Origin of the sequence: Nocardia sp. NPDC058244, from assembly GCF_042882065.1 — a bacterium.
Lineage (GTDB): Bacteria > Actinomycetota > Actinomycetes > Mycobacteriales > Mycobacteriaceae > Nocardia.
In genome coordinates this window covers 648,029-703,058 of record NZ_JBHVWX010000003.1, presented here as the reverse complement: position 1 = coordinate 703,058, position 55,030 = coordinate 648,029, and the positions used below count along the sequence as shown (strand labels likewise).

General features: G+C 70.6%; 57 protein-coding genes (1 of these 57 only partly in view). 35 read left to right on the top strand and 22 right to left on the bottom strand.

All coding sequences use genetic code 11. From position 1 onward, the window contains the following. Window positions 1-332: 332 nt before the first annotated feature. From ACFVW6_RS12985 to recN, 5 genes are read left to right on the top strand one after another with little or no spacing between them, the layout of a single operon-like run. Window positions 333-1,226 carry an HAD-IIA family hydrolase gene (locus ACFVW6_RS12985; protein WP_378832079.1) on the top strand — a complete coding sequence of 298 codons (894 nt, stop codon included), beginning with the start codon at window positions 333-335 and terminating at the stop codon, window positions 1,224-1,226. Between the two features lie 13 nt (window positions 1,227-1,239). Beyond that, window positions 1,240-1,527 carry a hypothetical protein gene (locus ACFVW6_RS12980; RefSeq protein ID WP_355281029.1) on the top strand — a complete coding sequence of 96 codons (288 nt, stop codon included), beginning with the start codon at window positions 1,240-1,242 and terminating at the stop codon, window positions 1,525-1,527. A 1-nt stretch (window position 1,528) separates the two neighbouring features. Further along, window positions 1,529-2,350: a TlyA family RNA methyltransferase gene (locus ACFVW6_RS12975; protein ID WP_355281030.1), complete on the top strand. Its 822-nt coding sequence runs from the start codon at window positions 1,529-1,531 to the stop codon at window positions 2,348-2,350. Next, window positions 2,347-3,303, top strand: a complete 957-nt coding sequence (locus ACFVW6_RS12970) for an NAD kinase (protein ID WP_365013773.1) — start codon at window positions 2,347-2,349, stop codon at window positions 3,301-3,303. The genes ACFVW6_RS12975 and ACFVW6_RS12970 overlap by 4 nt, the downstream gene beginning before the upstream one ends. Next, on the top strand, window positions 3,281-5,050 hold the full coding sequence (gene recN / locus ACFVW6_RS12965) for a DNA repair protein RecN (protein ID WP_365013775.1): 1,770 nt from the start codon (window positions 3,281-3,283) through the stop codon (window positions 5,048-5,050). The genes ACFVW6_RS12970 and recN overlap by 23 nt, the downstream gene beginning before the upstream one ends. Before the next feature lie 48 nt (window positions 5,051-5,098). Here the strand turns inward: recN and ACFVW6_RS12960 are convergent, their stop codons facing one another. Both ACFVW6_RS12960 and ACFVW6_RS12955 read right to left on the bottom strand, forming a co-directional pair. Then, a complete protein-coding gene (locus ACFVW6_RS12960; protein WP_355281035.1) occupies window positions 5,099-5,518 on the bottom strand; it encodes an SRPBCC family protein in 420 nt (139 codons plus the stop codon). Between the two features lie 50 nt (window positions 5,519-5,568). Continuing rightward, window positions 5,569-6,003 carry an SgcJ/EcaC family oxidoreductase gene (locus tag ACFVW6_RS12955; RefSeq protein WP_378832075.1) on the bottom strand — a complete coding sequence of 145 codons (435 nt, stop codon included), beginning with the start codon at window positions 6,001-6,003 and terminating at the stop codon, window positions 5,569-5,571. Between the two features lie 113 nt (window positions 6,004-6,116). Here ACFVW6_RS12955 and ACFVW6_RS12950 point away from each other — a divergent pair, with 113 nt between their 5' ends. From ACFVW6_RS12950 to ACFVW6_RS12880, 15 genes are all read left to right on the top strand, one after another. Beyond that, window positions 6,117-6,587 carry a MarR family winged helix-turn-helix transcriptional regulator gene (locus tag ACFVW6_RS12950; protein ID WP_378832073.1) on the top strand — a complete coding sequence of 157 codons (471 nt, stop codon included), beginning with the start codon at window positions 6,117-6,119 and terminating at the stop codon, window positions 6,585-6,587. A 107-nt stretch (window positions 6,588-6,694) separates the two neighbouring features. After that, entirely contained in the window at window positions 6,695-7,171 is a 477-nt protein-coding gene (locus ACFVW6_RS12945; protein WP_378832070.1) for a hypothetical protein, read from the top strand. Between the two features lie 119 nt (window positions 7,172-7,290). Continuing rightward, entirely contained in the window at window positions 7,291-8,490 is a 1,200-nt protein-coding gene (steA, locus tag ACFVW6_RS12940; protein ID WP_378832068.1) for a putative cytokinetic ring protein SteA, read from the top strand. Next, window positions 8,487-9,428 carry a copper transporter gene (locus ACFVW6_RS12935; protein WP_378832065.1) on the top strand — a complete coding sequence of 314 codons (942 nt, stop codon included), beginning with the start codon at window positions 8,487-8,489 and terminating at the stop codon, window positions 9,426-9,428. Before steA ends, ACFVW6_RS12935 begins: the two co-directional genes overlap by 4 nt. 172 nt (window positions 9,429-9,600) lie before the next feature. After that, window positions 9,601-11,322, top strand: a complete 1,722-nt coding sequence (locus ACFVW6_RS12930; RefSeq protein WP_355281047.1) for a CTP synthase — start codon at window positions 9,601-9,603, stop codon at window positions 11,320-11,322. A 14-nt stretch (window positions 11,323-11,336) separates the two neighbouring features. Next, complete coding sequence (locus ACFVW6_RS12925; RefSeq protein ID WP_365013788.1) at window positions 11,337-11,990, top strand: NUDIX hydrolase; 654 nt, start codon at window positions 11,337-11,339, stop codon at window positions 11,988-11,990. 32 nt (window positions 11,991-12,022) lie between these two features. Further along, a complete protein-coding gene (gene xerD, locus ACFVW6_RS12920; protein WP_355281050.1) occupies window positions 12,023-12,961 on the top strand; it encodes a site-specific tyrosine recombinase XerD in 939 nt (312 codons plus the stop codon). Between the two features lie 253 nt (window positions 12,962-13,214). Further along, window positions 13,215-14,048, top strand: a complete 834-nt coding sequence (locus ACFVW6_RS12915; protein WP_255586654.1) for a ParA family protein — start codon at window positions 13,215-13,217, stop codon at window positions 14,046-14,048. Then, window positions 14,045-14,929, top strand: coding sequence for a segregation and condensation protein A (locus ACFVW6_RS12910; RefSeq protein WP_378832061.1), 885 nt, complete (start codon window positions 14,045-14,047; stop codon window positions 14,927-14,929). The genes ACFVW6_RS12915 and ACFVW6_RS12910 overlap by 4 nt, the downstream gene beginning before the upstream one ends. After that, on the top strand, window positions 14,926-15,582 hold the full coding sequence (scpB, locus tag ACFVW6_RS12905) for an SMC-Scp complex subunit ScpB (protein ID WP_378832059.1): 657 nt from the start codon (window positions 14,926-14,928) through the stop codon (window positions 15,580-15,582). Before ACFVW6_RS12910 ends, scpB begins: the two co-directional genes overlap by 4 nt. Window positions 15,583-15,590: 8 nt before the next feature. Then, window positions 15,591-16,916, top strand: a complete 1,326-nt coding sequence (locus ACFVW6_RS12900; RefSeq protein ID WP_378832057.1) for a pseudouridine synthase — start codon at window positions 15,591-15,593, stop codon at window positions 16,914-16,916. Window positions 16,917-16,954: 38 nt separating this feature from the next. Next, complete coding sequence (gene cmk / locus ACFVW6_RS12895; RefSeq protein WP_365015271.1) at window positions 16,955-17,659, top strand: (d)CMP kinase; 705 nt, start codon at window positions 16,955-16,957, stop codon at window positions 17,657-17,659. After that, window positions 17,656-19,074: a ribosome biogenesis GTPase Der gene (gene der, locus ACFVW6_RS12890; protein ID WP_378832055.1), complete on the top strand. Its 1,419-nt coding sequence runs from the start codon at window positions 17,656-17,658 to the stop codon at window positions 19,072-19,074. Before cmk ends, der begins: the two co-directional genes overlap by 4 nt. Before the next feature lie 168 nt (window positions 19,075-19,242). Next, window positions 19,243-19,863: a hypothetical protein gene (locus tag ACFVW6_RS12885; protein WP_378832053.1), complete on the top strand. Its 621-nt coding sequence runs from the start codon at window positions 19,243-19,245 to the stop codon at window positions 19,861-19,863. A gap of 188 nt (window positions 19,864-20,051) precedes the next feature. Next, the gene (locus ACFVW6_RS12880) at window positions 20,052-20,327 is read left to right on the top strand and encodes a YggT family protein (protein WP_355281058.1); all 276 of its coding nucleotides are present in this window, start codon (window positions 20,052-20,054) and stop codon (window positions 20,325-20,327) included. Window positions 20,328-20,352: 25 nt separating this feature from the next. Here the strand turns inward: ACFVW6_RS12880 and ACFVW6_RS12875 are convergent, their stop codons facing one another. Continuing rightward, window positions 20,353-20,949: a TetR/AcrR family transcriptional regulator gene (locus ACFVW6_RS12875; protein ID WP_378832051.1), complete on the bottom strand. Its 597-nt coding sequence runs from the start codon at window positions 20,947-20,949 to the stop codon at window positions 20,353-20,355. Between the two features lie 102 nt (window positions 20,950-21,051). On the opposite strand from ACFVW6_RS12875, the gene ACFVW6_RS12870 reads away from it, so the two are divergent. Further along, window positions 21,052-21,939, top strand: a complete 888-nt coding sequence (locus ACFVW6_RS12870) for an alpha/beta fold hydrolase (RefSeq protein ID WP_378832050.1) — start codon at window positions 21,052-21,054, stop codon at window positions 21,937-21,939. Between the two features lie 14 nt (window positions 21,940-21,953). Here the strand turns inward: ACFVW6_RS12870 and ACFVW6_RS12865 are convergent, their stop codons facing one another. Next, entirely contained in the window at window positions 21,954-23,078 is a 1,125-nt protein-coding gene (locus ACFVW6_RS12865) for an ACT domain-containing protein (RefSeq protein ID WP_378832047.1), read from the bottom strand. Between the two features lie 200 nt (window positions 23,079-23,278). On the opposite strand from ACFVW6_RS12865, the gene ACFVW6_RS12860 reads away from it, so the two are divergent. Both ACFVW6_RS12860 and ACFVW6_RS12855 read left to right on the top strand, forming a co-directional pair. Then, on the top strand, window positions 23,279-24,535 hold the full coding sequence (locus ACFVW6_RS12860; RefSeq protein WP_378832045.1) for an aspartate kinase: 1,257 nt from the start codon (window positions 23,279-23,281) through the stop codon (window positions 24,533-24,535). A gap of 78 nt (window positions 24,536-24,613) precedes the next feature. Then, on the top strand, window positions 24,614-25,462 hold the full coding sequence (locus tag ACFVW6_RS12855; protein ID WP_378832043.1) for an alpha/beta fold hydrolase: 849 nt from the start codon (window positions 24,614-24,616) through the stop codon (window positions 25,460-25,462). Window positions 25,463-25,466: 4 nt separating this feature from the next. On the opposite strand, the gene ACFVW6_RS12850 is transcribed toward ACFVW6_RS12855, so the two are convergent. Together ACFVW6_RS12850 and ACFVW6_RS12845 are read right to left on the bottom strand one after the other, a co-directional pair. Then, complete coding sequence (locus ACFVW6_RS12850; RefSeq protein ID WP_365013814.1) at window positions 25,467-26,183, bottom strand: GNAT family protein; 717 nt, start codon at window positions 26,181-26,183, stop codon at window positions 25,467-25,469. A 213-nt stretch (window positions 26,184-26,396) separates the two neighbouring features. Beyond that, window positions 26,397-27,221: an SAM-dependent methyltransferase gene (locus ACFVW6_RS12845; RefSeq protein WP_378832040.1), complete on the bottom strand. Its 825-nt coding sequence runs from the start codon at window positions 27,219-27,221 to the stop codon at window positions 26,397-26,399. Between the two features lie 573 nt (window positions 27,222-27,794). On the opposite strand from ACFVW6_RS12845, the gene ACFVW6_RS12840 reads away from it, so the two are divergent. After that, window positions 27,795-28,085 carry a hypothetical protein gene (locus tag ACFVW6_RS12840; protein WP_378832038.1) on the top strand — a complete coding sequence of 97 codons (291 nt, stop codon included), beginning with the start codon at window positions 27,795-27,797 and terminating at the stop codon, window positions 28,083-28,085. Window positions 28,086-28,097: 12 nt separating this feature from the next. Here the strand turns inward: ACFVW6_RS12840 and ACFVW6_RS12835 are convergent, their stop codons facing one another. Together ACFVW6_RS12835 and ACFVW6_RS12830 are read right to left on the bottom strand one after the other, a co-directional pair. Then, window positions 28,098-28,580 (bottom strand): cation:proton antiporter regulatory subunit, encoded by a 483-nt coding sequence (locus tag ACFVW6_RS12835; RefSeq protein ID WP_378832036.1) that lies wholly within the window; start codon window positions 28,578-28,580, stop codon window positions 28,098-28,100. Between the two features lie 145 nt (window positions 28,581-28,725). Then, window positions 28,726-29,565, bottom strand: coding sequence for an SDR family oxidoreductase (locus ACFVW6_RS12830; protein WP_378832034.1), 840 nt, complete (start codon window positions 29,563-29,565; stop codon window positions 28,726-28,728). 105 nt (window positions 29,566-29,670) lie between these two features. On the opposite strand from ACFVW6_RS12830, the gene ACFVW6_RS12825 reads away from it, so the two are divergent. After that, window positions 29,671-30,408, top strand: a complete 738-nt coding sequence (locus tag ACFVW6_RS12825) for a PaaX domain-containing protein, C- domain protein (RefSeq protein ID WP_378832031.1) — start codon at window positions 29,671-29,673, stop codon at window positions 30,406-30,408. Window positions 30,409-30,566: 158 nt separating this feature from the next. On the opposite strand, the gene ACFVW6_RS12820 is transcribed toward ACFVW6_RS12825, so the two are convergent. Continuing rightward, window positions 30,567-31,424 carry a TetR family transcriptional regulator gene (locus tag ACFVW6_RS12820; RefSeq protein WP_378832029.1) on the bottom strand — a complete coding sequence of 286 codons (858 nt, stop codon included), beginning with the start codon at window positions 31,422-31,424 and terminating at the stop codon, window positions 30,567-30,569. Window positions 31,425-31,554: 130 nt separating this feature from the next. On the opposite strand from ACFVW6_RS12820, the gene ACFVW6_RS12815 reads away from it, so the two are divergent. The 3 genes from ACFVW6_RS12815 to ACFVW6_RS12805 are packed head-to-tail and all read left to right on the top strand — an operon-like array spanning window position 31,555 to window position 34,522. Continuing rightward, window positions 31,555-32,763 carry an acyl-CoA dehydrogenase family protein gene (locus tag ACFVW6_RS12815; RefSeq protein WP_378832027.1) on the top strand — a complete coding sequence of 403 codons (1,209 nt, stop codon included), beginning with the start codon at window positions 31,555-31,557 and terminating at the stop codon, window positions 32,761-32,763. A gap of 11 nt (window positions 32,764-32,774) precedes the next feature. After that, window positions 32,775-33,782 (top strand): phosphotransferase family protein, encoded by a 1,008-nt coding sequence (locus ACFVW6_RS12810; RefSeq protein WP_378832110.1) that lies wholly within the window; start codon window positions 32,775-32,777, stop codon window positions 33,780-33,782. After that, a complete protein-coding gene (locus ACFVW6_RS12805; protein WP_378832025.1) occupies window positions 33,779-34,522 on the top strand; it encodes an SDR family NAD(P)-dependent oxidoreductase in 744 nt (247 codons plus the stop codon). Before ACFVW6_RS12810 ends, ACFVW6_RS12805 begins: the two co-directional genes overlap by 4 nt. 65 nt (window positions 34,523-34,587) lie before the next feature. Here ACFVW6_RS12805 and ACFVW6_RS12800 read toward each other — a convergent pair whose 3' ends face one another. Both ACFVW6_RS12800 and ACFVW6_RS12795 read right to left on the bottom strand, forming a co-directional pair. After that, window positions 34,588-35,568 carry a diiron oxygenase gene (locus tag ACFVW6_RS12800; protein ID WP_355281081.1) on the bottom strand — a complete coding sequence of 327 codons (981 nt, stop codon included), beginning with the start codon at window positions 35,566-35,568 and terminating at the stop codon, window positions 34,588-34,590. Between the two features lie 98 nt (window positions 35,569-35,666). Next, window positions 35,667-36,515 carry an SDR family NAD(P)-dependent oxidoreductase gene (locus ACFVW6_RS12795; protein ID WP_378832023.1) on the bottom strand — a complete coding sequence of 283 codons (849 nt, stop codon included), beginning with the start codon at window positions 36,513-36,515 and terminating at the stop codon, window positions 35,667-35,669. Between the two features lie 54 nt (window positions 36,516-36,569). Here ACFVW6_RS12795 and ACFVW6_RS12790 point away from each other — a divergent pair, with 54 nt between their 5' ends. Continuing rightward, entirely contained in the window at window positions 36,570-37,568 is a 999-nt protein-coding gene (locus tag ACFVW6_RS12790) for an alpha/beta fold hydrolase (RefSeq protein ID WP_378832021.1), read from the top strand. On the opposite strand, the gene ACFVW6_RS12785 is transcribed toward ACFVW6_RS12790, so the two are convergent. The 3 genes from ACFVW6_RS12785 to ACFVW6_RS12775 are packed head-to-tail and all read right to left on the bottom strand — an operon-like array spanning window position 37,550 to window position 39,656. Then, a complete protein-coding gene (locus ACFVW6_RS12785; RefSeq protein WP_378832019.1) occupies window positions 37,550-38,140 on the bottom strand; it encodes a dihydrofolate reductase family protein in 591 nt (196 codons plus the stop codon). The two genes, ACFVW6_RS12790 and ACFVW6_RS12785, sit on opposite strands and share 19 nt — an antisense overlap. Next, entirely contained in the window at window positions 38,137-38,955 is an 819-nt protein-coding gene (locus ACFVW6_RS12780; protein WP_378832017.1) for a metalloregulator ArsR/SmtB family transcription factor, read from the bottom strand. Before ACFVW6_RS12780 ends, ACFVW6_RS12785 begins: the two co-directional genes overlap by 4 nt. Window positions 38,956-38,999: 44 nt before the next feature. Further along, a complete protein-coding gene (locus tag ACFVW6_RS12775; protein ID WP_378832015.1) occupies window positions 39,000-39,656 on the bottom strand; it encodes a TetR/AcrR family transcriptional regulator in 657 nt (218 codons plus the stop codon). Between the two features lie 102 nt (window positions 39,657-39,758). Here ACFVW6_RS12775 and ACFVW6_RS12770 point away from each other — a divergent pair, with 102 nt between their 5' ends. From ACFVW6_RS12770 to ACFVW6_RS12750, 5 genes are all read left to right on the top strand, one after another. Further along, the gene (locus ACFVW6_RS12770; protein WP_378832013.1) at window positions 39,759-40,595 is read left to right on the top strand and encodes an SDR family NAD(P)-dependent oxidoreductase; all 837 of its coding nucleotides are present in this window, start codon (window positions 39,759-39,761) and stop codon (window positions 40,593-40,595) included. Window positions 40,596-40,619: 24 nt separating this feature from the next. Beyond that, complete coding sequence (locus ACFVW6_RS12765) at window positions 40,620-41,543, top strand: ferritin-like domain-containing protein (protein WP_378832011.1); 924 nt, start codon at window positions 40,620-40,622, stop codon at window positions 41,541-41,543. Then, window positions 41,540-42,109, top strand: a complete 570-nt coding sequence (locus tag ACFVW6_RS12760; protein WP_378832009.1) for an NAD(P)/FAD-dependent oxidoreductase — start codon at window positions 41,540-41,542, stop codon at window positions 42,107-42,109. Before ACFVW6_RS12765 ends, ACFVW6_RS12760 begins: the two co-directional genes overlap by 4 nt. After that, window positions 42,106-43,590: a flavin-containing monooxygenase gene (locus ACFVW6_RS12755; RefSeq protein WP_378832007.1), complete on the top strand. Its 1,485-nt coding sequence runs from the start codon at window positions 42,106-42,108 to the stop codon at window positions 43,588-43,590. The genes ACFVW6_RS12760 and ACFVW6_RS12755 overlap by 4 nt, the downstream gene beginning before the upstream one ends. 103 nt (window positions 43,591-43,693) lie before the next feature. Then, window positions 43,694-44,416 carry an HAD family hydrolase gene (locus ACFVW6_RS12750; protein ID WP_378832004.1) on the top strand — a complete coding sequence of 241 codons (723 nt, stop codon included), beginning with the start codon at window positions 43,694-43,696 and terminating at the stop codon, window positions 44,414-44,416. A gap of 4 nt (window positions 44,417-44,420) precedes the next feature. On the opposite strand, the gene ACFVW6_RS12745 is transcribed toward ACFVW6_RS12750, so the two are convergent. The 7 genes from ACFVW6_RS12745 to ACFVW6_RS12715 all read right to left on the bottom strand — a co-directional run bounded on the left by ACFVW6_RS12745 (window position 44,421) and on the right by ACFVW6_RS12715 (window position 53,112). Further along, window positions 44,421-44,891: a cupin domain-containing protein gene (locus tag ACFVW6_RS12745; protein WP_378832108.1), complete on the bottom strand. Its 471-nt coding sequence runs from the start codon at window positions 44,889-44,891 to the stop codon at window positions 44,421-44,423. 157 nt (window positions 44,892-45,048) lie between these two features. Then, on the bottom strand, window positions 45,049-47,226 hold the full coding sequence (locus tag ACFVW6_RS12740; RefSeq protein ID WP_378832002.1) for an MMPL family transporter: 2,178 nt from the start codon (window positions 47,224-47,226) through the stop codon (window positions 45,049-45,051). Continuing rightward, window positions 47,223-48,419 carry a peptide synthetase gene (locus ACFVW6_RS12735; RefSeq protein WP_378831999.1) on the bottom strand — a complete coding sequence of 399 codons (1,197 nt, stop codon included), beginning with the start codon at window positions 48,417-48,419 and terminating at the stop codon, window positions 47,223-47,225. Before ACFVW6_RS12735 ends, ACFVW6_RS12740 begins: the two co-directional genes overlap by 4 nt. Before the next feature lie 31 nt (window positions 48,420-48,450). After that, complete coding sequence (locus ACFVW6_RS12730) at window positions 48,451-49,494, bottom strand: NAD-dependent epimerase/dehydratase family protein (RefSeq protein ID WP_378831996.1); 1,044 nt, start codon at window positions 49,492-49,494, stop codon at window positions 48,451-48,453. Then, complete coding sequence (locus tag ACFVW6_RS12725) at window positions 49,491-51,152, bottom strand: fatty acid CoA ligase family protein (RefSeq protein ID WP_378831993.1); 1,662 nt, start codon at window positions 51,150-51,152, stop codon at window positions 49,491-49,493. The genes ACFVW6_RS12730 and ACFVW6_RS12725 overlap by 4 nt, the downstream gene beginning before the upstream one ends. Continuing rightward, complete coding sequence (locus ACFVW6_RS12720; RefSeq protein ID WP_378831991.1) at window positions 51,149-52,054, bottom strand: hypothetical protein; 906 nt, start codon at window positions 52,052-52,054, stop codon at window positions 51,149-51,151. Before ACFVW6_RS12720 ends, ACFVW6_RS12725 begins: the two co-directional genes overlap by 4 nt. 8 nt (window positions 52,055-52,062) lie before the next feature. Next, the gene (locus ACFVW6_RS12715; protein ID WP_355281107.1) at window positions 52,063-53,112 is read right to left on the bottom strand and encodes a 3-oxoacyl-[acyl-carrier-protein] synthase III C-terminal domain-containing protein; all 1,050 of its coding nucleotides are present in this window, start codon (window positions 53,110-53,112) and stop codon (window positions 52,063-52,065) included. A 522-nt stretch (window positions 53,113-53,634) separates the two neighbouring features. Between ACFVW6_RS12715 and ACFVW6_RS12710 the strand changes: the two genes are divergently transcribed. Further along, on the top strand, window positions 53,635-54,180 hold the full coding sequence (locus ACFVW6_RS12710; RefSeq protein WP_378831987.1) for an AAA family ATPase: 546 nt from the start codon (window positions 53,635-53,637) through the stop codon (window positions 54,178-54,180). Here ACFVW6_RS12710 and ACFVW6_RS12705 read toward each other — a convergent pair whose 3' ends face one another. Next, window positions 54,181-55,030, bottom strand: the 3' portion of a protein-coding gene (locus ACFVW6_RS12705; RefSeq protein WP_378831985.1) for an LLM class flavin-dependent oxidoreductase. Its footprint extends 161 nt past the window's final position; the window shows 850 of its 1,011 coding nt (coding positions 162-1,011); its start codon lies beyond the right edge, outside the window; it ends in the stop codon at window positions 54,181-54,183. It abuts the gene before it with no gap.

Genomic DNA, 55,030 nt, shown 5'->3' with positions numbered 1-55,030 from the left:
GCCGGGAACCCTCGCAGGTTCCCGGCCCGGCGGCCGTTTTGCGTTCGGGGGTCAGCAGCGGGCCGGTCTCTTCCAGAACGGGTGCTCGAACGGGTACCTCGGCCACCAGGAACGCCACGAGCAGGATGCGGGGTGACGGGGATCACCGCACCCGGCGACGCGCGCGAGGGCGGGCGCCGAAAAACGGTACACCGTGCACGGACGGTTTCCGCATGCTCGATCATGAAGAGTGCGAGCGCGATTCGGCGGTTCCGCGGACGCGGATCTGTCGGTGGCCTCGCCTAGGGTCGGCGCAGGTGCTCGGCCCGGCAGTGACGACGGAGTGAGGGTGTGTGAACCGGCTACGCGATCAATACGACGCTTTGCTGCTCGACCTGGACGGAACGCTGTACCGCGGTCCCGAGGTGATCGACGGCGGCCCGAAAGCGCTCGCCCCGGACGGTGAATCGGCGCAGCGGCTGGTCTATGTCACCAACAACGCGGCCCGTGGGCCCGGTCCGGTGGCCGAGCATCTGGCGGAGCTGGGTTATCCGGCGACCACCGACGACGTGGTGACCAGCGCGCAGGCCGCGGCCGGGATGCTGGCGCATCGACTGGCTCCCGGTTCCCGGGTGCTCGTCGTCGGTACCGACGATCTGGCCGCCGAGATCACCGCGGTCGGGCTGGAGCCGATCCGGCGCTTCGGCGAGACCCCGCCCGACGCCGTCGTGCAGGGCCATTCGCCCACCACGGCCTGGCCCGACCTCGCCGAAGCCGCCTACGCGCTGCGGGCGGGCGCGCTGTGGGTCGCCGCCAACACCGATCGCACCCTGCCCAACGAGCGCGGGCTGGCGCCGGGCAACGGCTCGATGGTCGCCGCGCTGCGCACCGCCTCCGATCGGGAGCCGCTGGTGGCGGGCAAGCCGTTCGCGCCGCTGATGGAAGACGCGCTGGAGCGGGCAGGTGCCCGCGCCGCGCTGGTCGTCGGTGATCGTCTCGACACCGATATCGAGGGCGCCAACGGTCTCGGGCTCGACTCGCTGCTGGTGCTCACCGGTGTCAGCACGCTGGAGGATGTCCTGATCGCGCCGCCGGCCCAGGTACCCACCTTCATCGCCACCTCGCTCGACGCGCTCAACGACGACATCGTGCCCGAGGCGGTCGCCCCCGCGGCGGTCGCGGAACTGTTGCGACAGCACCCAGGCCGGGCGGTACGCGTGCGCGCAGCCGATTCGGAAATCCGATAGCGTTGACGACACGATGAGTACTCCGAGTTCACCGACGCCCGGCGCGCCGCAGCCACCCCGTCCCGGGATTCCCCTGCCCGGCAGTCACCTGCCCGGTGGTCAGGCGCGGCAGGAACCGGCCGACCCGCATCGGATCAAGGCCGAGGTCGACGCGCTGCTGGCCGAGCTCGGCCAGGTACCGGTCGCGACCGGACCGGCCGAGAACACCGAGACGGGAGCCGACATCACCCGGCGTGCGCGCATTCTCGAGCAGGCGCACGACGTGCTGGTGGACGCCCTGGCGACAGTGGACAAGATCTGAGGTGGCCAGGCGAGCGCGTGTGGACGCCGAACTGGTTCGCCGGGGATTGGCGCGATCGCGAGAACACGCGGTCGAGCTGATCAGCGCGGGCCGCGTCCTGATTGCCGGCACCGTGGCCGTGAAACCGGCGACGGCGGTGGAGACCGGAACCCCGCTGATCGTGCGGGAGGAACCCGACGAGGTGTCGTGGGCGTCGCGCGGGGCGCACAAGCTGCTCGGCGCGCTCGAGGCGTTCGAGCCGCAGGGCCTCAGCGTCGCGGGTAAGCGCTGCCTGGACGCGGGCGCGTCGACCGGTGGATTCACCGATGTGCTGCTCTCACGCGGCGCGAAGGAGGTGGCCGCGGTCGACGTCGGGTACGGCCAGCTGATCTGGCGGTTGCAGAACGACGACCGGGTCCAGGTGTACGACCGCACCAACGTGCGCAACATCACCCCCGAGATCATCGGCGGCACAGTCGAATCCGTCGTCGGTGACCTGTCGTTCATCTCGCTGGGCCTGGTGCTGCCCGCGCTCGCCGCGTGTGCCGCCGACGGCGCCGATCTGCTGCCGATGGTGAAGCCGCAGTTCGAGGTCGGCAAGGAGCGGGTCGGTTCCGGCGGGGTGGTGCGCGATCCTGCCCTACGCGCCGAGGTGGTGGGCGAGGTGGCCGCCGCGGCGGGCGCGCTCGGGCTGCGGACCCAGGGTGTCGTCGCCAGCCCGCTGCCCGGTCCGTCGGGCAATGTCGAGTACTTCCTGTGGCTGCGCAAGGTCGGCCCGTTCGACTACGACGCCGCGGCGGTGGCAGCGCTGGTCGCCCGCGCGGTCGAGGAAGGTCCCCAGTGAACACGCACGACGGCGGTAGGGAGATCCTGCTCGTCGCCCATCCCGGCCGCGCGGAGATCATCGAGACCGCGCACCGGGTGGCGAAGATCTTCGCCGAGGCGGGCATCTGCCTGCGGGTGCTGGCCGACGAGGCCGACAGCACCCGGTTCGAGAACGAGCCCGCCGGTTACCCGGTGCGGGTGGTGCCGCACAGCCCCTCCGCGGCGATCGGCTGCGAGATGGTGCTCGCGCTCGGCGGCGACGGCACCTTCCTGCGCGCCGCCGAACTCGGCCGCCCGTCCGGAGTGCCGGTCCTCGGCATCAACCTGGGCCGCATCGGTTTCCTCACCGAGGCCGAGGCCGAGCATCTCGACGAGGCGCTGGCCCAGGTGGTCGACCGCGACTACCGCGTGGAAGACCGGATGACCATCGATGTCACCGTCCGCGTCGACGACTCGATCGTCGAACGCGGGTGGGCGCTCAACGAGGCCAGCCTCGAGAACGCCCAGCGCATGGGCGTGCTCGAAGTGGTGCTCGAGGTCGACGGCAGGCCCGTGTCGTCGTTCGGCTGCGACGGCATCCTCATCTCCACCCCCACCGGGTCGACGGCCTACGCGTTCTCGGCGGGCGGGCCGGTGGTGTGGCCGGAACTCGAAGCGATGCTGGTCATCCCGAGCAACGCGCACGCGCTGTTCGCGCGACCGCTGGTGACCAGCCCGGAATCGCTGATCGCGGTGGAGACGGTGGCGACCGGGCACGACGCGATCGTTTTCCTCGACGGCAGGCGCACCCTGGCCCTGCCGCGCGGTGGCCGCGCCGAAGTGGTCCGCGGCGAACGACCGGTGCGGTGGGTGCGGCTGGATTCCGCGCCGTTCGCCGACCGGATGGTGCGGAAGTTCCAGCTGCCGGTCACCGGCTGGCGGGGTAGACAGCGAACGGAGAACAGCCGCGATGCTGACAGAGATCAGGATTGACGGACTCGGCGTCATCTCGACGGCCACCGCGCAGTTCCATGCAGGCCTGACCGTCCTCACCGGGGAGACCGGTGCGGGCAAGACGATGGTGGTCACCAGCCTGCATCTGCTCAGCGGCGCCCGCGCCGACGCCGGGCGGGTGCGGCTCGGGGCGGCCAAGGCCGTGGTCGAGGGGCGATTCGTCATCGACGACGTCAACGACGCGGCCCGCACGGCCGTCGGCGAAGTGCTGGAATCGGCCGCCGCCGAGGCCGACGAGGACGGCAGCGTGATCGCGGTCCGCACCGTCAACAGCGACGGGCGCTCCCGCGCGCACCTGGGCGGCCGCGGCGTGCCCGCCGCGGTGCTCGGCGAGTTCACCTCCCGGCTGCTGACCGTGCACGGCCAGAACGACCAGCTGCGGTTGCAGCGGCCCGAGCAGCAGCTCGCCGCGCTCGACCAGTTCGCGGGCGACGGCGTCGCCGGGCTGCTGCGCAAGTACCAAGTGCATCGCCGGACGTGGCTCGACGCCCGCTCGGAACTGCTGGAGCGGACCGCGCGCAGCCGGGAGCTGGCGCTCGAGGCCGACCGGCTCAAGCATTCGCTGGCCGAGATCGACGGCATCGCACCGGAACCCGGTGAGGACACCCGGCTCGTCGCCGAGATCCGCAGGCTCAGCGATCTGGATTCACTGCGCGAGGCCGCGGTCGCCGCGCACGAGGCACTGTCCGGTCCGGCCGACTCCGCCGCCGACGGTGGCGGCGTGCTCGATCTGCTCGGCGGTGCGCGGGCCCGGTTGGATTCCGCCGACGACCCGGGGCTGACCGCGCTCGCGCCGCGGCTGGGCGAGGCGATCGCGGTGGTCGTCGACGTGACCACCGAACTCAGCGGCTATCTCTCCGAACTGCCGTCGGACCCGGGCGCGCTCGACTCGATGCTCACCCGCCAGGCCGAACTGAAGTCGCTGACCCGCAAGTACGCCCCCGACATCGACGGCGTGATCGCCTGGGCCGACGAGTCCCGCGCCCGCCTGGATTCGCTGGACGTGTCCGAGGACGCGCTGGCCAAACTCGCCGGCGAGGTGGAGACCGCGGCGGGCAAGGTGCGCGAGGCCGCGCGCAAACTCAGCGCGGCGCGCGCGAAGACCGCGGGCAAGCTGGCCTCGGCGGTGAGCACCGAACTCGGCGGGCTGGCGATGGGGAAGGCCCGGCTCGAGGTGCAGGTGCGGCAGCTGCCGGCGAACGCGCAGGACTCGGCGCCGATCGAGATCGACGGCGCGCGGCTGCATGCCGGGTCGCACGGGGTGGACGAGGTGGAGTTCCGGCTCTCGGCCCATTCCGGCGCGCAATCGCTGCCGTTGAGCAAGAGCGCCTCCGGCGGTGAGCTCTCGCGGGTGATGCTCGCGCTCGAGGTGGTGCTGGCCGGCTCGGATCACGGCGCGACGATGGTGTTCGACGAGGTCGACGCCGGGGTCGGCGGCCGGGCGGCGGTGGAGATCGGCAAGCGGCTGGCGCGCCTGGCGCGCACCCATCAGGTGATCGTGGTGACCCACCTGCCGCAGGTGGCCGCCTTCGCCGACACCCACCTGGTGGTGAACAAGTCCGACGACGGAAAAGGCAAGGTGGACAGCGGAGTTCGCACGCTGACCGACGACGAGCGGGTGGTCGAACTGGCGCGCATGCTCGCCGGCCTGGACGACACCGAGACCGGCCGCGCGCACGCGGAAGAACTGCTGGAGACCGCGCGCGCGGAACGCACGCCGGCCTGATCGCGCGGGTGACGTCGCCCGCGCGGGACGCGGGCGACGTCGACGCGACTACTTCAGGGCTTTGCGGACGCCGCCGATGAGCTGGTTGGTCAGCTGACGCAGGCCGAATTCGAGGACCGGCGCAGGCACGGGCAGCGACGGCTCGGACTCCATCGTGTAGACCACCCGGGTGCCGCCGGAGCTGGTGTCGGCGAAGGTGATGATGCCGACGTGGCGCTTGACCGGCGCGCCCTTGACGATCTTGTACTCCATGCGCTCGCCGGGGACCAGCGCGGTGATCTCCTCGGTGACGCCCGCCTTGCCGAAGCCGAGCACGTGCTGTGCGCCGACGCCGGTGGCCGGGTCGCCCTGCTTGATCAGCTTGACCTGGATCGGCAGGTAGGGGCTGACGGCCTCACGCTCGGTGAAAAGGCGGTAGACGATGTCACGAGGTGCGTCGAAAACCGTCTCGACGGTGCTGCGGGGCATGGATGGTCTCCTGTCCGAGGTATCTGTGACCCGCAGCATACGGGTAGATCTCAGCCCCGCTCCGACCTGGCCGCCATCGCATCGAAGAACCAGTGGTATTTCGTGTTGTGGAACGCGGCGAAGCGCCACGCGCCGTCCTGGCGCACCGCGACATAGATGTTGTCCTTGGTGTTGCGCCGCGTGCGCGTGCGCTTGCCCTTGACCACCGCGCCCCGGCCGTCGACGACCGCGACATCGGGGGTGAGGAAGCGCAGCCGGGTGATCTCGCCGTCGAGCCGGGTGTTCTTCAGGTACGTGGCGAACAGGTCGGCGTGACAGGCCTCGATGGCGTCGCGGCCGGTGTAGTGGCGGCCGAACCAGGTGACGTATTCGGCGTCGTCGGTGAACGCGGCGGCGAACGCGCGCGCGTCACCGGCGGCCCAGGCCTCGCTCGTCGCCGTGAACAGGGCGCGGATCGCGCTGTCGTCGGATCGGGTCTCGGTCATGACGTCCTCCGGAAACTAGGATCGATCGGTCAGAGATCGATCCAGAAAGTAGTGTCTTCAGTAATTATCTTACTAGGGAAGATGATTACGGGCGGAGTGGAAGGTGTCAAGCGATGTCCGACAGGAGGGCCGAGCTCGCGGCCGCGTTGACGGTCGCAGCGCAGCGCAGCGCGACCGACGGCGTGATGCTGCACCAGGCCGTCGCCGACAAGCTCGGTCTGCACGTCACCGACCTGCGCTGCCTGAACATGCTGCGGCTGGGCGGGCCGGCGACCGCGGGGGAGCTGGCCGCGCAGACCGCGCTCACCACCGGTGCGGTCACCAAGATGGTCGACCGGCTGCTGGCCGCGGGATATGTGCGCCGGGAACACGATGTCGCGGATCGGCGGCGGGTGATCGTCACGGCGATCCCGGCGCGCATCGACGAGATCGCCCCGCACTACGAGCTGCTCGCGCGCAGCTTCGCCGCCGCGCTCGACGACTACTCCGACGAGCAGCTCGCGCTGGTGCTCGACCTGTTCGAACGCCTGCACGCCACCTCGCTCGAGGTCGCCGGGAAGTTGCGGGAGAACGAGGAGGCGTAACCCTCGTGCGGCGGCGTCCGACATACTGACCGGAGATCGTTGGTTAGCCGAACTTTGTGGATTGCCCCCGCCCCGGCGGTGGGCCGACCGAGAGGAAGCGCGACACGATGCGATGGATCAGCAGGATCGGCGGAACGGCCGCGGTCGCCGCGGCGGCAGTGCTCGGAGCGACCGGCCTCGCCGCCGCCGAGCCGGTGACCACCACATTCCCCGGGGCCGCGGCCCTGTGGGGCTGGAGTATGAACGGACCCGGCACCGACCATGTCACCGTCACGGCGACGACGGGTGAGCGGCCGGGGCAGACGTCCTTCGGCGTCACCGCCGTGCTGCCCTACAAGGGCGACGGTTCCCCGTGGTTGCGGGCCCGCGTGCAGTGGCTCAACGTGACCACCGGCGAATCGGGGATCGCCGACGTTCCCTACATCCACCCGTGCACCGATCCCGCGCAGTGCCCGGTCGGTCCCGTCACGGTGCGCACGGGCGCGGGCCAGGTCGTCGCCGGTGTCTACGCGGTGTCCGTCGGCGGCAATATCGGTCCGAGCGTGACCGTGCTGCCCGGCTACGGCACCTTCCAGGCCCGCTGAATCCCCACTCGGCGACGATGCCGGCGGGTTGCTGTGTTCGAGGATCACAGTGACGAATGTGACCGGTGATTCGGCGCGCCTCCACCAAAGGTTGAGGGTTTGCCCGCATCATCGGCCACATGAAGATGCCGGCGTTGTTGTCGAGGAACACGGAAACGCTGCCCGGTGTCACCGGGATCGCCCGGGTGGATCGCAACACCCGGCGATTGCTGCGGCGCGTCGGTCCCGGGGACGTCGTGGTCCTCGACGAGACCGACCTGGACCGTCACACCGCCGACCGGCTGGTCGAGGCGGGCGTCGTCGCGGTGATCAACACCTCGCCGTCCATCTCCGGCCGCTATCCCAACCTGGGCCCGGAAGTGCTGGTGGCCAACGGGATCGTGCTGATGGATGCGGTGTCGGCCGACGCCTTCGGCAAGATCAAGGACGGCATGAAGGTCCGCATCGACGAGGGCATCGTCTACGCGGACAAGCTGACCAAGAAGGAACCCGAGGTCCTGGTCGAGGGCATCGAGTTCGACGAGTCGGCCATCGCCGACCGCATGATCGAGGCGCGCAACGGCCTGGCCGATCACCTCGACGCGTTCGCGGGCAACACCACCGAGTTCGTCCGCACCGAGAGCGCGCTGCTCATCGACGGCATCGGTGTCCCCGATATCGAGCTGGAGCTGCGCAATCGGCACGTGGTCGTCGTCGCCGACGGGTCGGGGCACCAGGAGGAACTCCACCGGCTCAAGCCGTTCATCAAGGAGTACGCGCCGATCCTGATCGGTGTCGGCCGGGGCGCCGACACCCTGCGCAAGCTCAAGTACAAGCCGGATCTGATCGTCGGCGATCCCGACGAGATCAGCACCGAGACCCTGCGATCCGGCGCCGAGATGATCCTGCCCGCCGACACCGACGGGCACGCCAAGGGCCTCGAGCGCATCCAGGACCTCGGCATCGGGGCGACCACGTTCCCCTCGTCGGGCTCGCCGACCGATCTGGCGCTGATGCTGGCCGATCATCACGGCGCGTCGCTGATCGTGCTGGCCGGCGCGCCCGCCTCGCTGGAGGACTTCTTCGATCGCGGTCGCCGTGACAGCAATCCGGCGACCTTCCTGACCCGGCTCAAGGTCGGCGCGAAACTCGTCGACGCCAAGGCGGTCTCGACGCTGTACCGGCAGCGGTCCTCCGGCGCCGCGCTGGCGCTGGTGGTGCTGGCGGCGCTGGTCGCGATCGTGGTGGTGATCCTGGCCTCGCACAACGGATCCGAGGTGCTGGACTGGGCCGTCGAGTACTGGAACCGCTTCGTCCTGTGGGTGCGTGGTCTGCTGTGATCTCGCTGCGTCACCATGCCATCTCGATCGCCGCGATCTTCCTCGCCCTGGCCGTCGGGGTGGTGCTCGGCTCGCAGACCCTGGCCTCGGACATGCTGTCCGGGCTGCGGTCGGACAAGGACGACCTGCGCGGCCAGGTCGACGCGCTGAGCGCGCAGAACGACCAGCTCACCGCCCGTCTCGACGCCGCCGACCGCTTCATCGCCGACTCCTCGGGCAGGCTGCTGGGCGGCACCCTGGCCGACCGCAGCGTCGTCGTGTTCACCACGCCCGACGCCGATCCCGGCGACATCGACGGGGTGAGCAGGGCGCTCGAGACCGCGGGCGCGCAGGTGACCGGCCGGATCGCGCTCACCGACGCCTTCGTCGACGCGGGGGAGGGCGACCGGATGCGCTCGGCCCTGACCAATATCGTCCCCGCAGGCGCGCAGCTGCGGACCGGCGCCGTCGACCAGGGCAGCATGGCGGGCGACCTGCTCGGCCTGACCCTGCTGCTCGACCCGGCGACCAACCAGCCGCGCAGTACCGCCCCCGAACTCGCCCTGGTCCTGGAGACCTTGCGCGGTGGCGGTTTCCTCGCCTACGGCGACACTCCCGTGCGACCCGCGCAACTCGCCGTCGTGGTCACCGGCAACGGTGTCGCATCCGACAGTGGGCAGGGCGCGACTATCGCCCGCTTCACCGGCGCGGTCCGGGCCAGGGCGGCGGGCACGGTGCTCGCGGGACGGGCGGGCGCGGCCGAGGGCAACGGCGCCATCGCCCATGTCCGGGCACAGGCGCCGCTGGCCACCACGGTCACCACAGTCGACAATGTCGACCGCGAAATCGGCAGGGTCACAACAGCTCTCGCCTTCACCGAACAACTCTCCGGCGGCGCGGGCCGCTACGGCACCGGCCCGACGGCGACGTCACTGACCATGGTCGCGATGCCTCGCTGACAGCGACCGTGACGAACCGTCGAGACGACTGATTTCCCGAGAACATGGGTAACTCGCCGGGTACGCCCAGGGCTCGCCGACCGCATCACCGCCGGCCCGACGGCCAACACACCCCGCCGCTAACGACCCGCTAAATACGCGGAGAGGCGGGCTGCTGTTACTCTGGAGTTCCGTGGGTCAAACACGGAATCAGGCTCGAAATGCCACCAAGCACATCTTCGTGAGCGGTGGCGTCGCCTCCTCTTTGGGTAAGGGTCTCACCGCCTCCAGCCTCGGTCAGTTGCTGACCGCGCGCGGCATGCGGGTGACGATGCAGAAACTCGACCCGTATCTGAACGTCGATCCGGGCACCATGAACCCGTTCCAGCACGGCGAGGTGTTCGTCACCGAAGACGGCGCCGAGACCGACCTGGATGTCGGCCACTACGAGCGGTTCCTCGATCGCGACCTATCCAAGGACGCGAACGTGACCACCGGGCAGATCTATTCGACGGTCATCGCCAAGGAGCGCCGCGGCGAGTACCTGGGCGACACGGTCCAGGTCATCCCGCACATCACCGACGAGATCAAGAACCGCATCATGGCGATGCAGGGTCCCGATCTCGAGGGCCAGGTGCCGGATGTGGTGATCACCGAGATCGGTGGCACCGTCGGTGACATCGAGTCGCAGCCGTTCCTCGAGGCGGCGCGCCAGATCCGCCACGACGTGGGTCGCGACAACGTGTTCTTCCTGCATGTGTCGCTGGTGCCGTATCTGGCGCCCTCGGGCGAGCTCAAGACCAAGCCGACGCAGCACTCGGTCGCCGCGCTGCGCAATATCGGTATCCAGCCCGACGCGCTGATCCTGCGCTGTGACCGTGAGGTGCCGCAGGGGCTCAAGAACAAGATCGCGCTGATGTGCGACGTCGACGTGGAGGCGTGCATCTCCACCCCGGACGCGCCGTCGATCTACGACATCCCGAAGGTGCTGCACAGCGAGGGCCTCGACGCCTACGTGGTGCGCAAGCTCGGCCTGCCGTTCCGCGACGTGGACTGGGCCGTGTGGGGCGACCTGCTCGACCGCGTGCACTCCCCGCGCGAGACCGTCGAGGTGGCGCTGGTCGGCAAGTACGTCGACCTGCCCGACGCCTACCTGTCGGTGACCGAGGCGCTGCGCGCCGGTGGCTTCGCGCATCGCTCGAAGGTGAACATCCGCTGGGTGCCCTCCGACGAGTGCGAGACCGAGGCGGGCGCCCAGGCGGCGCTGCGCGATGTCGACGCCGTGCTGATCCCCGGTGGGTTCGGTATCCGCGGCATCGAGGGCAAGCTCGGCGCCATCCGGTACGCCCGGCACCGCGGGATCCCGCTGCTCGGCCTGTGCCTCGGCCTGCAGTGCGTGGTCATCGAAGCGGCGCGCTCGGTCGGCATCGACGACGCCAACTCGGCCGAGTTCGAGCCCGACACGAAGAACCCGGTCATCTCGACCATGGCCGACCAGGAAGACGTCGTCGCCGGCGAGGCCGATCTGGGCGGCACCATGCGCCTGGGCGCCTACCCGGCCACCCTGCAGAAGGGCTCGGTCGTCGCGCAGGCGTACGGCTCCGAGCACGTCTCCGAGCGGCACCGGCACCGGTTCGAGGTGAACAACGCCTACCGCGACGCCATCGCCAAGAGCGGGCTGGTGTTCTCGGGCACCTCGCCCGACGGGCACCTGGTGGAGTTCGTGGAGTACCCGGCCTCGGTGCATCCGTTCTTCGTCGCCACCCAGGCGCACCCGGAGCTCAAGAGCCGTCCGACCAGGCCGCATCCGCTGTTCGCCGCGCTGATCAACGCGGCGTTGAAATACAAACTGGCCGAACGCCTTCCCGTAGACTTCCCGGAGGAAGAGCTCGCGGAGCAGGCCGCGGATCTCTGAGAGAGAGCAGCGACGTGAGCCAGCCCGGTAGTCATGACTTCGAGACGGTCGCCAGCCGGGTGCTCTACAGCGGCGCGATCCTGGCCCTGCGCCAGGATCAGGTCGCGATGCCGGACGGGCGGGTCGCCGAGCGTGAGGTCATCGAGCATCACGGCGCGGTCGCGGTGCTCGCGCTCGACGCGGACGGCAATGTCGTCCTGATCCGCCAGTACCGGCATCCGATCGGAACCCGGCTGCTCGAGCTGCCCGCCGGGCTGCTCGACATCGACGGCGAGGACCCGCTCACCGCGGCCAAGCGCGAGCTGGCCGAGGAAACGGGCCTGGCCGCCGCCGAGTGGTCGGTGCTGGTGGACGTCGCGTTGTCGCCGGGCTTCACCGACGAGGCGTTGCGGGTGTTCTTCGCGACCGGGCTCTCCGCCACCGATCGGCCGGAGCCGGAGCACGAGGAGGCCGATCTCGAGCTGGTCCGGATGCCGGTCGCCGAGGCGGTCCGCGCGGCGCTGGCCGGGGAGATCGTGAACGCGACGGCGGTCGCCGGGGTGCTCGCGTACGCGGCGGCCGCGGCGGGCACCGTGCCGCTACGCCCGGCCGACGCGCCGTGGCCGGGTCAGCCGACCGCGTTCCTGCGCCGCAAGGCCGCCGAGGCGCGCGCCGGAAGCGGATCGTGACAGTGGTCGGCGGGGACTAGGCGGCGTCGGGCGTGCTCGCGCGGGAGATCGACGCCTACCTCGACCATCTGGCGGTCGAGCGCGGAGCCGCGCGCAACACCCTCGGGGCCTACCGGCGGGACCTGGCCCGCTACCGCGCCTTCCTCACCGGACGCGGCATCGCGAATCTCGCGGCCGTCGCGCAGGGCGATGTCGCGGAGTTCACCATGGCGTTGCGGTCCGGCGGCGAGGATCATCCGCCGCTGGCCGCCGGGTCGGTGGCCAGGGCCTTGATCGCGGTGCGCGGCCTGCACCGGTTCGCCGCGGCCGAAGGTCTCACCGACACCGATGTGGCGCACGCGGTGAAACCGCCGGCGCCGGGTCGGCGGCTGCCCAAGGCGCTGCCCTACGACCAGGTGTTGCGGGTGCTCGAGGCCGCGGGTGGCGACGGTGATTCGGGTGGGGCCGACGGCGGACCGCGGGGATTGCGGGACCGGGCCCTGCTGGAACTGCTGTACTCCACCGGCGCGCGCATCTCGGAGATGGTCGGCCTCGACGTCGACGATCTCGACGCCGAACAGCGGTGCGTGGTGCTTCGCGGCAAGGGCGGCAAGCAACGGCTCGTCCCCATCGGCAGGCCCGCGCTCGCCGCGGTCGACGCCTACCTGGTACGCGGTCGCCCGACCCTGGCCGCGGCCGGAAAGGGTTCCGGGGGAGCCCTTTTCCTCAACGCGCGCGGCGGCAGGTTGTCGCGGCAGAGCGCCTGGCAGGTCTTGCAGACCGCCGCCGAGCGTGCCGGGATCGGGGCGACGGTATCGCCGCACACCCTGCGGCACTCCTTCGCCACCCACCTGCTCGACGGCGGCGCCGATGTGCGCGTGGTGCAGGAACTGCTCGGGCATGCTTCGGTCACGACGACTCAGATCTACACCCTCGTGACGGTGAGCACGCTGCGCGAGGTGTGGGCGACCGCGCATCCGCGGGCCAGGTGAAAGCGGCGGTGCGCGGTCGCGTCCAGCGGGTATCGTGCGAACACGCCCGGCGTTGCCATGCTGTACCTCACCGGTCCGAGCGGTAGCGTCTACCCCCAAGAGCTGGACCGTACGAAAGCGAGTCCGGGCCCGAATCGGCCTCGCTACCCTCGACAGGGGTTACCGGTAGGACACGTATAAGGAGCAGCGGATCGTGACGACAGCGGAAACACCGTGGGACGGTGGACCGGACGAGGTCGCCGAGGCCGTCGAGATGGGCCCGACCGGGCGCCCGCTGCGACTGGTACCCGAGCCGCCGCAGGTGCAGCGTCACGGTGACGCGCTGGTGGTGGCCATGTGCAACCAGAAGGGCGGGGTCGGCAAGACCACCTCGACCATCAATCTCGGTGCGGCCCTGGCCGAATACGGCCGCCGCGTCCTGCTCGTCGACCTCGATCCGCAGGGCGCGCTCTCGGCCGGCCTCGGGGTGGCCCACCACGATCTCGACCTCACCGTGCACAACCTGCTGATCGGCGGGAAGGCAGGCGTCGACGACGTCCTGCAGACCACCAAGGTCGACGGGATGGACCTGTTACCCAGCAATATCGACCTCTCCGCGGCCGAGATCCAGCTGGTCAACGAGGTGGGCAGGGAGCAGTCGCTGGGCCGGGCGCTGGCCGGCGTGCGCGACCGCTACGACTACATCCTCATCGACTGCCAGCCCTCGCTCGGCCTGCTCACCGTCAACGCGCTGGCCTGCTCGGACGGCGTGATCATCCCGATGGAATGCGAGTACTTCTCGCTGCGCGGCCTCGCGCTGCTCAACGACACCGTGGAGAAGGTGCGCGACCGGCTCAACCCGCGCCTGAGCCTGTACGGCATCGTGGTCACCATGTTCGACGCCCGGTTGCTGCACTCCCGCCAGGTGATGTCGCGGGTGGTCGAGGTGTTCGGTGACCTGGTCTACGACACCGCGATCTCGCGCACCGTGCGGTTCCCCGACGCCAGCGTCGCCGGTGAACCGATCACCACCTGGGCCCCGAAATCGGCGGGCGCCGAGTCGTATCGGGCGATGGCACGCGAGGTCATCCACCGGTCGGGCCGGTGATCGACGCAACACCCGAGGTGCGTGAGGATCGGCAAGAAGCGGCACCCGCCGCCGAGAACACCGGGTTCCACCTGCGGCTGAAGAACTTCGAGGGGCCGTTCGATCTGCTGCTGACGCTGATCAGCTCGCGCAAACTCGATGTCACCGAGGTCGCGCTGCATCAGGTCACCGACGAGTTCATCGCCTACACCAAGGCGCTGACCGCCGAGCTCGCCGAGAACACCAAGCTGCGCGCGGACAAGATCCTCGACCAGACCACCGAATTCCTCGTCGTCGCGGCGACGCTGCTCGACCTGAAGGCGGCCCGGCTGCTGCCCTCGGGCGAGATGACCGACGCCGACGACCTCGAACTGCTCGACGCCCGCGACCTGCTGTTCGCCCGCCTGCTCCAGTACCGGGCGTTCAAGCAGGTGGCCGAACTGCTCGCCGAGCTGGAAGCGGCCGCGCTGCGCCGGTATCCGCGCTCGGTGGCGCTGGAGGAGCAGTTCGAGGGGTTGCTGCCCGAGGTGACCCTCGGCGTCGACATCAGCGCGTTCGCCGAGATCGCGGCGGCGGCGTTCCGGCCGCGCCCGGTCCCGCAGGTCGGCCTCGCGCATCTGCACATGCACACGATCTCGGTCGCCGAGCAGGCCGAGCTCGTCCTGGCCAGGCTCAAGGAACGCGGGCCCGGCGGCTGGACGACCTTCGCCGAACTGGTGGCCGATTGCACGGTCCCGGTGGAAATCGTCGCCCGGTTCCTGGCGTTGCTGGAGCTGTACCGGGGCAAGACCATCGCGTTCGACCAGCCCGATCCGCTCGGCCCGCTGGCCGTGAGCTGGCTCGGTGAGCTGGATCCCGACGCCGAAGCGGTGGCGTTGAGTTTCGAGGAGGACTACGGATGACCGAGGTAGTGGCGGAGTTCACTTCCGAGCCGCTCGACGAGGCGGAACTGCGCTCGGCGCTCGAGGCGATGTTGCTCGTCGTCGACGCTCCCGCGCCGGTAGAACAGCTGGCCGCGGCCCTGGACGACACCGCCGAGCGGGTCGAGACCACCCTGCGGACCATGTCGGCGGAGCTGACCGCGCGGGGCAGCGGCATCGACCTGCGTTTCGTCGGCGACGGTTGGCGCTTCTATACTCGACAGGAGTACGCGCCCTATGTCGAGCGTGTACTGCTCGACGGGGCTCGGACGAAGCTCACCCGGGCCGCCTTGGAGACCTTGGCGGTGATCGCCTACCGCCAGCCGGTGACCCGGACCAGGGTCAGCGCGGTTCGCGGGGTGAACGTCGACGGAGTGATGCGCACACTGCTGGCCAGGGGCTTGATCGCGGAAGCGGGTCAGGACCCGGAGACCAACGGCACGCTGTACCGCACCACCGAGTTGTTCCTCGAACGGATCGGGCTCGCCTCACTGGGCGACCTGCCACCGCTGGCGCCGCTGCTTCCCGGCGTCGACCTGATCGACGAGATCAGCGAGAGCCTGGAGACCGATCCCCGGTTCACCAGGCTGCAGAAACCGGCCGAGTCCGACATGGACCTCGGCACCGACGATTGACAGGACAGATGAATACTTCCGCTCGCCGAGATGGCACACCGGACCGAAGAAAACGCAGCGACCAGCCCCGTAGCGGCGCGAACCGGACCGCGGGAACCCGCGGCGGCACCGCGCGCACCGGGCAGTCGGGCAGCCGCGGCACCGGCGGATACGAGCGTGGTGAGTCGACCGGCCGCCGCAGCTCCTCGGGTGGCTTCACCCGCGGCGCCGACGACCGGCGCGGATCGACGGGACGCGGCTACCAGCGCGGCGCGACCGACGATCGGCGTGGCGGCTACGACCGTGGTGGCGACGACCGTCGTGGCGGCTACGACCGTGGCGGCGACGACCGTCGTGGCGGCTACGACCGTGGCGGCGACGACCGTCGCGGCGGGTACCAGCGTGGCGGCGACGACCGCCGTGAGGGTGGCTACCAGCCGCGCGGCACGCAGCGCGCGGGCAGCACCGCCCGCCCCGCGACCTCGCAGGCGCCCGTGCGCAAGACCAAGTCGGCCAAGCCGCAGCGCAAGGTCGTCGCGCCGACGATCCTGAACAACGCCAAGCCGGCCCGCCACCAGCACGCCGAGAACACCGAGGGCCCGAAGAAGCTGCCCTGGGGCGAAGGTGAGCGGTTGCAGAAGGTGCTCGCCAAGGCCGGGGTGGCCTCGCGCCGCGCGGCCGAGGACATGATCGCCGCCGGTCGCGTCGAGGTCGACGGCAAGATCGTGCGGGAGCAGGGTCTGCGCGTCGATCCGGAGAACGCGGTCGTGCGCGTCGACGGCACCCGCGTCGTGGTCCGCGACGAACTCGTGCACCTGGTGCTGAACAAGCCCAAGGGCTGGCAGTCCACCATGTCCGACGACCTGGGCCGCCCCTGCGTCGGCGACATCGTCGCCGAGCGGATCGCCGCCGGGCAGCGCCTGTTCCACGTCGGCCGCCTCGACGCCGACACCGAGGGCCTGCTGCTGCTCACCAACGACGGCGAGATGGCGCATCGCCTGATGCACCCCTCCTTCGAGGTGCCCAAGACCTACCTGGCCACCGTCAACGGCGAGGTCAACTACCGCCTGGTCGGCAAGCGGCTGCGCGAGGGCGTCGAGCTCGAGGACGGCCCGGCCAAGGTCGACAAGTTCATGCTGCTCGAGGCCTACGAGGGCCGCTCGCTGGTCAAGCTCGTGTTGCACGAGGGCCGCAAGCACATCGTGCGTAGGCTGCTCGACGAGGTCGGCCACCCGGTGATCCGGCTGGTGCGCACCCACATCGGCCCGGTGGCGCTGGGCGACCAGCGTCCCGGCACGCTGCGCGTGCTCGGCCGCGACGAGATCGGCAAACTCTACGAGGCGGTGCAGCTGTGAACGGAGTGGATTTCCCGGTGGAGTTCGCCGGCGACCGGATGACCGGTGACGGCACGCTCGTCGTCGCGATGGACGGCCCGTCGGGCACCGGCAAGTCCAGTGTGTCGCGTCGGCTGGCCACCCGCCTGGGTGCCCGCTACCTCGACACCGGCGCCATGTACCGGGTCGCGACGCTGCGCGTGCTGCGCGCCGGGGTCGACCTGGCCGATGCCGACGCGATCGCGGAAACCGTTGCGGCGCTGCCGCTGTCGATCGGCACCGACCCCAGCCGCGAGGTGATCGAGCTCGACGGTGAGGACGTCTCCGCCGAGATCCGCGGCGACGCCGTCACCAAGGCCGTCTCCGCCGTATCCGCGGTGGCGCAGGTGCGCGAGCAGCTCGTCGCCCTGCAGCGCGAGATCGCGGCCGTGTCCGGGCGCATCGTGGTGGAGGGCCGCGATATCGGCACCGTCGTGCTCACCGGCGCCGACGCCAAGATCTACCTCACAGCCTCCGCGGAGGCCCGCGCCCAGCGGCGCAACGCCCAGAACATCCGCGAGGGCCGCGGCGACGACTACACGGCCGTGCTGGCCGACGTGCAGCGCCGCGACACCCTCGACTCCACCCGCACGGTGTCGCCGCTGCGCCCCGCAGCCGACGCGGTGCTCGTCGACACCAGCGACCTGACGATGGACGAGACCATCGACGAGCTCTACCGCGTGGTGGCCCAGCAGCTTTCGGCCACGACAGGAGGGTCGCGATGATCGACGAAGAGGTTCTGGTCGGAGACGGCACCTGGTCCGACGAATCCGATTGGGAGATCGCCGATCTCGAAGGCGAGCACGAAGGCGACGAGCATCTCGCGATGCCGACGGTCGCCGTCGTCGGCCGCCCGAACGTGGGCAAGTCGACCCTGGTGAACCGCATCCTCGGCCGCCGTGAGGCCGTCGTCGAGGACATCCCCGGCGTCACCCGCGACCGCATCTCCTACGAGGCCAGCTGGGCAGGCCGCCGATTCCTGGTGCAGGACACCGGCGGCTGGGAGCCCGACGCCAAGGGCCTGCAGCAGCATGTGGCCCGCCAGGCCGAGGTCGCGATGGCGACCGCCGACGCGATCCTGCTCGTCGTCGACGCGACCGTCGGCGCCACCGCCACCGACGAGGCCGCGGTGCGCAAGCTGCGCCGCTCCAAGATCCCGGTGATCCTGGTGGCCAACAAGGTCGACGACCAGAAGGTCGAACTCGAGGCCGCCAGCCTGTGGTCGCTGGGTCTCGGTGAGCCGCGCATGGTCTCGGCCGCGCACGGCCGTGGCACCGGCGATCTGCTCGACGACGTGCTCGGCGCGCTGCCCGAGACCCCGCGCGAGGGCACCGGCGCCGCCGGACCGCGGCGCGTTGCGCTGGTCGGCAAGCCGAACGTCGGCAAGTCCAGTCTGCTGAACAAGCTGTCGGGCGACGAGCGTTCGGTCGTCCACGACGTCGCGGGCACCACGGTCGACCCGGTCGACTCGCTGGTCGAATTGGGCGGCAAGGTCTGGAAGTTCGTCGACACCGCCGGTCTGCGCCGCAAGGTGTCCAACGCCTCGGGCACCGAGTTCTACGCCTCGCTGCGCACCAAGTCGGCGCTGGAGGCCTCCGAGGTCGCGATCATGCTGATCGACGCCTCGGTGCCGATCACCGAGCAGGACCTGCGCGTGATCAGCCTGGTCGCCGACTCCGGTCGCGCGCTGGTGCTGGCGTTCAACAAGTGGGACCTGGTCGACGAGGACCGCCGCTACATGCTCGAGCGCGAGATCGACCGCGATCTGGTGCGGGTGCCGTGGGCCCAGCGGGTCAACATCTCCGCCCACACCGGCCGCGCCGTGGCCAAGCTGGTGCCGCAGATGGAGACCGCGCTCGAGTCCTGGGACAAGCGCATCTCCACCGGTCGCCTGAACACCTGGCTCAAGGAAGTCATCGCGGCCACCCCGCCGCCGATGCGCGGCGGCCGCCAGCCCCGCGTCCTGTTCGCCACCCAGGCGAGCACCCGCCCGCCGACGTTCGTGCTGTTCACCACCGGCTTCCTGGAGGCGGGCTACCGCCGCTTCCTGGAGCGCCGCCTGCGCGAGGAGTTCGGTTTCGACGGTTCGCCCGTGCGCATCTCGGTGCGCGTGCGCGAGAAGAAGGAACGCAAGAAGTAGCGCGTCACCACGCGAGCCCCGGGTCGACCGACCCGGGGCTCGCGCCGTCTCCGGACCCGTTGGGCGACAGTGCAGTTCGTCGCACTGCCGCCCTCCCGTTCCCTGTGCGGTCCTATGCTGTGACTGTGCGCCCCGATGTTCGCAGGGTGCATGGGGGAGGGGCATGAGATGACGTCGGTGAGCACGGTCCAGCCGGGGCGGTTCGAACGTTGGCGCGTCTTCGGCGCCATGACGGTTGCCGTCGGCGCGATGGCGCTGGTGATCCTGGCGTCGGTCGGCGTCGATACCGACGGCTACCGGATGATCATCCGCGCGACCGCCAGAACCTCACTGGCGCTGTTCCTCTCCGCGTTCGTCGCCTCGTCGCTGCTCGCGCTCCGGCCGGGCGAGCCGACCCGCTGGCTCGCCCGCAACCGGCGCTACCTCGGCCTGTCGTTCGCGATGTCGCACGGCCTCCATCTCGCTGCCATCATCACGCTGGCGACGACCGACCCGTCGACCTTCGCGACGCTGACCGACGCGGGCTCGATCATCGGCGGCGGCCTCGGCTATGTCGCCATCGCGATCCTCACGGTCACCTCCTTCGACCGGATCGTGGCTGGGCTGGGTGCTGCCCGCTGGCAGCTGATCCAGACCGTCGGATCCTGGTTCCTCTGGCTGCTGTTCCTGGTGACCAACGGCGGGCGCATCCCCGAGAACGCCTGGTACGCAGTGCCGACCGCGCTCGTGCTGCTCGCGGCGGCACTGCGGGTCGTCGCCCGCACGCGCGGTGTAGCCGCGACCGCGTGAGCGACGCGGTTCCGGCGAGCAGTTGGTCGACGTGTGAACGCGCCCTTCCCGACTCCGGACGCGCCTGCGCGCTCCGGTGCGGTGGAGGGCTGATAATCGGCTGAGAACCATCGGGGTGGGACACTTCGGCGCGGGCTGGCGCGTTGATCGGGGTACGAGGCCCTGTGCGGCTTCCTAAGGAGTGCGTCATGAGTCTCATCGGAACCGTGGTCGGCTACGCGCTGACGGTGTTCATGTTCGTGTTGCTCGCGCGGATGGTGCTGGACTGGCTGGCGGTGGCGGGGAAGGGCCCGGACTGGGTGGGGAAGGCGCGGCAGGTCACCCACGCCGCGACCGAACCGGTGATCGCGCCGGTGCGGCGGATCCTGCCGCCGGTCCGGATGGGCGGGCTCGGCATCGACCTGGCCTTCACCCTGGTGTTCATCGCCGTGCTGGTCCTGCGCGCGATCGCGTTCAGCCTGTAGCGGCCCTCGCCGCGGCGAGTCGAGCTCAGGCGTCGACCACCCGGTCGAGCAGATGCTCGACGAGTTGTGGTGCGCGCGCGGCCATGCCGTGGTCGGTGAGCATGCCCTGGGCCAAACCGGCGATCGTGAGCAGGACCACCTCGGCATCCGCGCGGATGGTCGGCTCCGCCGCCGCGGGCCCACGGAGCTGCCGGAGCTGGGTGGCGACCGCGTCGATGATGTAGGTGGGCGTGTCGGCGGTATCGGCGGATTCGAGATCGGGTCCGGTGAGTGTGGCCGCGTGGAAGATGCCGAGCAGGACGGCATCCTGCCTACTGGCGTCGTCGAGCGGCAGCAGGCCCATCAGCACCGTGCGGACGATGTCGCGCGGGCCCGCTTCCGGGCCGAGTGCGGTCAGGGCCCGGTGCAGCCGGGCGCCCGAGTCCGCGACGACCGCACGATGTGTCGCGAGCAGGAACTCCCTTTTGGTGCCGAAGTAGTACTGCACCGACCGCACCGAGACCCCGGCCTCGGCGGCGACCGATTGGAACGTCGCGGCATCGAGCCCGCCCCTGGCGATGACGCGCCGCGCGGCGCCGGTGATGGACCGGCGCCGTTCCTCGTGATCGGCCAACCGTGGCACGCCCGCCTCCTTCTGCTCCAGCTCGTCCCCTCCGGTTCTTGATGGTACGCCTATACCATCTTTATGGTACGTTGATATCACCAACGAAGTAGAGGGGTGGTCATGGCCAAGATCGGGCGGTTCAAGAACGACAGGGCGCGCGAGGAGTACCTGCGGGCCTATCGGGAGCTGGAGAAGTCGCAGCCGATTCCGTCGACCACCGTCGACGTGCCGACGACCTTCGGCACCACCCGGGTCCGCACCTTCGGTCGCGGCGACGGCGTGCCGCTCGTGCTGCTGCACTCGCTCGGCGGAAACAGCCTGTCCTGGAACCACGTGATCGAGGATCTGGCGCGCGATCGGGTCGTCCACGCGCCCGAATTCCTCGGCACGCCCGGTCTCAGCGTCCAGACCGCGCCGATCGACGAAACACGGTTCGGCGCGTGGTTCACGGAACTGCTCGACGGTCTCGGCGTCGACCGGGTGCACCTGGTCGGGTATTCGCAAGGCGGCTGGGAGGCGATGGCGATCGCGGCGGGCGGCGCGCCACGGCTGGCGAGCCTGACGGTGATCGAACCCGGCGGCACCTTGGCGAAGATCCGCTGGGGCGTGCTGTGGAAGATGATCACCGTGGGCGCGCGCCCGACCGACAAGAACCTCCGCAAGCTGAACGCCTGGATGAACCCCGGCGTCACCCTGTCCGACGCCGAATTCGCCGGTGTGAAAGCCGCGTTGGGCTACATCCCCACGATCGGCTACCCCCGGCTGTTCACCGACGAGCGGCTGGCGACGATCACCGTGCCGACCCTCGGCCTGTTCGGCTCGGAATCGATCGCCGCCGACGCGACCATCGCCGCCGGACGCCTGCGCGACAACGTGCCCACCTGCGACACCGAGATCTACCCCGGCGCGGGCCACGGCATCTTCCACCAGATCCCGAAACAGGTCACCGCGAGCATCCTGGACTTCACCCGCCGCTACGAACCGACCGAGGCCCGGCGCGGGGAGTAGCGGGCACGACGCGGCTAGTCGTCGGTGCCCTCGATGCGCCAGCGGGTTGACACCTCGCGGACGCAGGGGGCGTCGGTGAGGGCGTCGATCGTGTCGGTGACGGCGGACTCGCGGGCGCGGTGGGTGAGGACGATCAGGTGGGCGTCGGGGCCGTGGTGTTCCTGGCGGACGCGCGCGATGCTCACGCCGTTGTCGGCGAAGACGGCGGCGACCTGGGCCAGGGCGCCGGCGTGGTCGGTGACGCGCAGGTTGAGGTAGGAGCGGGTGGGGGTGTCGCCGAGGGGGGCGATGGGGAGCTGGGCGTAGTGCGAGGCGCGGGGGGCGCGGCCGCCGTGGACGCGGTTGCGCGCGGCGGTGATCAGGTCGCCGAGCAGGGCCGACGCGGTCGCGGTGGTGGCGGCGTCGCCGGAGAACATCAGCCTGCCCGCGCCTTCGGCGTCGACGGCGACCGCGCTCGACGGCGCCTCGACCCGGGCGAGCGGATCGGTCACCGGGAGCAGCGCGGGGTGGACGCGGACCGAGATCTGTTCCTTGCCACCGTCTTCGGCGATCCTGGTGCAGACGGTGAGGGTGCGCAGGCGCAGACCCAGCGCCGCCGCGGCGGCGAGGTCGGCGGCCGCCGCGGGCCCGGACTCCTCGAAGTGCACGTCGCCGACCTCCACCCGGGTGTGGAAGGCCAGGGTCGCCAGGATCGCCGCCTGTGCGGCCGCGTGCCTGCTGTGCTCGGCGGGGAAGACCCCCAGCACCTGGTTCACCCGATCACCCGAGAGCGACTGGGTCAGCGGCCGGACCACCGGAACACCGCCCGCCACCGCCGCTTCGAAGCACAGATCGGCGCCGTGCTGCTCGGCGGCCGCGGCCAGCCGGTGCCCGTGCTCGGCGATCAGCGCGGTGTTCGCGGTGATCACCGACCGTCCCGCGCGCAGCGCGTCGAGCACCGCCGTCACCGCGCCGACATGCTCGGTCGCGTCCACCACCAGCTCCGCGGGCCCGGCGAGTACCAGCTCCGCACCGGCGCGTTCCCGCAAGTCCCCGCCCGTGTCGCGGAGGATCCGCACGACCTCGGCGGCGAGTGCGCCGGTGCCGAGAACGGCGACCCCGAACGAGCCGCGTGGGGAACGAAAGAGCTGATTGGTCATGTGAATTCGCCTCACCGCCGAGAACTGCCGAGCCGGGAACGACGCCGTGGCCGCCGCCCCCGCCCAGCCAGTATCGCGGCCGGATCGACTCGGCGGCAGCCATTTTCACCACGAAACAGGACAGCCGTGCCAGAAATGCCGGGATACTCGGAGGGGTCACCCGCGGGTCGCGCGCGGGCGAGCAGGGGAGAGGACGAGGAATGGCCCTGGTTGTGCAGAAATTCGGCGGATCGTCGGTGGCGAGCGCCGAGCGGATCCGGCGGGTCGCCGAGCGGATCGTGGAGACGAAGAAGCAGGGTCACGACGTGGTGGTGGTGTGCTCCGCCATGGGCGACACCACCGACGAGCTGCTGGACCTGGCGGGCCAGGTGGCGCCCGCACCGCCGCCGCGCGAGATGGACATGCTGCTCACCTCCGGTGAGCGCATCTCGAACGCGCTGGTGGCCATGGCGATTCACGCCCTCGGCGCGGAGGCTAGGTCGCTGACCGGCTCGCAGGCGGGGGTGATCACCACCGGCGCGCACGGCAACGCCAAGATCATCCAGGTCGACCCCGATCGGGTCCGGCGCGCCCTCGACGACGGCGAGGTGGTGCTCGTGGCCGGATTCCAGGGCGTCAGCCAGGACAGCCGCGACGTCACCACGCTCGGGCGCGGCGGGTCCGACACCACCGCCGTCGCCCTGGCCGCGGCACTGCACGCCGATGTCTGCGAGATCTACACCGACGTCGACGGCGTGTTCACCGCCGATCCGCGGATCGTGCCCGACGCGCAGAAACTCGACCAGATCTCCTACGAGGAGATGCTCGAGATGGCGGCCTGCGGCTCGAAGGTGCTGATGCTGCGGTGCGTGGAATACGCGCGCCGCTATCACGTTCCGGTGCACGTGCGCTCGTCCTACACCGACGCGATCGGCACCACCGTGTTCGGCTCGATGGCCGACATCCCCGCCGCTCAGGCGGTGCTCACCGGTGTCGCGCACGACCGCAGCGAGGCGAAGGTGACCGTCGTCGGCCTGCCCGACGAACCCGGCTACGCGGCCAAGGTGTTCCGCGCGGTCGCCGACGCCGAGATCCCCATCGACATGGTCGTGCAGAACACCGGCACCGGCCGCACCGACATCACCTTCACGCTGCCCGCCGCCGACGGCGCCCGCGCGGTGGCCCTGCTGCGGGAACGTCGCGCCGATATCGGGTTCACCGATGTGCGCTACGACGATCGCGTCGGCAAGGTGTCGCTGATCGGCGCGGGGATGAAGAACCATCCCGGGGTCACCGCGACGTTCTGTGAGGCGCTGGCCGAGGCCGGGATCAATCTCGATCTGATCGCCACCTCGCAGATCCGGATCTCGGTGCTGGTCCGCGACACCGACCTGGACGCGGCGGTGCGCGTGCTGCACCGGGCCTTCGATCTCGGCGGCACCGAAGTCGCCGTCGTGCACGGCGGCACCGGCCGCTGACCAGAGGATTGACGGGCAACTGAACCACAGGTAATTTACCCATCAGTCAATTAGGCCGTCGATCGACCGGAGGGTCCCTTGAGCAACCGACTGACCTCCTACACCCGCGCGGGACTGCGTTTCGACGTGGTGGACTCCGGTCCGATCGACGGCCCGGTCGTCCTGGCGCTGCACGGTTTTCCGCAGACCGCGAGTTCGTTCGGGGAACTCGCCGCGCTGCTCGACGCCCGCGGCTACCGCACCATCGCCCCGAATCAGCGCGGCTACTCACCGGGCGCCCGGCCGCGCGGCCGCTTCGCCTACCGGATCACCGAACTGGTCGACGACATCCTCGCGCTGATCCGCGAGATCGACCGTGGGCCCGTCCATCTGGTCGGCCACGACTGGGGTGCCATGGTCGCCTGGTCGGTCGCCGCCGCGCGGCCCGACCTGGTGCGCTCCCTGGTGACGATGTCGGTGCCGCACCCCGGCGCGTTCCGCCGTTCACTGCTCGGCAGCGACCAGCTCGCCCGCTCGTACTACATGGGGTTGTTCCAGATCCCGGTGCTCCCCGAGCGGTTGCTGCACGCGCGGCCCGGGATTCTCGACCGCGCGCTGGCGGGCACCGGCATGACACCGGAGATGATCGCCCGGGTGCACCGCGAGATCGTCGACACCGGCGCGCTCACCGGCGGGTTGAACTGGTACCGGGCGATGATCCTGCTCGGCCAGCGGGCGATCTCGGCGCCGGTCCAGGTGCCGGTGACCCATGTCTGGAGCTCCGGGGATACGGCGCTGGCCCGCCGCGGCGCCGAGCTCACCGGGGCCTACGTCACCGGCGACTACCGGCTGGTCGTGCTGGACGGCGCCTCGCACTGGCTGCCCGAGGAGCGTCCGCGGGAGCTGGCCGAGATCATCACCGAGCGGATCGAGTCCGTCCGGGTCTGAGCCGTCAGCCGATCGGAGAGGCCAAGGGGCGCAACGCCTCGGCGGTGGCCGGGATCAGCGGGGCCCGCGGCAGCATGGTGCGGGCCGCGAGCTGCTCGGTGATCCGCAGCCGCACGCCCGCCCACTCGTCGTGCAGGATCGAATAGAACGCGGTGTCGCGCACCGCGCCGTCGAGCCCGCGCGAATGTGCCCGGCGCACACCGTCGCTCACCGCGCCGAGCCGTTCGATCGCGGCGCGGGAGCGCAGGTTGCGGGCGTCGGCGCGCAGGGTCACCCGGCGCACGCCCCAGCCGTCGAAGGCGTGGGTCAGCATCAGCAGTTTGCACTCGAGGTTCACCACGCCGCCGCGCACCGCGGGCGTCAGCCAGGTGTTGCCGATCTCGACGGCGTCGGGGATCGCCCCGCCGGGCAGCGCGGTGACGGGCTCGGCGGCCAGCGGCCAGCTCAGCGGGCCCTGCCAGTAGTCGAGCCGGGTGAACCGGGTGGCACCGACGACGCAGTCGTCGGCCACGGTGACGATCGCGAAGGCCAGGGTGGTGCCGGCCAGCTGGGCGGACTCGGCCTGGAAGACGTAGGTGCGGGCCTCCTGCTCGCCCTGCGGGACGATGGTGAACCCGGCCGGACCGAGCGCGACCGAGGCCGCGGCCAAGCCGGGAACATGGTGGGGTGCCAGGGGTTCCAGCCGTGCGATGCGGCCGTGGAGGATAACGGGTGCGGGCATGGTGACCGGCGTCCTTCGTCTGATGAGGGTCGCCGAAAACACGAGGCGTGGATCTCACGCGGCACGTGATTGCGGCGAAGCGACACGAACGATCCAGCAGCATCGAGAAAACTAGATGCACAAGATAGCGGAACGTGACGCGTTCACCCGTGCGAACAGACGAGATGTCGTGGCCCGAATTTCACCGGGGTCAGGCGACCCGGACGAACCGCCCTAACGCTTGTCGGCGAGGGCCGCGACGATGAGTTCCTCCCACACCGAGAGCTCCCGATCGGGCGAGCCGATGCGCGCCGCATCGTCGTCGTCGGGCACGTTCTGGTGCCAGCGGGCGGCCGCGGCGACGCCGGGCTCCTGCAATTGCAGATCGCCGAACAGCGCGACGATCTCCGCGTCGGTGCGCCAGCGGCCACGGCCGAAGGTGGATTGCAGCTTGGCTTCGGCCTCGATGGTCTCGGCGTTGTCGCCGGAGCGGAAGTGCGAGATGAACACGCTGCTGCCGACCGGGATCTGCTCGGTCCAGTACTGCACGACCGCGCGCGGGTCCTCGTCGTCGTTGAGGTGGTGCAGGATGGCGCTGAAGATCAGGGCGACCGGCTTGTCGAAATCGATGAGCCGGTTCACCTCCTCGTTGGCGCGGATGCCGACGGAATCGCGGACATCGGCGTGCACGACGGTGGTGTTCTCGTTGGTCGCCAGCAGCGCGCGGCCGTGGGCGAGCACGATCGGGTCGTTGTCGACATAGACCACGCGCGCGTCGGGGTTCACCCGCTGGGCGACCTGGTGCACATTGTCGGCGGTGGGCAGGCCGCTGCCGAAGTCGAGGAACTGGGTCAGGCCGGCCTCGGCCATCTCGCGGACCGCGCGGGTGAGGGCCTGCCGGTTGGTGAACGCGATCGCCACCGAACCGGGCAGATTGAGCTTGAAGTGGTCGCCGATCGCGCGGTCGACCTCGTAGTTGTCCTTGCCGCCGAGCAGATAGTCGTAGACCCGGGCGATGCTCGGACTCGACTGGTCGATCACATTCGCGTTGTCGCTCATCGTCGACGACCCCTCACGCTGTTACCGGTGTGTGCCGCCGCCCATCGTAGGAGAACGACGGCGGGTCGGCATGCTTTCCCTGTCGGTGATACCCGAAAACCGTTCCGGGCGTGTCGGTTCCGGTACGCGCCGGGGTTCGGTGCGGTTCGTGCCCCGGCGAGGTCTCGATGCGGGTAGCGGTGGTGTCGCAGTTTGCTCACGGCGCGTTTTCGCACGTCAGGGCCGTAACGGTTCGGTAAATCACAGGCTTGTCGGCATATTGAGCAAATGTCCAGTTGTGCACGGGTTTTGCCAGTTCCGAGGGGTGTTTGCCGGATATGTAACGTGCGTTATCGAGCCGTGTCGCACGTATGTTCTATGTGATGCAGATCACATCGCCTGTCATTCGGCTACCGGGAGTGGCACGCTCGTAATTGCTGAACGTTAACCGTTTGTGATCAACGGCGAGGTCGACGCCGACCTTCCGTCACATTCGCCCTGTCCGTCCGCTCCGGCGTAGCGGGCCTCGAAAGATCCGGTATGGATCAGCAACCGGCCGTGTCGGGACGGCCACCCGGAAGGGGGCTCATGCTGATGAGCAGCATGTACTTCGAATCGAACAGCAATCTGTCAGTTACCGGCCGTGATGGTCGCGTCACCGCGCCCAGGCCCGCCGAATCGTCGCTCGGCCCGTTGGGAATGCCCGGCTTGATCCTCGGCCTGCTCCTGCTCGGCCTGGGTATCGTCGCACTGCTGCGCCTGGGGGAGTGGGCGGGCAGCTACGGCCCCGAACTGGTCGTGCTGGCCTATGTCCTCTACATGGCCGCCGCGGCGTGGCTGGCCCTGTGGGGCGCGGCGACGGTGCGATCTCTGCACCGCCACTAGGTCCACCTCCGGTCAGCCGTCGTGCAGGATCTGCGCGGCGGCTGTCAGGCTGTCCGCGGACCCGACCACGATGAGGACATCGCCCGCGGCGAAGGCGAATTCCGGTCCGGGGGAGGCGAGTACCGCGCCGGCCCGCATCACCGCCACGATCGACGCCTTGGTGCGGGTGCGCATCCGGGTGTCACCGAGTGTGCGGCCGTCGTAGGGCGAGTGCGCCGCGAGCGGGAACTGCCGGGTGCGCACGCCGTCGAACTCGCGATGCTCGGCCTCGAGCTGGGCGACCACCCGTGGCGCGCCGAGCAGGCTGGCCAGGGCCGCCGCTTCCGCCGCCGACAACGCGATCTGCTCGGTGACATCGGGATTGCCCGGCTTGCCGACGATCAGATCGATCGCGCCGTCGCGGTGCTCGACCACGCCGATGCGGCGCCCGCTCTTGCGTACCGCGAAATCCTTGCGTACCCCGACCCCGGGCAGCGGCGTGACGTCGATCTGCACCCTCTCCACTGTAACCGGGCAAAAGGGACGCGGGCTGGTCACAATTCCGCCGCCGGACGGTGTCGGACAGTTATCGCCGATCGGCCCCGGGGTGTGTCGCTGGATCGGCTTGCCGCTGTGGCGGAGAACCGATCCAGCGCACGGGTCAGGCCTGCGGCGGGTCGACGAAGATGTCGTACTCGAGGGTGCCCGAGCCGCCGTAGCCGGACAGGTCTGTGATGCCCTCGGCGGCGAGCACGTCGACGTCGAGGAAGGTGTTGCCGGTGGTGGTGCGCGCGTCGCGGCCGAGGATGGCGACGGCGGCGTCGGCCACGATCTCCGGGGTACGGGCCTTGGCGATGGCCTCGTCGCCGCCGAGTAGGTTCTGGACCGCGGCGGTCGCGATCAGCGTCTGCGGCCACAGGCAGTTGGCGGCGACACCGTGCTCGGCGTACTCGGCGGCCCAGCCGAGCGTGAGCAGCGACATCCCGTACTTGGCGACCATGTAGGCCGGATGCCCGCCGAGCCAGTGCGGGGCCATGTTCAGCGGCGGCGACAGGCTCAGGATGTGCGCGTTCTCGCTGTTGCGCAGGTGCGGCAGGCAGGCGCTGGAGAGCAGGTAGGTGCCGCGCAGCTGGATCTGCTGCATGAGGTCGAAGCGCTTGATCGGCAGTTCCTCGGTGGACGCCAGCGCGATCGCCGAGGCGTTGTTGACGCAGTAGTCGATGCCGCCGAACCGCTCCACCGCCTGGCCGACCGCGTTGGCCACCGAGGCTTCGTCGCGGACATCGCCCACCACCGCCAGCGCCTGACCGCCCGCTTCCTCGATCTCGGCGGCCGCGGTGTGGATGGTGCCCGGCAGGCGCGGATCCGGGACATCGGTCTTGGCCAGCAGCACGATATTGGCGCCCTGGCGCGCGGCGGCGACCGCGATCGCCAGCCCGATGCCGCGGCTGCCGCCGGACATGATCATCGTGCGCCCGGCGAGCGGGTGGGTAGCGGTCATGGGCGAGGCTCCTTGTCGTCGGCGACGCCGGAGAGGCGGCTGATATCCGGCAACGTTACATATCTGCGATGGCCGTGGCAATAGTGAAATATGTAGACTCGATCCGTGCAACCCCCTGTGACCGGCCCCGATACCGAGGTCCGCCCGGTATCGGCCCGCTCGGCGCTGGTCCGGATTCTCATCGCCGCCGATTCGCCGACGATGACCTCACGCGAGATCTGTGCCGCCACCACCACCGTCGGCTACCCCGAGGCGACCGTCCGCGTCGCCGTGTCCCGCATGGTCGCCGCCGGTGACCTGGTGCGGGAGAACCGTGCCTACACTCTCATCCCCGCGCTGCGCGCCCGCCGCACCGAGCTCGCCGCGCCGGCGACGATCCCGTGGACCGGCGACTGGGAGCAGGTCGTCGTCACCGCCACCGGCCGCCCCGCCGCCGACCGCGCCGCGCTGCGCGCGCGCCTGCTGTCGCTGCGCCTGGCCGAACTGCGCGAGGGCGTCTGGATGCGCCCCGCCAACCTGGACCGCGCCTGGCCCGCGGACCTCGACGACACCACCTTCCGCCTGCGCACCCGCCCGGTCGAGGAGCCCGCCGACCTCGCCGCCCGCCTCTGGCCGCTGGCCGACTGGTCCGCCCGCGCGCACGCCCTGCTGGCCGCCATCGACACCGCCGACCCGACCGCCAGATTCGCCGCCGTCTGCGCCGGTCTCGACCACCTCACCACCGACCCCGTCCTCCCGGTCGACCTCCATCCCGCCGACTGGCCGGTGACCCGCCTGCGCACCGTCACCGCCGACTACCTCGCCTGGTTCGCCGCCCTGCGCCCGGAACCGGTCGCGCCGTAGGCGATCGGGCTCCACGATGTTGTCCGCGGTCGTCCGGGTGTGGTTGCGGGAGAGATCAGCTCGTCCCGTCTACGATGGACCGTGCCGTGCGACGTGGCGGCGCCGCATGGTGCATGGGGAAGGGCCCGCCCCGAGAGTTTTCGGGGCGGGCCGCACCGTCAGCGGGGGATGCCCAGAACGCCGAGGGCGAAGTCGGCGTAGTCGGTGGCGATCTGTTCGGGCGTGGCCGGGCCGTCGAGGCGGAACCACTGCGGCAGGGCCGTGCACATGGTCGCGATCGCGCGCCCGGCGGCACGCGCGTGTTCGGTACTCCGCTGGTGCTCGGTGAGCGCGCTGTCGATATCCGCGTCGAGCAGATACTGGATCTCGTTGCGGGAGATCGTGATCCGGCGCCGGTCGGCCGGTTCGAGACTGCGCATCTCGCTGGCGCCGATGAAGGCGAGTTCGCGCCGGTGGGTGTGGAACAGCGCCAGCGCCTCGACGACCCGCGTGACCCGGTCACGGCCGGTGCCCGCTTCCCGGCGGGCCGCGTCGACCCGCCAGTGCAGCTCGTCCATGGTGAGGTCGAGCGCGCGCACGAGCAGGGCCTGCTTGTCGCGGTAGTGGTGGTACACGCCGGGCACGCTCATGCCGGCGCGCTGCGCGATCGAGCGCATCGTGGCGCCGTGATAGCCGGTCTCGACGAAGGAGTCGATCGCGGCCGCGAGCACGGGATCGATGTCCAGTGGCGGGAATTCGCGCCACGCGCGAGCGTCCTGGTCCGCCGGGCCGGTACCGCGCGGCCGGGGTGCCGGGGCCCGCGCCGTCGGCTCGCCGATCAGCCACTGGGTCGTGGTGCCGAGTTCGGTGGCCAGCGATCGCAGGCGCGGGACCGAGACGCCGGTCTTGCCGGTCTCGATCGCGCTGAGCGTGGCGGCGCTGACCTCGATCCGGCGGGCGGTCTCCCGCAACGACAGGCCCGCCGCGGTCCTCGCCGCACGCAGGCGGGCGCCGAGCCCGCCGTTCGATGTGTTCATGGTGTTCAGGATATCTGAACATAGTGCCTCGAGGGAATCCGTCGATTGACAGCAGTTATCGGGTCGTGTCACTGTCGTAGGTGTCCAGTGCCGAGCGAACGTTCGGCCAAGTGAGTCGAGGAGTGGATCCGTGGCGATCGACCTGTCCCAGCCGCCCGAGGTGCAGCGTCTGGCCGAGCGCACCCGCGCCTTCATCCGCGACCGGGTCCTCCCGCTCGAGGACGCGCACGACGGCGACATCACCGCCGCCGGTGGCGAGGCGCTGCGCGTCGACCTGCAGCGCGACGCCCGCGCGGCCGGGGTGTTCGCCCCGCACGCGCCGATCGAATTCGGCGGCCACGGCCTCGGCATGTCCGACCGCGCCCCGATCTTCGAGGAGGCGGGCTACTCCCTGTTCGGTCCGACGGCCCTGAACATCGCGGCCCCCGACGAGGGCAATGTGCACATGCTCGCCCACATCGCCGACCCGGAACAGCAGCAGCAGTACCTGGCGCCGCTCGCGCGCGGCGAGGTCCGCTCGGCGTTCGCGATGACCGAGCCCGCGCCCGGCGCCGGCTCGGATCCCTCGGCCCTGGCCACCCGCGCGGTGCGCGCCGAGGGCGGCTGGCGGATCACCGGCCACAAGTGGTTCATCACCGGCGCCGACGGCGCCGGCTTCTTCATCATCATGGCCCGGACCTCGGGTGAACCCGGCGATCGTGGCGGCGCGACGATGTTCCTCGCCCCCGCCGACACCCCCGGCCTCCGGGTCGGCAGGCATATCGACACCCTGGACCGGTCGATGCTCGGCGGCCACTGCGAGGTGTTCTTCGAGGACCTGCTCGTTCCGGATTCGGCGGTGCTCGGCGCGGTCGACCGTGGCTTCGAATACGCCCAGGTGCGGCTCGGCCCGGCCCGGATGACGCACGTGATGCGCTGGCTCGGCGCCGCGCGCCGCGGCCACGACGTGGCGGTGGACCGGGTGGCCCAGCGACGCGGATTCGGTTCGCGCCTGGGCGATCTCGGCATGATCCAGCAGATGATCGCCGACAACGAGATCGACATCGCGGCGACCCGCGCGCTGCTCACCCGTGCCTGCTGGGAACTCGATCGCGGCGAGTCCGCGGCGAACGCGACCTCCATCGCGAAGACCTTCGCCGCCGAGGCGATCTTCCGGATCATCGATCGCAGCATGCAGATGTGCGGCGGTCTCGGTGTCGCGGCGGACCTGCCGCTGGCACGGCTCTCGCGAGAGGTCCGGCCGTTCCGGATCTACGACGGTCCCTCCGAGGTGCACCGCTGGGCCATCGCCAAACGCGCGGTGAGCGCGGCCAAGCGAGCGTATAAGGACACCGAATGAGCCTGCCCGGAATGGATATCGTTGCGCTGGAGCGGTTCCTGCGCGACAGCGGCGTGCCGGTGCGCGGTGAACTGCGCGTGGAACTGATCAGCGGCGGGCGCTCGAACCTGACGTTCACCGCTGCCGACGACGTGTCGACCTGGGTGGTGCGGCGTCCGCCGGTCGCCGGGCTCACGCCGTCCGCGCACGATATGGCGCGCGAGTTCACCGTCACCGACGCGCTCCAGGAATCGGCGGTGCCGGTCGCGCGCACGGTCGCCTTCGACGAGCGGGGCACCGCCCTCGGCGCGCCGATGACCGTCGTCGAGTACGTCGACGGCCGCGTGATCCGCGACCAGGACGACCTCGCCGCGCTCACCGACGAGCAGGTGGCCGCCAGCGCGACCGAACTGGTCGACGTGCTGGCCCGCCTGCACGCCGTCGACCCGGCGGCGGTGGGTCTCGGCGCGTTCGGCAGGCCCACCGGTTTCGTCGAACGCCAGGTGAATCTGTGGGCGTCCCAATGGGATCGGGTGAAGACCCGCGAGCTGGCCGACGTGGTGGTGCTGCACGCGGCGCTGGCCGAGGCGGTGCCGAGCACTTCGGCGGCCTCGATCGTGCACGGCGACTTCCGCATCGACAACACCATCCTCGACGCCACCGACCCGGGCCGGGTGCGTGCGGTCGTGGACTGGGAGATGTCGACCCTGGGCGACCCGCTCACCGATGTCGCGCTGATGTGCGTGTACCGGTCGCCGATCTTCGACCTGGTGCTCGGCTCGTCGGCCGCGTGGACCAGCGACCGCATGCCCACCGCCGACGCGCTCGCCCAGTCCTACGCGACCGCCTCCGGTCGCGACCTCGGCGACTGGGGCTTCTACCTGGCGCTGGCCAACTTCAAACTCGGCGTGATCGGTGAGGGCATCACCCACCGGGCGCTGCGCGGCTCCGGCGCGGGCGCCGCCGCCGAGCGCGCCGCGGAGGCCACCCCGGAGTTCATGGCCGCCGGCCTGCGCGCACTGGAAGGACACCGGAAGTGACCGCGAGCAAGTCCGCCCTGATCACCGGCGCGTCCCGGGGCATCGGCCTCGGAATCGCGAACCGGCTTGCCCAGCAGGGGTATTCGCTGACCATCACCGCCCGGGACGCCGACCGGCTGAACGCGGTCGCCACCGATCTGCGGTCGCTCGGCGCCCCCGAGGTGGTCGCCGTCGCCGCCGACATGGCCGACGAGGACGGCATCGCCCGCCTGCTCGCCGAGCACGCCGACCGGTACGCGACCCTGTCCGCGCTGATCCTCAATGCCGGTGTCGGCACCGCGGGCACGCTCGCCGACTCCTCGATGAAGCGGTTCGACAAGACCGTCGCGGTGAATGTGCGCGCTCCACTGCAACTCGTCCAGGGCGCGTTGCCGATGCTGCGCGCGGCGGCCGCCGCCGATCCGGCGCACGGCGCGAAAGTCGTCGCACTGTCCTCGATCACGGGCGTGTACGCCGAGGCGGGCCTGGCGGTCTACGGCGCGGCCAAGGCGGCGATGATCTCACTGCTCGCCACGCTCAATGCCGAGGAGTCCGGCAACGGCGTCACCGCCACCGCGATCGCGCCCGCCTACGTCGACACCGACATGAGCGCCTGGATCCACGACCGGATTCCGCCCGAGCGGATGCTCGCGGTGAACGACGTCGTCGAGATGGTCGACTCGCTGCTGCGGCTGTCCGCCCGCGCGGTGGTCCCGACGATCGTCATGTCCCGCGCGGGCACCGACGGCTATCGCGCCTAGTGGGCGCAGCCGCGACAGCGTTCCTCAGTCCCTCGCGCATGGCCGGAGCGAAGGCGGAGGTACGCTTAGGCGGGGCGGCGGTCGGGCTCGCTGCGGTAGCGGGCCTGGCCGCCGTCGATCTTCAGCAGCTTCCACAGCGGCCTGGTCACCGGGTTCAGCAGGCCGAGCTCGCCGGCCAGGGCGCGCATGTCGCCGAAGAATCCGCTGAGGATCTTGCGGGAGGCCGGGCTGCGCCAGAACGCGTCCTTGAACACCTCGTCCGGGATGTCGAACTTGGTGGCGAACGACTTCGACGGCTTGACCAGTTCGTCGGCCAGCCAGCGCATGGCGATCGGGAAGGCCACGGCGCACACCGCGGTGCTCACCGGATTCATCCGCGCGAGGTGGTTGCGCAGGAACTCGTTGGCGAAGGAGATGTGCCGGGCTTCCTCGGCGATGTGGATCTCCATGATCCGCAGCAGCGTCGGCTGGGTCGCGTTGCCGGACCGGATCAGGGCCTTCTGATAGTGGTCGATCGGCTCCTCGCCGCCGAGGATGCCGATGAACAGGATGGCCCAGAAGTAGCCGCCCGCGACGCCGATGAACGGCGAGGCGACCCGGAACAACGGCCGCATGCCCGGCACGTCGTCGCCGATGCGGTTGACCAGTTCCTGGAACATCTGGATGTGGTTGCACTCCTCGGTCATCTCGTGGAGGCAGTACCGGAACTCGGGCGACCCGTTGGGCAGGGCCATCGCGTATTGCATCATCCCGCGGATGAGGATGGACTCGAAGGCCAGCCCGACCTTGGCGGCATTGGCCTGGCGCCAGCGGCCGATCTCGATGCGGCGCTCGAGCGGCAGCGACTGGTACCACGCGGTGGCGCCCAGCGGATCGAGCTCGGCCGAGAGCACCCAGCGCGGGTCGTCCCGGTCGATCGCGAATTCCGGTGCGTCCCAGTCGATATCGAGGAAGGGGTCGAATCTGCGGTGGACCGACCCCTCCGACAGCGTGAGCAGGGTGTCGGCGTAGTCCGGATCGGCGGCAGCGGTCTTCGAGAACGTCATTGTTTCTCTCCATCGTCACAGGGATCGCCGTCGAGCCGACTCTCCCTGATTTGAATGTAACGCACTGTCTCACCTAAATCCAGGGCTGATTTCCCCGCTCAATCGGCCCGCGGAATCCGGCCGTCGACGTCGGTGAATCCGTACTCGACCGCGAGGTCGGCGACCTTCCACGCGCCGCCGCCACGGGTCAGCCGAGCGGGGTCGGCGGCCAGCGCGACGACCGCGCGACCGGGGAAACGCGGGGTCTCGGCGGCGTTGAGATCGAAGGTGCCCTCGCCGGGCAGGGTCACCTCGCGGCGCCCGTGCTCGTCGGCCGGAACCATCTGCAGCAGTTCGGTGTCGACGATGCCGGGCCAGATCGAGACTGCGGTCGCGCCGGTGCCGAGCAGGTCGTGGGCCAGGTCGGCGGTGAGCCGGTCCAGCGCGGTCTTGGCGACGCCGTAGACGGCATTGTGCATGTACCGCTGGGAGCCGGGGGAGGAGACGTTGACGATCAGCCCCGCCGACTCGATCAGCAGCGGCGCGGCGAACACGCTGGCCACGTAGTGCGAGCGGACGCCGATGTCGAAGGTCTCGTCCCAGGCCTTCGGCGGGACGTCCCAGAACTTGCGGCCGAGCCAGCGCGCCGCGGCGGGGGAGTTGTAGACGTTGTTCACCAGCACGTCGAGCCTGCCCTGCTCGTCGCGCACCTGGGCGAAGAGCTTCTCGACCGCCGCGTCGTCGGCGTGATCGCAGACGACGGCCACGCCGTGGCCGCCCAGCGCGGTGATCTCCTCGGCGGTCGCGTGCACGGTGCCGGGCAGCCTGCCCGCGGTGGTGGTGCGGCCGGTCACGTACACGGTGGCCCCGGCCGCGCCCAGTTCCTGGGCGATGCCCTTGCCGATGCCGCGGCTGGCGCCGGTCACCACCGCGACCCGGCCGGCGAGAATCTTGGGTGTTCCGCTCATGGCCTCCAGACATTACCGTCAAAAGAGGAACACGTTCTAGAAACGGAGACGGTAGTGGAGCTGACCCATCGATTCCTGGACACCGACGGCGTCCGGATGCACGTCACCGAGCGGGGGCAGGGGTATCCGGTCGTCTTCTGTCACGGATTCCCGCACACCGGTTTCGTGTGGCACCGCCAGCTCGCGGCGGTGGCGGGCGCGGGCTTCCGCGCCATCGCGCCGGATCTGCGCGGCTACGGCCGCACCGACGCCCCCGCCGACCCCGCGGCCTACACCAACGCGGCGGTGATCGGTGATCTGCTGGCGCTGCTCGACGACATCGGCGCGGAGAAGGCCGTCTTCGTCGGCCTCGACTTCGGTGCCCAGCTCGTGTGGGAGCTGGCACTGCGGGCGCCCGAGCGTGTGGATGCCGTTGCCGTCCTGAACAATCCGTTCTCGCCACGTCCGCCGCGCGCGCCGTCGGAGTACTGGACCAAGGCCGCGCAGCGGCACTTCCTGCACCTGGCGTACTTCCAGGAGCCGGGCGTGGCCGACGCCGAACTGGCCGCGCGTTCCCGCGAATTCCTGGCCAGGGTCTACTACTCGCTCTCCGGCGACTACCACTACCTCGACACCTGGCAGAACCCGCCGGGCCTGGGCTACCTCGATGTCCTGCCGCAGGCCCCCGAGCTGCCCTGGTCCTGGCTGAGCGAGGCCGAATTCGACACCCTGGCAGCGGAGTTCGATCGTACCGGCTTCACCGGCGGCCTGAACTGGTACCGCAATCTCGACCGCAACTGGGCGCTCACCGAAGCCTTCGCCGGTGCCAAGGTGCCGGTGCCCACCTACTTCCTCTACGGCGAGAACGACCCGGACATGGAGGGGTTCAGCGGTCGTGACCCGCTGGCCGTGCTGCGCGCGAACGTCCCGGATCTGCGTGCGGTGGTGAAGGTTCCGGGTGCGGGCCACCTGGTGCAACTGGAACGCACCGACGCCGTCGACGAGTTCCTGATCGCCGCCCTGCGTGATCTCGGCGTCGGCGCGCTGCCGAGCGGTCAGCGCACCCGGTCGTAGACGAGCGCGACCTCGCCGAGTTCGCCCACCGCGTGGTGGGCGACGGTCCACCGGGTGCCGGGCAGGCCGTCGTCGAACAGCCGTGCGCCGCCACCGGCGATCTCGGGGCAGATCAGCAGGTACAGGCGGTCGATCAGGTCGGCCGCCAGCAGGTCCGCGATGACGCTCGGGCTGGAGTTGACCAGGATGTCGCCGGTGCCGGAGGTCTTCAGTTCGGCGATCACGTCGGCCGCGGGTGCGTTCACCAGCCGGGTCCGCTTCCACGGCGCGTCGGTGAGCGTGGTCGAGAAGACCACCTTGTCGGTGTCGGCCAGCCACGTCGCGTAGGCGCGATCGCGGGGGTCGGCGGCCTCGTCCGCGGCGACGGTGGGCCAGTAGGCGAGGAAGCCCTCGGCGTTGCGGCGGCCGAGCACCGCCGTCGTCGCGTCGGCCCAGAGGCGGGAGAGGTGCTCGCGCGCGACCTCGGTGGTCGCGTAGCGGACGATCGCCGCCGCGTCGGTGGGGCCGCCGGGTCCGTGATAGCGCCCGTCGAGGGTGAGGGCGAGATTGGCGGTCACGGTGCGTTCGGTCATGACTGTGCTTCCTTCGTCGTGGTGCCGCCGATCCGGGCGGCGAGATTGTCGAGAACCTGGCCCCATCCGGTGCCGATTCCCGCGATGTACGGGACGGCCTCGACGGAGGTGTCGGTGATGGTCAACCCGAGCCGCAGGCGGGTGCCGCCGCGGACGGGGTCGAGCGTCAGGTCGTAGTGGCCGGTGAACGACACCGCCCCGGACTCGTCGATGACCGCGAGGTCGAAGGCGAGATGCTCGGGTTCCGTTGCGGCGCCGACCTTTCCCGCCGAGCGGTAGCGGCGGCCTTCGGGGTCGCGATAGTCGAGGACGGCACGACCGCCCGGCCTCGGTTCGAGCGCGCACTCGGTGATCGTCATCGAGGGCGGGGCCAGCCACGAGCCCAGCAGGTCGGCCTCGACCCAGTGCCGCCAGACGACCTCGCGGGGCGCGGCCAGGGTGCGATCGAAGGAGAAGGTGCGGCCGTCGGCCCACCGATCCCGTTCGGCGACAGCGGTTTCCGCGTCGATGGCCGCGCGGTAGCGCTCGACCACGTCACGCTCGTCCGCGTTCGCGTCGACGGTCTCGACGAGCAGGCGCAGCGCTCGTTCGAGCCCGGTGAGCGGTCCGGCTTCGAGCGCGTAGACGCGCCGCTGTCCGAGCGGGAACACGGTGACGAGACCCGCGCGGGCCAGCGTCTGGAGGTGCTTGGTGGTCTGCGGCTGCCGCAGGCCGGTCAGCTCGGCCAGTTCGCCCACCGAGCGGGGTCGTTCGGCGAGAAGTTCGACGATGCGCCATCGCGCGCCGTCGCCCAGTGCCGCGGCGATCTCGTCCATGCGCAGAAGTATTCCTTGGTAGGAATATTCCTGTCAAGGAATATTTAGCGGTGATCGCCGATGATCTCCGGCGGGAGGAACATCGTGGCCAGCTGGGCGGCGATGGCGCTGGTGTGGTCGATGATGCGGTCGGCGTCGACGTCGAGGACGCCGGTGCGCCAGGCCGAGAGCAGTTCGATGAAGCCGCCGATGCCGGTCAGGGTGCTCATCCGGATGTCGGTCTCGTCGACGCCGGGGCGCAGGTAGGGCCAGGCGGCGGCGATCAGCAGGTCGGTGGCGTCGGTGAGCATGGTCTTGCGGCGCTGCTCGAGTACGGCGCTGCCTGCGTGATCCGCGAGCAGGATGCGGGCGCGACCGCGCGGATCGGCCTGCAACTCGACCGCGCGGGTGATCGCCGCGCGCATGACCTCGAGCGGCGTGCGGTCCTCGGTCTCGGCGAGTACGCAGGCCAGATCGGCGAAGACCTCGGCGCACACCTCGTCCCACACCGCTGCCAGCAGTTCGTCGCGGTCGGCGAAATGCTCGTAGAAGTAGCGGTCGTTGAGGGAGGTCCGCTGGCAGACACCGCGCATCGTCACCGCGGCCCAGCCGTGCTCCAGCCAGATCGTCAGGGCGGCGTCGACCAGGCCGGCGCGTCGCTGCGCCCTGCGCTGGTCGGCGGTCAGCCCGCCCCAGGTTCGTGCCGGTGCGCGCACATCCATGGTTGACAAAGTACTCCGTCGCGAGCCTAATTGGTGTCAGGTGCGGCCAATGGTGGCAGATGCCACCAATTCGAGTCGTACCGGGTCGACCCGGGAGTTGCCATGCGACTGTTTCCCTTCGGCGGACGCCGCCGGACCACGAGCGCCGACGCCGTGGTGACCGGCGCGGGCAGCGGCATCGGGCGGGCCTTCGCCGTGGAACTCGGCAGGCGCGGCGGCCGCGTGGTCTGCTCCGACCTCGACCCCGACAGCGCGGCCGAGACCGCCGGACTCGTCGAGGCCGCGGGCGGGAAGGCGATCGGCACCGCCTGCGATGTCACCGCGATCGCCGAGGTCACCCGGCTCGCCGCCACCGCCCAGGACTGGTTCGGCGGCGCGCCCACCGTCGTGGTCAACAACGCGGGCATCGGCGCGGGCGGCCCGGTGATCGGGGAATTCGCCCTCGACGACTGGCAGCGCACGCTCGGCGTCAACCTGTGGGGCGTGATCCACGGCTGTCACGTCTTCGCGCCGATCCTGCGGGCGGCGGGACGCGGGGCGATCGTCAATGTCGCCTCGGCGGCCGCGTTCGGCGCCGCGCCGCGGATGGCGGCCTACAACGTCAGCAAGGCGGGCGTGCTCGCGCTCTCGGAGACCTTGTCGGCGGAGCTGGCGGGCACCGGCGTCGGCGTCACCGTGCTGTGCCCGACGGGCGTGAAAACCAATATCATGCAGGCGGATTCGCCGATGGACGAGACCGCCGAGCGGCTCGGCGGACTGCTCCTGCGCTGGACCGGCCGCGCGCCGTCGACCATCGCCCGCGCCACCCTCGACGCCGTCGATCACGGCGAGCTGTACGTGGTGCCGCAACTCGAGGCCAAGGTGCTCTGGCAGGCCAAACGCTGGATGCCCGCGACCTACACCCGTTCGGCCGGCCTGCTGGAGCGGGTCGTGCGCTGATCCATCACCGAAGGAGATCGAACAATGACGTTCGCCTATCCCGACATGCTCGCCACGGTGCGCGCCAAGCAGTGGGCGCTGGCCGACATCGACTGGGACGCACCGGGTGCCGACACCATCACCGACGAGCAACGCCCCCGGCTGGCTACCTTCATGGCCGATCTGGTGTGGATCGAACACGTCGGCGCGCGCGGGTTCGCGGCACTGGTGCACCAGGCACCGCCGGGCCCGCTGCGCGAGATCTACCGGTACTTCCACGCCGAGGAGCAGAAGCACGCCAATGCCGAACTCGCGCTGATGCGCCGGTGGGGGATGCTCGACGGCGACGCGATGCCGGTGCCCAACAAGAACATTCGCCTGGTGATCAGCTGGCTCGACCGCTACGCCGATCAGCTGAGCCTGCCGGTCCTGGGCACCGTCATCCCCTCGCTGGAGACGGCGCTGGACGGCGCGCTGGTGAAGTTCCTGCTCGACGAGGTCGACGACCCGGTGTGCCACGAGGTGTTCCGCCACATCAACAACGACGAATCCCGGCACCTGGCCGTCGGTTTCCAGGTGCTCGAACAGCTCGGGGCCGGGCCGATCCGCCGGATCGCCATCGAGACCGCCGGTTTCGCCGTGCGCCCGTCGTTCGTGCTCGGCGCGCTGCTGTACGCGCCGCTGCTGTCGCGGATGTCGACCAACATCATCGCCCTCGGGCTCGACGAGGAGAAGCTGTGGCAGGCGGTGCGCCGCTACGAGAACGTCGGCGAGCGCAGCCCCGCGATCCGGCGGGTGCCGCTGTATCACGTGGTGAAGTCCCACGGTAAGGCCACGATTCACCGGCGTCAGCCGTTCCAGCTGCTGGCCGACGTGTCCAACGCCTGCATCGACCGGTTCCCGGTCCGGATGCTGGGCCGCAGGCCGTCCTGGTCCGACGAGCTCACCTACGAACCGGTGGCGAAATGACCACGCTCCGTTTCGCCGAGACCTTCACCGGCCGCCAGCTGCACCGCACCACCTTCGTCCCGCGCCACGAATTCACCGGCAGCCGGGTGGCGATCGTCGGTGGCGGGGCCGCGGCCGCGCGCCTGCTGCCCGGCATCGCCGCGGAGGCCGCCCGGGTGACGGTGTTCCAGACCGACGCGGTGTGGATCCTGCCACGCGCGCCGCTGCCCGGCGCCACGGTCCTGCGCGGGCTGCCGGAACCGGTGGTCCGCCTGGCCGCGCGGATCAATCTGCGTGTCCAGGTGCGTGATTCGTGGCTGCGGCACCGGCTCACGCCGGATGAGGACGCCGGCGTCGCCGTGCACAACAGCTACTACCGCACGCTGCGCCGGCCCCACTGCGCCCTGGTGACCTGGCCGATCGCGCGGCTGGTCCCGCTGGGCGTGCGCACGGTCGACGGAATCGAGCACCGGGTCGACACCATCGTCTACGCCGAGGACACCGGACACGTGGTCCGCGTCCTCGCCCGGCGCGGCCGCACCCACTACTCGCCCGAATTCGCCGGCACGACGAAGGAGATCGCATGACCACCACCGGGATCGACCACGAGATCGTCATCGTCGGGGCCGGATTCTCCGGCATCGGCGCCGCGATCGCGTTGCGCAATGCCGAATTCGACGACTTCCTGATCGTCGACGAAGCCGACGGCGTCGGGGGAACCTGGCACTGGAACACCTATCCCGGTGTCGCCGTGGATATCCCGTCGTTCAGCTACCAGTTCTCGTTCGAGCAGCGCACCGACTGGTCACGGGTCTACGCGCCGGGCCGCGAACTCAAGGCCTACGCCGAATCCTGCGTGGACAAGTACGACCTGCGGCCCCACATCCGCTTCGGCACCACGGTGACCGGGGCCGACTTCGACGAGCGAGACCGGCGCTGGGTGCTGCGCACCGCCGACGGCACCGAGCTGACGGCGCGGTTCGTGATCAGCGCGACCGGTGTGCTCACCAGGCCCAAGCTGCCCGACATCCCCGGTGTCGAGGACTTCGCCGGGGTCACGATGCACACCTCGCGCTGGGACCACCGCCAGGATCTGCGCGGCAAGCGGGTCGCGATCATCGGCACCGGTGCCTCGGCCGTGCAGGTCGTTCCCGAGATCGCCCCGGAGGTCGAGCGGCTGACGGTGTTCCAGCGCACGCCGATCTGGTGCCTGCCGCGACCCGATATGCCCCTGCCGCTCCCCGCCCGCCTGGCGCTGAAGGTGCCGGGCGGACGCACCCTGACGCGGCTGGTGAGCCAGACCTACGTCGAGTTCACCTTCCCCCTAGCCGCCCACTACCACCGCTCCCTGCCGACCGCCGCGATCGGCGAACGCGCGGGCCTGGCCCATCTGCGCCGCCAGGTGAAGGACCCGGCGATCCGGGCGGCGCTGACCCCGAAATACGCGCTCGGCTGCAAACGGCCCAGCTTCTCCAACGACTATCTGTCGACCTTCAACCGGTCGAACGTGACCCTGGAGACCGCGGCGATCAGCGCGATCACGCCCACCGGCGTGCGCACCGAAGCGGGCGTCGAACACCCCGCCGACGTGCTGATCCTGGCGACCGGCTTCAAGGTGATGGAGTCGGGCAACATGCCGACCTACGACCTGCACGGCGTCGGCGGCCGAGATCTGGAGACCTGGTGGGACGAGAACCGCCTGCAGGCCTACGAGGGTGTGAGCGTGCCCGGCTTCCCCAATTTCTTCTCCATCATCGGCCCCTACGGCTACAACGGCGCGTCCTACTTCACCCTGATCGAGAACCAGACCCGCCACATCCTGCGCTGCCTGCACCACGCCCGCAGCACCGACGCCGAGCGCATCGAGGTCACCGAGGAGGCCAACGACCGCTACTTCCGGGAGATGCTCGCCCGCCGCGGCGGGCAGGTGTTCTGGCAGGACAGCTGCGCCACCGCCAACAGCTACTACTTCGACAAGCACGGCGACGTCCCGCTCCGGCCCGCCTCCACCCTCGAAGCCGCGTGGCGCAGCGGCCATTTCGCCCTCACCGACTACGTCTTCAGCTAGCGGACGGCGCCGCGGCCGCAGGCGGGGCCGCGGCGCTGTGACGACGTATGCGATGCTCGGGGCAGGTGACGCCGGGGGAGCGTCGGAACGGAAAGGGGTGCCCATGCCGATCCGCGGTGTGCTCTTCGACGTCGACGACACGCTGTTCGACTACTCGTCCTCGGAGGCGGCCGGGCTGCTCGCGCACCTGCGCCAGGACGGCTCGCTCGACCGGTTCGCCGACCCCGCGGCGGCGGTCGCGCTCTGGCGTGAGATCACCGAGCTCGAATACACCCGGTTCGTCGTCGGGGAACTCTCCTTCCCCGAGCAGCAGCGGGCCCGCGCCCGCACGTTTCTGTCCCGGCTGCGCGGCGTCGCGCCCACGGCGGTGACCGATCCCGACGCATTGGCCTGGTTCACCGGATTCGCCGCGCATCGCCGGGCCGCCTGGTCGGCGTTCCCGGACGCCGAGCCGGTCCTGCGGCACCTGGCGCCCGGCTACCGGCTCGGCATCGTCTCGAACGCCGCGGTGCCGCAGCAGCAGCGCAAGCTCGCGGCCGTGGGACTGCTCGACTACTTCGGGGACCGCGTGGTCTGCAGCGAGGAGCACGGCGCGCCGAAGCCCGAGCCCAGCATCTTCCTGGCCGGCTGCGCCGTGCTCGGGCTCGCGCCGGACGAGGTCGCCTTCGTCGGCGACAAGTACGCGGTCGACGCCGTCGGCGCACACGACGCGGGCCTGCGATCGTGCTGGCTCGACCGCGCGAACACCCACTCCCACACCGAGATCCGCGACGGCATCCACGTCATCGCCAGCCTCGAACACCTTCCGCCCCTGCTGACGGGCTAGGTCCTCAGCTGCGGAAGTCCGCGAAGTCGAACCCCGGCGCGACAACACAACTCACCAGGACCTCCTCGTCGGCGGCGGGTCGCGCGGCCTGCCAGTGACCGCCCGGGACCACGTACTGCACCTGCTGACCGGCGTCGACCAGCGGACCCAGGGTCACCGCCGTCGCGGCGCCCGGCGCGTCGCCGTCACCACCCAGGCTGAGCTCGAGCGGCCCGCCCCGATGCCACAGCCACACCTCGTCGGAACGCACCGCGTGCCAGATCGAGTGTTCGCCGGGCGGCAGCAGGAACAGGATCCCGGTCGCGGCCGCCCGGGCGCCCGGATAGCCGGCGGGCGCGAAGGTGTGCGCGCTGCGCCAGGTCTCCCGATACCAGCCGCCCTCCGGATGCGGTCGCAGATCCAGTGCCGCCGCCGTCGACGGCCGGCGCAGCACCCGGGTGTGCCGGCCGTCGGGTCCACGCCGCACCCACCGCACGTCCTCGACGGCGGCGACCGGCACGCTCTCGGCGGCCGACCCGAGCCCGGGCACGGTCAGCGCCAGCACCTGGGCGGTCGTGGGCAGGGTGTCGGCGGCGCGCAGCGCGGCCGCGTCGTCGGCGGCGTGGAGGACCTCCGCGCCGATCCGCAGCCGGTCATCGGCCGACTGCCACCTCTCGCGGGTCGTCACTATCATCAGAGCTGTCCTGCTGTCGAGAGTCGGGCTGTCTCCATGGTGCGCTCCGGCGCGTATTCGTGCACGCCGGCGACCGGTCGGCTCGCCACGGCAGCCACCAATTGGCGGGACCCATCAGCTGCACGAGCGCGGGGACGAGAAGCATGCGGACCAGCGTGGCGTCCAGGACCAGGGCGATGATCATGCCGAGGCCGAGGAAGCGCATCGGCGTCAGCGGCGAGAGCGCGAAGGCGCCGGTGACCAGCACGAGCAGGACGGCGGCCGCGGTGATGACGCGGGCGGTCTTCACGGTGCCGACGCGCACGGCGGTCGCGGTGTCGGCGCCCGCGCGGTGGGCCTCGGCCATCCGGGAGAGCAGGAACACCTCGTAGTCGGTGGACAAGCCGAAGACGACCGCGATGATCAGCACCAGCATGCCCGCCGGGATCGGCCCGGCCGTGATGCCGAGCGGGCCGGCGAGATGGCCGTGGTAGAAGATCATGGTCAGCACGCCGAAAGTGGCCGCCAGGCTGAGGAACGCCATCGCGACGGCCTTGAGCGGCAACATGATCGAGCGGAACGCGACTGTCAGCAGCACCATCGTGGCCAGCACCATCACCGCGATCATCAGCGGCATCCGCCCGACCGTCGACGCCACGGTGTCGACGGTCGCCGCGGTATCGCCACCCACCGCCAGCGTCGTGCCCGCCGGTGGTTCCAGCGCCCGCAGGGCGTGGACGGCGGCGGTCGCGTCCACGCTGCGGTCGGCGGCGGTGAGGAAGGCGTGCAGGACGACGACATCGTCGGCGCGCCCGACCTGCACGACATCGCCGACGCCGGGGACCGCGTCGACCTCGTCGAGCACGGTGGCGACCGCGGCCGACTGCGGTGGGCCGTCGATGCCGCGGAGCAGCACGGTCGCGCCGCTCGCCGCGGCCGGGAAGGTCGCGGTGAGCTCGTCGACCGTGCGGCGCATCTCGCTGTCGGGCGGCAAGGCGCGGTGGTCGATGTCACCGAGGCGGATGCCGGTCAGCGGTGCGGCCAGGACGAGCAGGATCGCGCCGACGACGACGGTGACCACGCCGGGGCGCCGCAGCACGGCGTCGACCACCCTGGTCCAGAAGTGCTCGGTGCGGGTCGTCGGCCTGGCCCGGCCGATCCGGGTGCCGAACAGCGCCAGCAGGGCGGGCAGCACCGTCAGCGACAGGCCGGCGGCCATGGCCACCGCCGCGATGGACCCGATGCCCAGCGACCGCAGCACCGCCTGCGGGAACACGAAGGTCCCGGCGAACGCGCACATCAGCAGCAGCGCCGACAGTGCGACGGTGCGCCCGGCGGTCGCGTAGGTGCGGGCGATGGCCGCGGGCACGTCCCGGCTCTCGGCGTACTCCTCGCGGAATCGGTTGACCAGGAACAGCCCGTAGTCGATGGCCATGCCGAGGCCGAGCAGCGAGGCGATGTTCACCGCGAAGGTGGTCACCTCCGTGGTCTCGGTGAGCAGCCGGATCACCCCCAGGGACCCGGCGACCGCGAGCGCGCCCACCAGCACCGGCAGGGCACTGGCGAGCAGTCCGCCGAACACCAGCACCAGGATCAGCAAGGTCAGCGGCAGGGAGATCGACTCCGCCACCACGAGATCACGCTGCGAACGCGCGACGATCTCGGAGTTGAGCGCGCTGTAGCCGGAGAGCCGGGTGTCGACCCCGGGGACCCGGAGCGCGTCGGCGATCGTGGGAAAGGCGGCGATGCGCGCGGTGTCGTCGCCCGCGGCGAACACCACCGCCACGGCCTGGCGCCGATCCGGCGAGACCAGGAAGTTCCGCATCGGCGCGGTGGCCTGCCAGTAGCTCTGCGTCGGCCGCGCCAGCAGGGCCGGGTCGATCCGGTCCAGTGCCGCGGTGACCTGCGGACCGATCTCGTCGACGGTCCGGCCGTCCGGCGCGGTGTAGAGCGCGATCACATCGGGACTCTGCGGACCGAACTGCGCCGTGACCACCCGGTCCACCAGCGCCGACTCGCTGCCCTGATCGGCGAAACCCCCGGCGCTGAGCCGCTGGGTGACATCGGCGCCGAAGGCCGCGCACAGCCCGATGAATACCACGACGACGGCCAGTACCGCGCGCGGCCGGGCGGTGACCAGGCGGGCGAGCACCGTCACAGCGTTCGGTCCAGCCGGGCCGGTGCGGATTCGAGCATCGCCACGATCCGGTCGAGCAGTGCCTCGAGCCGGGCCTCCACCCCGTCGCCGTTGCGTGCCGACACCGTCAGGTCGGTCCGGCCGTCGAATTCGGTGAGCCCGAACAGCAGTGGCATCGCGACACTGTGCTGGGGCAGCACGTACAGCCCCGTCGGCCGGAAGCCGGGCACGGCCAGTTCGTCGGCGGTGAAGCGGCCCATGTGGGACACGGTGGCCGAGGCCAGGTTCCGGCCGAGGCGGGCACCGAGCCAGTTCGTCGTGTGCAGGACACCACGATTGATCGCGTCGGGCACCAGGGTGATCCGGGTGTTCGCCAGCTGGTTCAGCTCGCGCCGTTCGCGCAGGCCGGTCGTGATCTGCTCCTTGACCGACGTCCAGTCGCGGCCTGACTCGATGTCGAGGAACAGCGGCAGGGCCAGATTGGCGGTCGAGCGCAGCGCCGGATCGTGCCTGCGCAGGTCGACCGGCATCATGATGCGCGAGGTCCCCGGCGTCTCGGCGGCCAGCAGTGCGCAGACCCGGGCCAGCGCGCCGGGGGCCGCGGCGTCGATCCGCCGGTGCCGCAGCAGATGCCGCGCCACACCGCGTCGTTGCCTGCCGCGGCCGGTCGCGCTGCGGTAGCGCGGCACCATCGCCGCCGGCTTGCCCGGCGCCCCGACCCGGTCCACGAGTTCTTGGTCGGCCACCGGGTCGAGCTGGGGGATCGGGTCCTCCCCGCGCAGCGCGCGCAGGACGTTGGTCACCCACAGCACCATGCCCATGCCGTCCATCACGCCGTGGAAGACCCGGAAGACCAGTGTCACCGGCGCGCCGGTCAGCAGCAGCACCTCGACCGTGGTCTCCGGCGTCGGGCCGATCGGGCTGGTGAGCACCGGGTCGGACTCGAGGACGGTCGCGGGGAGCACATGGCCCGGCACCACCCGGACCGCGGGCGCGGTGCCCGCGTCGACCCAGTCGGCGCCGCGGCGCACCAGTCGCGCGCCCGGGGTCACCGTCGCGGCCAGCGCCACCGCGCGGCGCAGCCGGTCGGGGTCGAGATCGCCGTCGCCGGGGACGACCAGCTGCATGAGGAACGGCGGCGCGAGGTCGCGCATGGGAAAGTACATGCGCTCGGTCGTCGAGATCGGGCGACGGAAGGGACTGCTGCCGTTCATGTTTGCCTCCGGTGCGTCGGTCGTGCGGTGACTACCGCAGGTCCCTGGTGAGCGTTTCGATGCCACCCTCGGCATCGAGCCAGGTGAGGAATCCGGCCAGCCCGGTGTCGCGATCGATGACCGGCGTGTAGCCGAGATCGCGGCGGGCGGCGCCGGTGTCGTAGGTGGCGCTGCGGGTCATCAGCGCGACGGCGTACCGCGACAGCGGCGGCGACCAGCGGGTGGCCACGGCCGGGATGCGCCACACAGCCTCGACGGCCGCCACGACGGCGGTGAGCACGCGACGGTTCGGCCTGCGCGAGGGCGGCGCGTACCCGAGCCGGGTCGCGACCGCGCCGAGAAACGCCCACACATCGGTCTTCTCGGCATCGGCCACGAAATACGCCCGGCCGCCGACGGATTCCGCCGTGAGCGCGAGCACGCACGCGCGCACGATGTTGTCCACGTGGCACAGCGACGCCTCGACCGTGCGGCCGTAGGACAGATCGGGCAGCGACCCGGTCGCGGTCCGGCCGAGCAGCCGCACGATCGGACCCGAACGGTCACCCGCGCCCCAGATCGCCCGCGGCCGCAGCGCGACGGTGGTGAAGCTGTCGGTGTTCGCGGCGAGCACGGACCGTTCGGCGGCGGCCTTGGTCTCGGAGTAGAAGTTCAGGTAGCGGTGCGGGTAGGGCAGTGCTTCGTCGACGTCGAGCTGGTCGCCGCCGTCGCGGTCCATCAGCGCGCTCGGACTGGACACGAAGACGAACCGGGCCGCGCCACCGCGCCGCGCCGCGTCGAGCAGCGTCTCGGTGGCGGTCACGTTCTCCGCCCAGAAGCGGGCCCTGGTGCCGCGTTCGTCGACCCGGGCCGCGCTGTGCACCACGACGTCGATGCCGGCGGTCGCGCGGGCCAGCGAGGCCGGGTCGGCGAGGTCGCCGTACACGACCGTGACCCGCTCGCGGGCCGGGCCGAGATCGTCGAGCACGCTGGTGGGTCGCACCAGGATCGACACGTCGTGGGCGCCCTCGGCGACCAGCGCGCGCACGAGCGCGCCACCGAGGAACCCGGACGCGCCGGTGACCAGGACCTTCATCGTCGTGACTCCTGTTTCTTCGCCGCCCACCTGGCCAGTTCCTCACGACCGATCTTGGCGTTGTGCCGGATGTCGACCGGGAACCCGGGATGGACGAGGAACTCCGTGACGGGCGCCGTGATCTCGAATTCCACGGCGCGGGTACGCAATCGGGTCAGGGCGGCGGCCGGGTCGGCACCGGGTTCGAGCTCGACGCACAGCACCGGCCGCTGGATACCGCGCGCGCCGAGGCCGACGAGTGCGGTCCGCGCGACCCCGGGCACCACATTGAAGACCTGCTCGACCTGCACGGTGAACATCGGCCCGCGCGCGGTCTCGACCCGCTGACTCTTGCGCCCGCAGAACCAGATCCGGTCCTGTTCGTCGATCCAGCCCAGGTCGCCGGTGCGGTGCCAGGTGCGGTCGCCGTCGGCGATCTTGCCCGCCGCGTTGGCCGCCGCGGGCCAGTAGTAGCGGGTGCTGACATTCGGGCCGGTGACGACGATCTCGCCCACCGCGCGCGGCCCGGCCGGGTGAACCGCCTCGTTCCAGTCGGTCACCGGATCGTCGGTGATGGCGAGCAAGCGCACCTCGACCCGATCGGCGGCGCGGCCGATGCAGGTGCCGTCCCCCTGGTGGGCGCGCTCGACCAGTCCGTCGAGCAGCTCCCTGGACTCGATGGTCGACATCGGCAGCGCCTCGGTCGAGCCGTAGCCCGCGTAGATCTCGGCGTCGGGACTCAGGACTTCGCGCAGCCCCGCGACACACCAATCCGGCACCGGCGCACCGCCGGAGAACACGCTCGACAGCGTGCTCAGCTCGGCCGGGTGCGCGCGCAGGTGCTCGAGCAGCGGAATGAGCAGGGCGGGGGAGGCGAACATGGTGCGCACGTCGAAGCGGTCGATCGCGTCCACCACGTGCGCCGGATCGGTCGACCCGACCTTGCTCGGAATCAGCGGCGGCAGCACGCAGCGCGCGCCGAGCAGCAGATCGAGCACGCCCACCAGCGGCAGGGTGATCAGCGAGGTCCCCGGCGGTGTCCCGCCGCGAGCGGCGTGCACCTGCTCCACCATCGCGGCCAGATTGCCGTGGGTCAGCTCCACCGCCTTGGCCGGACCCGTACTGCCGGTGGTGAATCCGATGATCAGCACGTCCTCGGGTGCGGCGGCCACCCGCTCGGGCAGCGGGCCCGACGGTGTCCGGCCCCAGACCCGCAAGGTGGGTCCGCCCCAGAACCAGCGGCGTCCCACCGTCAGCGTGGTGCGCACGCGACGGAAGCTGCGCGGGAACAGCACCCGCAGCGCGTGCGCCGGGGGAATCCCGATGAACGCCTCCGCCTCGACCGCGCGCAGGCAGTGCACCATCCGGCGCACACCCATGCCCGGGTCGATCACCACCGGCACCGCGCCGATCTTCAACAGCGCGAACAGGATCGCGTACAGCTCCGCGCTCGGCAGCACCAGCACGATGGTCCTGGTCCCGCTGCTCACCCCCGAACCGAGGAGCTGCTCGGCGATCGCGTCCGACCACAGATCCAGCTCCTGATAGGTGATCCGCCGGTAGTCGGGCAGACCGGCGGCGGTCTGCCCGTCGGGGTAGATCACCGCGGCCCGATCGGGTTCGGCCTGCGCGAAACGCCGGAAGTCGTCGATGGTCCGCCAGTAGGTCGCCGTGGTCACGCGGTGGTCTCCGCGGGTAGTCGGTACAGGGTGGCGGCCGCCGACGGGCCCGCGCCCGCCGCGACGAACAGCACGTGGGTGCGGCCGGTCAGCGAGCGCTCGGCGACCGCGCGGTCGTAGGCCAGCGGCAGCGCGGCGGTGTGCGGGTCGCCGTCGGCCAGGTCGGGCGTGCGCACCGCGTCCTGGTCGATGCCGAGGGCGTCGGCGAGCCGCTTCGGGAAGTGCGGCGTCGGCGTCGAGGCGATCAAGACCAGGCCGGCCGGGTCGATCTCGGCGGCGGAGAGGGCGGCGCGCGCCGCGTCGTCGGCGACGGCCAGGATCCGGTCCTCGAAATCGGCGTCGCGCTCGATGGTCATCAGGCTGCGGCCGATCGCGCCCATGGTCGCGGTGTCGACATAGGCGACCTCGGCGGGACTGCCCGTCGACCGCGCGGAGTGCACCGGCCCGAACCCCTCCGGGCCGTCGACCTGCTCGAGCAGCAGCGCGGCACCGGCGGTGGCATAGGGGAATTCGGCGTCGGCCGTGCCGCGGGTGAGCGAGGGGTGGGTGTCGCCCGCGACGACGAGCACGTGCTCGGTGCTGCCGGTGGCGAGCACCGACCCGGCGACCCGGACGGCGTCGAGCACCCCGACGGCGCCGTTCATCAGGTCGAAGGAGAACGTCCGCGGATCGTCCCTGGTGTAGTCGAGGCCGATGCCCGCCGCCTTCTGGATCAGCGCGGAGACCGCCGGTTCGACCGTGTTCGAGTCACGGAAGATCCCGGTGTTGATCAGCACGCCCACCTGCTCGGGCCGGACATCGGCTCGCTGCAGGCATTGCCGCGCGGCGCGGCCGCTGTGCTCGACGATGCTGTGGGTGTCGGCGGCCCTGCTGGCGCCGGTGGCTCGGATACGCACGCCCATGACGAACCTCAGACCTTCAGCGAAGAGATGGTGGTGGACAGGAAGCCGGCGACGACGCCGGAGGCGGCCGGAACCATGAGGAGCTTGGACCCGGTCTCGATGCGCTGCTCCGACAGCTGGTCGTGCAGCACGATGAAATGCGAGGTGGTCGAGGTGTTTCCGTACTTCTCGATCACGTTCAGGTCCGGCGGCATCGGGGTGCCGAACTCGCGGGCGGCGACGCCGTTGATGTACGGCACGGCCGCCGCGCCGAACTGGTGGTGAATGATGTAGTCGAACTGCTCGTCGGCGAAGGTACGGCCCCGCTGCTCGAGGAAGGTGCCCTGCGCGTCCGGCCACAGCATGAACCTGGCCTCGTTGTGCATCTTGCGGTTGTCGGTGTAGAGCGCGACACCCGCCGACTTGTCGCTGGGCATGCCCAGGCACAGGTGCGAATGCTCGGCGGCGGTGAACAATTCGACGTAGTGGATCATGTCCGCCTCGTCGACGGCCTGGTCGAGCACGACCGCGCACCCCGAGTCGCCCACCGACAGCGAGGCGAACTGCAGGTCGTACTTCTCGGAGATCTCGTTCACGGCGGTGTCGGCGATCGGGGTGATCGACTCACCGCTGACGACCATGCCGTTGCGCACCACACCCGCCCGGATCATCCGGTCGAGAATGTAGGTGCCGGTGAGCATTCCGGCGCAGGCGTTGGACACGTCGAAGGTGATCGCCGCGTCGGCGCCGAGCGCCTGGGCGATCGTCGAGGCGAACGAGGGCTCCATGTACATGCGGGTGCCCTGATTGCTGCGGGTGATCGAACAGGAGATGATCACGTCCAGTTCGCTCGCGGCGTAGCGCGACCTGGTCAGGCAGTCCTGCGCGGCGTGCACCGCCAGCGCGAACGAGTCCTGCATGGCGTCGGGCGCGGTGTCGCGCACGCGCCGTTCCTTGATCCCGGTGATCCGCTCCAGATCGAACGAGGGCGGTACTTTCAAACGGGAAATCAATTCGGCGGTGGAGACGATATTCGACGGAAGATATGCGCCGATCGACTCGAAACGTGAATGCAACACGTGAACTCCTCCAACGTCTGTAAGTGCGCCTGGGATCATTTCCGACCATCGGTGGGACGGAACCCTACCGGAGAAAAAGCATTCGCCCGGAAGCGATCTGAACGGTTGCGGACGGGCGCACGACCATCGATACACCTATGTGTGACCGAAAGTCTTGGCTATGTGGCTATCGCTGGAGAAGTGATGGTGAGCAGCGGTGATGCAATCGTTTACGGCGTATGGGCAGAGGGTGGCTATCGCCTCGATGCGCGGTCGCGGGCGGGTCGGGTGCCGAGTCGGCGAGGGTTCGGAGTGAGGGACCTCACGAATGAACTCCGGACGGAATGTATCGCCGGGGCCACACCTTTTGTCGCCGGGGCAAAATGCCCGCCGGTAAGTTTGTCGCGAGAGGATAACTCGCCGCGCCGACAAACTCTGTGGCCCAGCACACCATCGACGGCGTAGCCTCGTCGGCACCGTACGGGCGCGACCCGGTGGCAGCTGTCCTGACCATCGGCCGCGCGATCAGGAAGGGGCTGCCGCGTGACCCGGTCGCTGCCACAGGTCATCGTTCTACTCACCGGGATCCAGGCCGCGGGGAAGTCGACCATCGCGCAGATGCTGGCCGAGCGGCTACCCCGCTCGGTGCATGTGCGCGGGGATGTCTTCCGGCGCATGGTGATCAACGGGCGCGAGGAGATGGCGCCGGAACCGTCCGAGGAAGCCGTGCGGCAGTTGCGCCTGCGGCACCGGCTGACGGCGGCAACCTGCGACGAGTACTTCCGGGAGGGCTTCACGGTGCTGGCCCAGGACGTCGTCCTCGGCGAGCACCTGACGGAGATGATCGAGCTGATCCGGCATCGGCCGCTGCTGGTCGTGGTGCTCGCGCCCCGGCCGGACGCCATCGCGGCCAGGGAAGCGGCCCGGGGCAAGGACGCGTATCACCGGTGGACCATCGACCTGCTCGACGACGGTCTGCGCAACCACACGCCCCGGCTCGGGCTCTGGCTCGACACCTCCGAGCAGACGCCGGAGCAGACCGTCGAGGAGATTTTGGCCAGGGCGTGGACCGAGGCCGCGGTCGGCTGATCAGTGGGCGGCGGAGCGCAACCCCGCCATCCGTGCCAGCCGCCGATGCGAATCCAGCCGTGCCGTCCGATCGAAAGTGCTCGTGTGGACGAGGATTTCCTCGGCGCCGGTCTGGGTAATCAGATCTCCCAGCGAGTCGGCGACTTCCGCTTCGGAACCGTGGATCTGGTCGTCGAGTGCCCGCTCGAAGAGCTCACGCTGCCGGGCGGTCATCGTCGTGGCATCGATCTCCTCGGGGGAGAGCAGCGCCGGGAATTCGCCCCGGGTGCGTGAATACGCGCTCGACCACGCCTCGGGGAGCAGGAGCCGGTGTGCCAGCGCGGTCGTGTCGGCGATCATCACGGTCGCCGACACGATCACATACGGCTGCTCGGCTCGTGCCGACGGCCGGAACTCGGCGCGGTAGCGCTCGATCGCCCGCACCATCGCCGCCCGGCCGCCGACCTGCGCGATGACCAGCGGCAGCCCGAACCTGGCCGCCCGCTCGGCGCCCGAACCGGTCGCCAGCAGAAAGGTCGGCAGGTGCGCGCCCTCGGCCGCTCCGGCGTGCACGCCGAAGCGGCCCGCGGCGAAATAGTCGAGCAGTTCGCCCAGGTCGGCGTCGAAATCCTCGGCATCGGCCCGATCGTGGGCGAGCGCCCGGCGCACACCGTCGGTGAAGCCCACCGAGCGCCCCAGACCCATATCGATCCGCCCGGGGAACAGCGATGCCAGCACACCGAACTGCTCGGCGACAACCAGGGGCTGATGATTGGGCAGCATGACACCGCCGGTCCCGACCCGGATCCGAGCGGTGGCCGCCGCGACCGCCGCGGCCAGCACCGTCGGTGCGGTGCCTGCGACACCGGGC

What these genes read in the sequence shown, in the direction of transcription:
- ACFVW6_RS12980 (WP_355281029.1), top strand. Translation starts at nt 1,240, where the DNA reads ATGAGTACTCCGAGTTCACCGACGCCCGGCGCGCCGCAGCCACCCCGT.
- recN (WP_365013775.1), top strand. Translation starts at nt 3,281, where the DNA reads ATGCTGACAGAGATCAGGATTGACGGACTCGGCGTCATCTCGACGGCC.
- ACFVW6_RS12960 (WP_355281035.1), bottom strand. Translation starts at nt 5,518, where the DNA reads ATGCCCCGCAGCACCGTCGAGACGGTTTTCGACGCACCTCGTGACATC.
- ACFVW6_RS12955 (WP_378832075.1), bottom strand. Translation starts at nt 6,003, where the DNA reads ATGACCGAGACCCGATCCGACGACAGCGCGATCCGCGCCCTGTTCACG.
- ACFVW6_RS12950 (WP_378832073.1), top strand. Translation starts at nt 6,117, where the DNA reads ATGTCCGACAGGAGGGCCGAGCTCGCGGCCGCGTTGACGGTCGCAGCG.
- ACFVW6_RS12945 (WP_378832070.1), top strand. Translation starts at nt 6,695, where the DNA reads ATGCGATGGATCAGCAGGATCGGCGGAACGGCCGCGGTCGCCGCGGCG.
- steA (WP_378832068.1), top strand. Translation starts at nt 7,291, where the DNA reads ATGAAGATGCCGGCGTTGTTGTCGAGGAACACGGAAACGCTGCCCGGT.
- ACFVW6_RS12915 (WP_255586654.1), top strand. Translation starts at nt 13,215, where the DNA reads ATGGGCCCGACCGGGCGCCCGCTGCGACTGGTACCCGAGCCGCCGCAG.
- scpB (WP_378832059.1), top strand. Translation starts at nt 14,926, where the DNA reads ATGACCGAGGTAGTGGCGGAGTTCACTTCCGAGCCGCTCGACGAGGCG.
- ACFVW6_RS12900 (WP_378832057.1), top strand. Translation starts at nt 15,591, where the DNA reads ATGAATACTTCCGCTCGCCGAGATGGCACACCGGACCGAAGAAAACGC.
- cmk (WP_365015271.1), top strand. Translation starts at nt 16,955, where the DNA reads ATGACCGGTGACGGCACGCTCGTCGTCGCGATGGACGGCCCGTCGGGC.
- der (WP_378832055.1), top strand. Translation starts at nt 17,656, where the DNA reads ATGATCGACGAAGAGGTTCTGGTCGGAGACGGCACCTGGTCCGACGAA.
- ACFVW6_RS12885 (WP_378832053.1), top strand. Translation starts at nt 19,243, where the DNA reads ATGACGTCGGTGAGCACGGTCCAGCCGGGGCGGTTCGAACGTTGGCGC.
- ACFVW6_RS12880 (WP_355281058.1), top strand. Translation starts at nt 20,052, where the DNA reads ATGAGTCTCATCGGAACCGTGGTCGGCTACGCGCTGACGGTGTTCATG.
- ACFVW6_RS12870 (WP_378832050.1), top strand. Translation starts at nt 21,052, where the DNA reads ATGGCCAAGATCGGGCGGTTCAAGAACGACAGGGCGCGCGAGGAGTAC.
- ACFVW6_RS12865 (WP_378832047.1), bottom strand. Translation starts at nt 23,078, where the DNA reads ATGACCAATCAGCTCTTTCGTTCCCCACGCGGCTCGTTCGGGGTCGCC.
- ACFVW6_RS12860 (WP_378832045.1), top strand. Translation starts at nt 23,279, where the DNA reads ATGGCCCTGGTTGTGCAGAAATTCGGCGGATCGTCGGTGGCGAGCGCC.
- ACFVW6_RS12850 (WP_365013814.1), bottom strand. Translation starts at nt 26,183, where the DNA reads ATGCCCGCACCCGTTATCCTCCACGGCCGCATCGCACGGCTGGAACCC.
- ACFVW6_RS12845 (WP_378832040.1), bottom strand. Translation starts at nt 27,221, where the DNA reads ATGAGCGACAACGCGAATGTGATCGACCAGTCGAGTCCGAGCATCGCC.
- ACFVW6_RS12840 (WP_378832038.1), top strand. Translation starts at nt 27,795, where the DNA reads ATGAGCAGCATGTACTTCGAATCGAACAGCAATCTGTCAGTTACCGGC.
- ACFVW6_RS12830 (WP_378832034.1), bottom strand. Translation starts at nt 29,565, where the DNA reads ATGACCGCTACCCACCCGCTCGCCGGGCGCACGATGATCATGTCCGGC.
- ACFVW6_RS12820 (WP_378832029.1), bottom strand. Translation starts at nt 31,424, where the DNA reads ATGAACACATCGAACGGCGGGCTCGGCGCCCGCCTGCGTGCGGCGAGG.
- ACFVW6_RS12810 (WP_378832110.1), top strand. Translation starts at nt 32,775, where the DNA reads ATGGATATCGTTGCGCTGGAGCGGTTCCTGCGCGACAGCGGCGTGCCG.
- ACFVW6_RS12800 (WP_355281081.1), bottom strand. Translation starts at nt 35,568, where the DNA reads ATGACGTTCTCGAAGACCGCTGCCGCCGATCCGGACTACGCCGACACC.
- ACFVW6_RS12795 (WP_378832023.1), bottom strand. Translation starts at nt 36,515, where the DNA reads ATGAGCGGAACACCCAAGATTCTCGCCGGCCGGGTCGCGGTGGTGACC.
- ACFVW6_RS12785 (WP_378832019.1), bottom strand. Translation starts at nt 38,140, where the DNA reads ATGACCGAACGCACCGTGACCGCCAATCTCGCCCTCACCCTCGACGGG.
- ACFVW6_RS12780 (WP_378832017.1), bottom strand. Translation starts at nt 38,955, where the DNA reads ATGGACGAGATCGCCGCGGCACTGGGCGACGGCGCGCGATGGCGCATC.
- ACFVW6_RS12775 (WP_378832015.1), bottom strand. Translation starts at nt 39,656, where the DNA reads ATGGATGTGCGCGCACCGGCACGAACCTGGGGCGGGCTGACCGCCGAC.
- ACFVW6_RS12770 (WP_378832013.1), top strand. Translation starts at nt 39,759, where the DNA reads ATGCGACTGTTTCCCTTCGGCGGACGCCGCCGGACCACGAGCGCCGAC.
- ACFVW6_RS12765 (WP_378832011.1), top strand. Translation starts at nt 40,620, where the DNA reads ATGACGTTCGCCTATCCCGACATGCTCGCCACGGTGCGCGCCAAGCAG.
- ACFVW6_RS12760 (WP_378832009.1), top strand. Translation starts at nt 41,540, where the DNA reads ATGACCACGCTCCGTTTCGCCGAGACCTTCACCGGCCGCCAGCTGCAC.
- ACFVW6_RS12755 (WP_378832007.1), top strand. Translation starts at nt 42,106, where the DNA reads ATGACCACCACCGGGATCGACCACGAGATCGTCATCGTCGGGGCCGGA.
- ACFVW6_RS12750 (WP_378832004.1), top strand. Translation starts at nt 43,694, where the DNA reads ATGCCGATCCGCGGTGTGCTCTTCGACGTCGACGACACGCTGTTCGAC.
- ACFVW6_RS12735 (WP_378831999.1), bottom strand. Translation starts at nt 48,419, where the DNA reads ATGAACGGCAGCAGTCCCTTCCGTCGCCCGATCTCGACGACCGAGCGC.
- ACFVW6_RS12730 (WP_378831996.1), bottom strand. Translation starts at nt 49,494, where the DNA reads ATGAAGGTCCTGGTCACCGGCGCGTCCGGGTTCCTCGGTGGCGCGCTC.
- ACFVW6_RS12720 (WP_378831991.1), bottom strand. Translation starts at nt 52,054, where the DNA reads ATGGGCGTGCGTATCCGAGCCACCGGCGCCAGCAGGGCCGCCGACACC.